Origin of the sequence: Uliginosibacterium paludis, from assembly GCF_039631355.1 — a bacterium.
In the GTDB taxonomy this organism is placed as follows: domain Bacteria; phylum Pseudomonadota; class Gammaproteobacteria; order Burkholderiales; family Rhodocyclaceae; genus Uliginosibacterium; species Uliginosibacterium paludis.
Genome location: NZ_JBDIVF010000004.1, coordinates 55,839 through 111,776, shown reverse-complemented (window position 1 = coordinate 111,776; position 55,938 = coordinate 55,839). Strand labels below are relative to the sequence as shown.

52 protein-coding genes (1 of these 52 cut by a window edge) are annotated in these 55,938 nt (G+C 65.7%); 36 read left to right on the top strand and 16 right to left on the bottom strand.

Annotated elements, in window-relative coordinates; translation table 11 throughout:
- Positions 1 to 113: 113 nt before the first annotated feature.
- Both ABDB87_RS12540 and ABDB87_RS12535 read right to left on the bottom strand, forming a co-directional pair.
- Positions 114 to 932 carry a helix-turn-helix domain-containing protein gene (locus tag ABDB87_RS12540; RefSeq protein ID WP_345927514.1) on the bottom strand — a complete coding sequence of 273 codons (819 nt, stop codon included), beginning with the start codon at positions 930 to 932 and terminating at the stop codon, positions 114 to 116.
- 114 nt (positions 933 to 1,046) lie between these two features.
- Positions 1,047 to 2,000 (bottom strand): TerC family protein, encoded by a 954-nt coding sequence (locus ABDB87_RS12535; RefSeq protein ID WP_345927513.1) that lies wholly within the window; start codon positions 1,998 to 2,000, stop codon positions 1,047 to 1,049.
- A gap of 340 nt (positions 2,001 to 2,340) precedes the next feature.
- Between ABDB87_RS12535 and ABDB87_RS12530 the strand changes: the two genes are divergently transcribed.
- A complete protein-coding gene (locus ABDB87_RS12530) occupies positions 2,341 to 2,934 on the top strand; it encodes a hypothetical protein (RefSeq protein ID WP_345927511.1) in 594 nt (197 codons plus the stop codon).
- Here the strand turns inward: ABDB87_RS12530 and ABDB87_RS12525 are convergent, their stop codons facing one another.
- Positions 2,935 to 3,702 carry a spermine/spermidine synthase domain-containing protein gene (locus ABDB87_RS12525; RefSeq protein WP_345927509.1) on the bottom strand — a complete coding sequence of 256 codons (768 nt, stop codon included), beginning with the start codon at positions 3,700 to 3,702 and terminating at the stop codon, positions 2,935 to 2,937.
- Between the two features lie 1,249 nt (positions 3,703 to 4,951).
- Between ABDB87_RS12525 and ABDB87_RS12520 the strand changes: the two genes are divergently transcribed.
- Positions 4,952 to 7,543 (top strand): pectinesterase family protein, encoded by a 2,592-nt coding sequence (locus tag ABDB87_RS12520; protein WP_345927507.1) that lies wholly within the window; start codon positions 4,952 to 4,954, stop codon positions 7,541 to 7,543.
- A 165-nt stretch (positions 7,544 to 7,708) separates the two neighbouring features.
- A complete protein-coding gene (locus ABDB87_RS12515) occupies positions 7,709 to 10,162 on the top strand; it encodes a pectinesterase family protein (protein WP_345927505.1) in 2,454 nt (817 codons plus the stop codon).
- Positions 10,163 to 10,222: 60 nt separating this feature from the next.
- Here ABDB87_RS12515 and ABDB87_RS12510 read toward each other — a convergent pair whose 3' ends face one another.
- The 5 genes from ABDB87_RS12510 to ABDB87_RS12490 form a co-directional block, all read right to left on the bottom strand.
- Positions 10,223 to 10,906 carry a nitroreductase gene (locus ABDB87_RS12510; RefSeq protein WP_345927503.1) on the bottom strand — a complete coding sequence of 228 codons (684 nt, stop codon included), beginning with the start codon at positions 10,904 to 10,906 and terminating at the stop codon, positions 10,223 to 10,225.
- A gap of 50 nt (positions 10,907 to 10,956) precedes the next feature.
- Complete coding sequence (locus ABDB87_RS12505) at positions 10,957 to 11,661, bottom strand: FadR/GntR family transcriptional regulator (protein WP_345927501.1); 705 nt, start codon at positions 11,659 to 11,661, stop codon at positions 10,957 to 10,959.
- A 93-nt stretch (positions 11,662 to 11,754) separates the two neighbouring features.
- Positions 11,755 to 12,765 carry a TRAP transporter substrate-binding protein gene (locus tag ABDB87_RS12500; protein ID WP_345927499.1) on the bottom strand — a complete coding sequence of 337 codons (1,011 nt, stop codon included), beginning with the start codon at positions 12,763 to 12,765 and terminating at the stop codon, positions 11,755 to 11,757.
- A gap of 21 nt (positions 12,766 to 12,786) precedes the next feature.
- Positions 12,787 to 14,064: a TRAP transporter large permease subunit gene (locus ABDB87_RS12495; RefSeq protein WP_345927497.1), complete on the bottom strand. Its 1,278-nt coding sequence runs from the start codon at positions 14,062 to 14,064 to the stop codon at positions 12,787 to 12,789.
- Between the two features lie 12 nt (positions 14,065 to 14,076).
- Positions 14,077 to 14,601, bottom strand: coding sequence for a TRAP transporter small permease (locus ABDB87_RS12490; RefSeq protein WP_345927495.1), 525 nt, complete (start codon positions 14,599 to 14,601; stop codon positions 14,077 to 14,079).
- Between the two features lie 195 nt (positions 14,602 to 14,796).
- Between ABDB87_RS12490 and ABDB87_RS12485 the strand changes: the two genes are divergently transcribed.
- Positions 14,797 to 16,971 carry a dihydroxy-acid dehydratase domain-containing protein gene (locus ABDB87_RS12485; protein WP_345927493.1) on the top strand — a complete coding sequence of 725 codons (2,175 nt, stop codon included), beginning with the start codon at positions 14,797 to 14,799 and terminating at the stop codon, positions 16,969 to 16,971.
- 79 nt (positions 16,972 to 17,050) lie between these two features.
- On the opposite strand, the gene ABDB87_RS12480 is transcribed toward ABDB87_RS12485, so the two are convergent.
- Entirely contained in the window at positions 17,051 to 18,373 is a 1,323-nt protein-coding gene (locus ABDB87_RS12480) for a methyl-accepting chemotaxis protein (protein WP_345927491.1), read from the bottom strand.
- Positions 18,374 to 18,544: 171 nt separating this feature from the next.
- Positions 18,545 to 19,402: an SDR family oxidoreductase gene (locus tag ABDB87_RS12475; protein ID WP_345927489.1), complete on the bottom strand. Its 858-nt coding sequence runs from the start codon at positions 19,400 to 19,402 to the stop codon at positions 18,545 to 18,547.
- A gap of 91 nt (positions 19,403 to 19,493) precedes the next feature.
- On the opposite strand from ABDB87_RS12475, the gene ABDB87_RS12470 reads away from it, so the two are divergent.
- The 7 genes from ABDB87_RS12470 (at position 19,494) to ABDB87_RS12440 (ending at position 24,104) form a co-directional block, all read left to right on the top strand.
- Positions 19,494 to 19,895, top strand: coding sequence for a winged helix-turn-helix transcriptional regulator (locus tag ABDB87_RS12470; protein WP_345927487.1), 402 nt, complete (start codon positions 19,494 to 19,496; stop codon positions 19,893 to 19,895).
- A 76-nt stretch (positions 19,896 to 19,971) separates the two neighbouring features.
- Positions 19,972 to 20,202 carry a ParD-like family protein gene (locus tag ABDB87_RS12465; RefSeq protein ID WP_345927486.1) on the top strand — a complete coding sequence of 77 codons (231 nt, stop codon included), beginning with the start codon at positions 19,972 to 19,974 and terminating at the stop codon, positions 20,200 to 20,202.
- Positions 20,199 to 21,014, top strand: a complete 816-nt coding sequence (gene map / locus ABDB87_RS12460) for a type I methionyl aminopeptidase (protein ID WP_345927485.1) — start codon at positions 20,199 to 20,201, stop codon at positions 21,012 to 21,014. Before ABDB87_RS12465 ends, map begins: the two co-directional genes overlap by 4 nt.
- 174 nt (positions 21,015 to 21,188) lie before the next feature.
- On the top strand, positions 21,189 to 21,527 hold the full coding sequence (locus ABDB87_RS12455; protein ID WP_345927483.1) for a PepSY domain-containing protein: 339 nt from the start codon (positions 21,189 to 21,191) through the stop codon (positions 21,525 to 21,527).
- A 12-nt stretch (positions 21,528 to 21,539) separates the two neighbouring features.
- Positions 21,540 to 22,205, top strand: coding sequence for a winged helix-turn-helix domain-containing protein (locus ABDB87_RS12450; RefSeq protein WP_345927481.1), 666 nt, complete (start codon positions 21,540 to 21,542; stop codon positions 22,203 to 22,205).
- Entirely contained in the window at positions 22,195 to 23,640 is a 1,446-nt protein-coding gene (locus tag ABDB87_RS12445; RefSeq protein ID WP_345927479.1) for a sensor histidine kinase, read from the top strand. Before ABDB87_RS12450 ends, ABDB87_RS12445 begins: the two co-directional genes overlap by 11 nt.
- Before the next feature lie 116 nt (positions 23,641 to 23,756).
- Positions 23,757 to 24,104, top strand: coding sequence for a NirD/YgiW/YdeI family stress tolerance protein (locus ABDB87_RS12440; RefSeq protein ID WP_345927477.1), 348 nt, complete (start codon positions 23,757 to 23,759; stop codon positions 24,102 to 24,104).
- A 118-nt stretch (positions 24,105 to 24,222) separates the two neighbouring features.
- On the opposite strand, the gene ABDB87_RS12435 is transcribed toward ABDB87_RS12440, so the two are convergent.
- Positions 24,223 to 24,618, bottom strand: a complete 396-nt coding sequence (locus ABDB87_RS12435; protein ID WP_345927475.1) for a nuclear transport factor 2 family protein — start codon at positions 24,616 to 24,618, stop codon at positions 24,223 to 24,225.
- A gap of 270 nt (positions 24,619 to 24,888) precedes the next feature.
- Here ABDB87_RS12435 and ABDB87_RS12430 point away from each other — a divergent pair, with 270 nt between their 5' ends.
- The 6 genes from ABDB87_RS12430 (at position 24,889) to ABDB87_RS12405 (ending at position 31,278) form a co-directional block, all read left to right on the top strand.
- Positions 24,889 to 25,416, top strand: coding sequence for a sigma-70 family RNA polymerase sigma factor (locus ABDB87_RS12430; protein WP_345927474.1), 528 nt, complete (start codon positions 24,889 to 24,891; stop codon positions 25,414 to 25,416).
- A 4-nt stretch (positions 25,417 to 25,420) separates the two neighbouring features.
- Positions 25,421 to 26,413: a FecR domain-containing protein gene (locus ABDB87_RS12425; protein WP_345927473.1), complete on the top strand. Its 993-nt coding sequence runs from the start codon at positions 25,421 to 25,423 to the stop codon at positions 26,411 to 26,413.
- Between the two features lie 115 nt (positions 26,414 to 26,528).
- Positions 26,529 to 29,012 (top strand): TonB-dependent siderophore receptor, encoded by a 2,484-nt coding sequence (locus tag ABDB87_RS12420; protein ID WP_345927471.1) that lies wholly within the window; start codon positions 26,529 to 26,531, stop codon positions 29,010 to 29,012.
- A 2-nt stretch (positions 29,013 to 29,014) separates the two neighbouring features.
- Complete coding sequence (locus ABDB87_RS12415; RefSeq protein WP_345927469.1) at positions 29,015 to 29,284, top strand: hypothetical protein; 270 nt, start codon at positions 29,015 to 29,017, stop codon at positions 29,282 to 29,284.
- The gene (locus tag ABDB87_RS12410; RefSeq protein WP_345927467.1) at positions 29,281 to 29,610 is read left to right on the top strand and encodes a hypothetical protein; all 330 of its coding nucleotides are present in this window, start codon (positions 29,281 to 29,283) and stop codon (positions 29,608 to 29,610) included. Before ABDB87_RS12415 ends, ABDB87_RS12410 begins: the two co-directional genes overlap by 4 nt.
- Before the next feature lie 18 nt (positions 29,611 to 29,628).
- A complete protein-coding gene (locus ABDB87_RS12405; protein WP_345927465.1) occupies positions 29,629 to 31,278 on the top strand; it encodes a PepSY-associated TM helix domain-containing protein in 1,650 nt (549 codons plus the stop codon).
- 6 nt (positions 31,279 to 31,284) lie between these two features.
- Here the strand turns inward: ABDB87_RS12405 and ABDB87_RS12400 are convergent, their stop codons facing one another.
- Positions 31,285 to 32,013, bottom strand: a complete 729-nt coding sequence (locus ABDB87_RS12400) for a 4'-phosphopantetheinyl transferase family protein (protein WP_345927463.1) — start codon at positions 32,011 to 32,013, stop codon at positions 31,285 to 31,287.
- Positions 32,014 to 32,100: 87 nt separating this feature from the next.
- A complete protein-coding gene (locus ABDB87_RS12395) occupies positions 32,101 to 32,652 on the bottom strand; it encodes a flavodoxin family protein (RefSeq protein ID WP_345927461.1) in 552 nt (183 codons plus the stop codon).
- A 130-nt stretch (positions 32,653 to 32,782) separates the two neighbouring features.
- Here ABDB87_RS12395 and ABDB87_RS12390 point away from each other — a divergent pair, with 130 nt between their 5' ends.
- Positions 32,783 to 33,190 carry a winged helix-turn-helix transcriptional regulator gene (locus tag ABDB87_RS12390; RefSeq protein ID WP_345927459.1) on the top strand — a complete coding sequence of 136 codons (408 nt, stop codon included), beginning with the start codon at positions 32,783 to 32,785 and terminating at the stop codon, positions 33,188 to 33,190.
- 97 nt (positions 33,191 to 33,287) lie between these two features.
- Positions 33,288 to 35,360: a methyl-accepting chemotaxis protein gene (locus ABDB87_RS12385; protein WP_345927457.1), complete on the top strand. Its 2,073-nt coding sequence runs from the start codon at positions 33,288 to 33,290 to the stop codon at positions 35,358 to 35,360.
- A 36-nt stretch (positions 35,361 to 35,396) separates the two neighbouring features.
- Here the strand turns inward: ABDB87_RS12385 and mutS are convergent, their stop codons facing one another.
- Entirely contained in the window at positions 35,397 to 37,931 is a 2,535-nt protein-coding gene (gene mutS, locus ABDB87_RS12380) for a DNA mismatch repair protein MutS (RefSeq protein WP_428715124.1), read from the bottom strand.
- A 254-nt stretch (positions 37,932 to 38,185) separates the two neighbouring features.
- Here mutS and ABDB87_RS12375 point away from each other — a divergent pair, with 254 nt between their 5' ends.
- From ABDB87_RS12375 to ABDB87_RS12355, 5 genes are read left to right on the top strand one after another with little or no spacing between them, the layout of a single operon-like run.
- Positions 38,186 to 38,515 (top strand): hypothetical protein, encoded by a 330-nt coding sequence (locus ABDB87_RS12375; protein WP_345927455.1) that lies wholly within the window; start codon positions 38,186 to 38,188, stop codon positions 38,513 to 38,515.
- A gap of 59 nt (positions 38,516 to 38,574) precedes the next feature.
- Positions 38,575 to 39,123 (top strand): DUF2796 domain-containing protein, encoded by a 549-nt coding sequence (locus tag ABDB87_RS12370; protein WP_345927453.1) that lies wholly within the window; start codon positions 38,575 to 38,577, stop codon positions 39,121 to 39,123.
- Entirely contained in the window at positions 39,120 to 39,821 is a 702-nt protein-coding gene (locus tag ABDB87_RS12365; RefSeq protein ID WP_345927451.1) for an ABC transporter ATP-binding protein, read from the top strand. The genes ABDB87_RS12370 and ABDB87_RS12365 overlap by 4 nt, the downstream gene beginning before the upstream one ends.
- On the top strand, positions 39,818 to 41,080 hold the full coding sequence (locus ABDB87_RS12360) for an ABC transporter permease (RefSeq protein ID WP_345927449.1): 1,263 nt from the start codon (positions 39,818 to 39,820) through the stop codon (positions 41,078 to 41,080). The genes ABDB87_RS12365 and ABDB87_RS12360 overlap by 4 nt, the downstream gene beginning before the upstream one ends.
- 3 nt (positions 41,081 to 41,083) lie before the next feature.
- Positions 41,084 to 41,692 carry a DUF3299 domain-containing protein gene (locus ABDB87_RS12355; protein WP_345927447.1) on the top strand — a complete coding sequence of 203 codons (609 nt, stop codon included), beginning with the start codon at positions 41,084 to 41,086 and terminating at the stop codon, positions 41,690 to 41,692.
- 74 nt (positions 41,693 to 41,766) lie between these two features.
- Here the strand turns inward: ABDB87_RS12355 and ABDB87_RS12350 are convergent, their stop codons facing one another.
- The gene (locus ABDB87_RS12350) at positions 41,767 to 42,498 is read right to left on the bottom strand and encodes a substrate-binding domain-containing protein (protein ID WP_345927445.1); all 732 of its coding nucleotides are present in this window, start codon (positions 42,496 to 42,498) and stop codon (positions 41,767 to 41,769) included.
- A gap of 119 nt (positions 42,499 to 42,617) precedes the next feature.
- On the bottom strand, positions 42,618 to 42,776 hold the full coding sequence (locus ABDB87_RS12345; protein ID WP_345927444.1) for a hypothetical protein: 159 nt from the start codon (positions 42,774 to 42,776) through the stop codon (positions 42,618 to 42,620).
- A 73-nt stretch (positions 42,777 to 42,849) separates the two neighbouring features.
- Between ABDB87_RS12345 and ABDB87_RS12340 the strand changes: the two genes are divergently transcribed.
- The 12 genes from ABDB87_RS12340 to ABDB87_RS12285 all read left to right on the top strand — a co-directional run.
- Entirely contained in the window at positions 42,850 to 43,824 is a 975-nt protein-coding gene (locus tag ABDB87_RS12340) for a helix-turn-helix transcriptional regulator (protein ID WP_345927443.1), read from the top strand.
- Between the two features lie 132 nt (positions 43,825 to 43,956).
- Positions 43,957 to 44,637, top strand: a complete 681-nt coding sequence (locus tag ABDB87_RS12335) for a GTP cyclohydrolase II (protein WP_345927441.1) — start codon at positions 43,957 to 43,959, stop codon at positions 44,635 to 44,637.
- A 99-nt stretch (positions 44,638 to 44,736) separates the two neighbouring features.
- Positions 44,737 to 44,985: a hypothetical protein gene (locus ABDB87_RS12330; protein ID WP_345927439.1), complete on the top strand. Its 249-nt coding sequence runs from the start codon at positions 44,737 to 44,739 to the stop codon at positions 44,983 to 44,985.
- A gap of 90 nt (positions 44,986 to 45,075) precedes the next feature.
- A complete protein-coding gene (locus ABDB87_RS12325; RefSeq protein ID WP_345927437.1) occupies positions 45,076 to 45,741 on the top strand; it encodes a LysE family translocator in 666 nt (221 codons plus the stop codon).
- Positions 45,742 to 45,838: 97 nt separating this feature from the next.
- Entirely contained in the window at positions 45,839 to 46,330 is a 492-nt protein-coding gene (locus ABDB87_RS12320; protein ID WP_345927434.1) for a hypothetical protein, read from the top strand.
- A 90-nt stretch (positions 46,331 to 46,420) separates the two neighbouring features.
- Complete coding sequence (locus ABDB87_RS12315) at positions 46,421 to 48,652, top strand: FdhF/YdeP family oxidoreductase (protein WP_345927432.1); 2,232 nt, start codon at positions 46,421 to 46,423, stop codon at positions 48,650 to 48,652.
- Positions 48,645 to 48,896 (top strand): helix-turn-helix domain-containing protein, encoded by a 252-nt coding sequence (locus ABDB87_RS12310; RefSeq protein ID WP_345927430.1) that lies wholly within the window; start codon positions 48,645 to 48,647, stop codon positions 48,894 to 48,896. Before ABDB87_RS12315 ends, ABDB87_RS12310 begins: the two co-directional genes overlap by 8 nt.
- A gap of 84 nt (positions 48,897 to 48,980) precedes the next feature.
- A complete protein-coding gene (locus ABDB87_RS12305; RefSeq protein ID WP_345927428.1) occupies positions 48,981 to 50,783 on the top strand; it encodes a thiamine pyrophosphate-binding protein in 1,803 nt (600 codons plus the stop codon).
- A 113-nt stretch (positions 50,784 to 50,896) separates the two neighbouring features.
- Positions 50,897 to 51,388: a sigma-70 family RNA polymerase sigma factor gene (locus tag ABDB87_RS12300; protein WP_345927426.1), complete on the top strand. Its 492-nt coding sequence runs from the start codon at positions 50,897 to 50,899 to the stop codon at positions 51,386 to 51,388.
- Positions 51,370 to 52,359 carry a FecR domain-containing protein gene (locus ABDB87_RS12295; protein ID WP_345927424.1) on the top strand — a complete coding sequence of 330 codons (990 nt, stop codon included), beginning with the start codon at positions 51,370 to 51,372 and terminating at the stop codon, positions 52,357 to 52,359. Before ABDB87_RS12300 ends, ABDB87_RS12295 begins: the two co-directional genes overlap by 19 nt.
- A 204-nt stretch (positions 52,360 to 52,563) precedes the next feature.
- Positions 52,564 to 55,401, top strand: coding sequence for a hypothetical protein (locus tag ABDB87_RS12290; protein WP_345927422.1), 2,838 nt, complete (start codon positions 52,564 to 52,566; stop codon positions 55,399 to 55,401).
- Positions 55,402 to 55,469: 68 nt separating this feature from the next.
- Positions 55,470 to 55,938, top strand: partial view of a M16 family metallopeptidase gene (locus tag ABDB87_RS12285; protein WP_345927420.1) — the start only. Its footprint extends 2,354 nt past the window's final position; the window shows 469 of its 2,823 coding nt (coding positions 1-469); its start codon is at positions 55,470 to 55,472; the stop codon falls past the right edge of the window.

Genomic DNA, 55,938 nt, shown 5'->3' with positions numbered 1-55,938 from the left:
TCTCCTGGATGAAGCGGGAAGCACCGGTACGCTAACCGGCGCAGCTGAAACCTTGACTGGAGCATGCCGGAGTCCGGCCGCCGCAGCTTGATACCGATTGCGCTTGTGGGCCGTCAGGCCGACAGCGGCAGGTAAAGATCGAACTGCCGCTCGAAGTCGGCCGGCAGATAGCACGCATTGTTGAAACAACGCAGGCGCGGGGCACCTGCGAGCAGTCTGCGTCCGGTGTCGTGCTCGACCCGGCAGGCGAGCTCTGCTTCGTCGGGTGCGGCGAAGCTGCCTTCGACGCGCAGTACGGCGTAGTCCCCGGCGGGCAGATAGCCTTCATGCAGTCCGGGCACCTTCTGCCCGAGGCGTTCGGAGAGCAGGGCGGCCTGAAGCTCGACCTCGCCGGCCGTTTTGCCGAGATCCCCCGAAAACTGTACACACCAGCCCTTGCGCCGCTCACGTGGAATACCGGCAATCAGTGCGTGGGCGCGCAGCTCGTCGAAAGGCGCGATGCTGCTCCCCAGCTGCCCCTTGAAGGGCACGAACTGGATGGGCACGCTGCCGATCCGTTCGATGCGGATCGGGGTGGGCTGTCGTTCCTTTGGGCGCACGCGCGAGGGGGGCAGACCATGACAGGCGCTGAACGCACGCGAAAAGGCTTCTGCAGAGCCATAGCCGCTGTCGAAAGCGAGATCGAGCATCGAGCCGGCCTGACCGGCCTCGATCCGCCTGCGTGCAACTTCCAATCTCAATCGCCGGACGCGGGCCACAGGCGTTTCGCCGGAATAGTCCGCAAAGACACGCTCGAAATGAAAGCGCGAGAGATGGGCGATGTCCGCCAGATCATCCAGCGACAGGGATTTGTCCAGATTCGCGTCGACGTGGTTTGCGACCTTGCGCAGGCGCTTGAGCCGGCGTGCGCAGGCTTCGATGTTCGTGGCCATCCTGCCGCTTCCTGATAGACATGCGGGCAGGCAGTGTGCCATTGCGGGCAACAGTTTGTGAACGGGAACAGCAAGGTGGGTTGCGTCGACGCAACCCACCCTTGCAAGCCGCCCTCAGCGGGGCTTGCGACTGAACCAGAGGCTGGCCAGCATGCCGGTCGTGATGATGGCTGCCACCACACCCAGCGAGGTCGAGATCGGGATCTTGACCCAGTCGACGATCAGCATCTTCGTACCGATGAAGACCAGTACCAGCGCCAGCGCGTACTTGAGCAGCGCGAAGCGCTCGGCAAAGCCTGCCAGCATGAAGTACATCGCGCGCAGGCCGAGGATCGCGAAGATGTTGGAGGTCAGCACGATGAAGGGATCGGTGGTCACCGCGAAGATGGCGGGGATGCTGTCGACCGCGAAGATTACGTCCGAGATCGCTACCATCATCAGGACCACGAAGAGCGGCGTGAACCAGCGCTTGCCGGCTTCCACGATCGAGAAGGCTTCACCATGCAGCCCGTCGGTGAGCGGCACATGTCTGCGGATCCAGCGAAGCAGGGGATTGTCGTCAAGCGAGCTTTCGGAGTCCGCAAAGATGAGCATCTTGATGCCGGTGACCAGCAGGAAAGCGCCGAACACATACAGGATCCAGTGGAACTTCGCGATCAGGATGGCGCCCGCAAAGATCAGGATCGTGCGCAGCACGATGGCACCCAGGATGCCGTAGATCAGCACGCGGCGCTGCATTTCCGCCGGAATGCCGAAGAAGGTGAAGATCATCAGCCAGACGAAGACGTTGTCGACGGCCAGGGCTTTCTCGATGAGGTAGCCGGTCAGGAACTCGGTCGTTTTCAGACTGGCGACCTCCGCCCCGGCGGTGCTGTTGAGATAGAGCCAGAGCACGCCGGCAAAGCACAGCGAGATGGCGACCCAGACGGCCGACCAGCCGGCAGCTTCCCTGAAGCTGACCTTGTGTGACTGCCGGCCACCACCCAGCAGGTAGAGGTCTGCCACGACCATGACGACGATGAAGACCGCGAAGCCGGTCCACATCCACCAGTTGCCGATTGTTTCCATTGAACTCTCCGGAAAAGATTAAGGCCTGAACCGCAAGCGGCCAGGCCTTGTCCCGGAGGATGGAGCTTGACCTTGCCGCTGGCGGGCAAAGGTCTTGTTCACAGGCTTGAACCTGCCGGCACACCGGATGCCGCACTCGGGCGGGCAACGTATTGACGATGTGGCGAACGGCGCGGAATGCGCCGGGAACTACTCCCCTTTGGCCCGGATTCTAGGTGAAACCGCCGTGCCGGGCAAGCTGCGCTCGTCGTGCCGGAGCGACCAGACCCGTCGGAGGGGGCTCGCGTTGGCGCGCCCCCCATGCTTGAATCGGTTTTTGTCGCGGATTCTGGAGCCCTCGATGCCAAGCCGTCTGCCCATTCCTTCCTTTCTGCTGTGCAGCTTTCTGCTCTTGGGCGCACCGTCTGCTGCCTGGAGCGATCAGTTCGCCGCGTCGCCGCAGGAAGAAGCTGTCATGCGCGAGCGTGCGCGGGTCGAAGCCGACCGCCGGCGCATCGAGCGCGAACGCGAGCAGATCCGTCTGGACGCCGAGCGTGACCAGCAGGAGCGCCGCATGCAGCAACTCGATGAGGAAGCGCGCCGGCAGCAGGCCGAGCAGGCTCGCCAGCGGCTGATTCAGCAGCGGCAGCAGGAAGAAGTCATGCGACAGCGCGCCGAGGCCGATGCGGATCGGCGGCGCATCGAGCGAGAACGCGAGCAGATCCGTCGTGATGCGGATCGCGATCAGCAGGCGCGCCGCCTGCGTCAGCTGGATGACGACGCCCGCCGCCAGCAGGCGGACCAGGAGCGTCAGCGGCTGATCCAGCAGCGACAGCAGGAGGAAGTGATGCGGCAGCGCGCCGAGGTCGAAGCCGAACGCCGGCGCATCGAGCAGGAGCGCGATCGCATCCGTCTTGAAGCGGAGCGGGATCAGGCCCGGCGGCGTCAGCCCTGATCAGAGCACCAGGGCACCGCTGTGGAGCAGACCTGAAGCGGCGATGCGGCGAACAGTGCCGCGCAGGTCGAGGCCGGTCGCGGACTTGAGCTGCGCGGCACGCTCTTCCAGTTCGCCCAGCGGAAGGGTGACGGGGCCGCCACGCGTGGCCAGTGCAATTACATTGCCACTCTCGCAAGGGGGCAGCGCCAGGCTGCGCCCCTCAAAGGCCGTGGTGAGGCGTTCGAGCGGCTCGGCATACCGCCGCGAGCGGCCGAACAGATTGGTTGCCAGCACGCCGCCTTCCTTCAGCCGGGCCCAGCACGCCTGGTAGAAGGGCAGGCTGTCGAGCAGGCCGACACGCGCGTCGGCATCGTAGCCATCGATCAGGATGAGATCGAATTTCGGCCGGCTGCGCAGCATGTAGTCCGCGCCATCTTCAATGACTACTGAAAACCGCTCATCTTCCGCCGGCAGCTTGAAGTGGAAGCTTGCCGCAGCATGCACGGCCGGGTCGATTTCAACCGTGGTGACGCGGGCCTGGGGCAGCTTCCAGTAGCAGAACTTGGTCAGTGAACCTGCGCCGAGCCCGACCAGCAGGATGCGGCCGGGCCATCGTGCGCCGGTCGTGAAGCCGTTGCGCAAGAGCAGGCCGCTCATCATTTCGCGTGTGTATTCAAGCTCCAGATCTACCGGGCGACGGATGCGCATCGCGCCCTGAACCCATTCCGAGCCGAAATGGAGGTAGCGAACGCCTCCTTCTTCGCTGACGTCGATTTCGCTGTGCATGGAGGGCTGGTCATGAGAACGGGGGAGTGATTTTACCGTTGGCACGGCTTGCCCGTATCGCGTCTTCCACACGAATCGTGGAGAAGCCTGTGGATGAGTGGCGGAGAGAGTCGGCAAGTGTCTGAGCCGACGGGGAAAAGACGGATTGCTCAAAAAAGGCGCAAAACCTCGAAATGCCTCAGGAAGCGCCGGATACGCATGTTGCCGCGCCTGCGTCAAGCCCTGAAACCCTGTTTTAGTGCGGTTTTCGGCGGTTTCCGATCTTGAGAATCCACATCAATCGTGGAGAAGCCTGTGGATGAGTGGCGGAGAGTGCTTGCAAGTGTCTGAGCCGACGGGGAAAAGACGGATTGCTCAAAAATGGCGCAAAACCTTGGAATGCGTCCGGAGGCGCCGGGAACGCATGTTGCCGCGCCTGCGTCAAGCCCTGAAACCCTGTTCCAGTGCGGTTTTCGGCGGTTTCCGATCTTGAGAATCCACATCAATCGTGGAGAAGCCTGTGGATGAGTGGCGGAGAGTGCTTGCAAGTGTCTGAGCCGACGGGGAAAAGACGGATTGCTCAAAAATGGCGCAAAACCTTGGAATGCGTCCGGAGGCGCCGGGAACGCATGTTGCCGCGCCTGCGTCAAGCCCTGAAACCCTGTTCCAGTGCGGTTTTCGGCGGTTTCCGATCTTGAGAATCCACATCAATCGTGGAGAAGCCTGTGGATGAGTGGCGGAGAGTGCTGGCAAGTGTCTGAGCGGACGGGGAAAAGACGGATTGCTCAAAAATGGCGCAAAACCTTGGAATGCGTCCGGAAGTGCCGGGTACGCATGTTGCCGCGTCTGGGTCAAGCCCTGAAACCCTGTTCCCGTGCGGTTCCCGGCGATTTTTTGCCTCGAGAATCCACATCAATCGTGGAGAAGCCTGTGGATGAGTGGCGGACCGCGCTGGCAAGTGTCTGAGCCGACGGAGAAAAGATGGATCGCTCAAAAATGAGGCAGTGCCCCGGTTTCTGGACGGCAAAAAAACCGCAGACGGGAGCGCTTGGGTAAGCGCTGTTGCGCGCCGGCGACGGAAACGTTGTGTTTATGTGGCGTTCCCTTAGCCGTTTTTGCTCAGGATACAGCTGCCACTTGAAACCGGCGGCTTGTCTCCTTAGCGTGATACCGGTCACAAATGCCTTGGGCGCATGTGATCAGCTTCATCAGATAAAAAGCACAGGAGACAATAATGCATTCAACGTACAGACATACCCTGGTGGGGAGCATGCTCCTCGCCGCAGGCGTGCTGGCTGCCTGCGGTGGCGGCGGAACCGGGAGTGGCGGCGATGGCGCGCCATCCGTCTCATCGAGTTCCCAGGGCAGCAGCACCTCATCGACCACTTCGAGCTCAGGCGCGGCCTCTTCGTCCAGTTCCAGCACGCCGGTCGTGCCCGAAGTCTGCACGCCGCCGGCGAGCAGTTCGTCTTCGTCCTCATCGTCGTCCTCGACTGTTGCGGCGAAACCCCTGGCTTGTCCGGCAGATGCCTGGTTCTGTGACGACTTCCAGTCCGGTACCGCTGACAAATGGGATCTGACGCCCGGAACCGGCGCCAGCTTTGCGGTGGTGGACGAGCCGGGCTCTGATGGCAACAAGGTGCTGCAGTACACCGCGGGCACGACAAGCAACAACCTGATTGCCTTGCTCAAGGACAGCCAGTGGGCTGGAGTGAGCAACAAGGCCGATTATTACGTTGAGGCGCGTATCAAGCCGCAGATCAATGGCACGACCGGTAACAAGCAGATCTATCTGCTCGGGCGCTATCAGGATGCCAACAACTGGTACTTCGGTGGTCTGAACGTGCAGAACGCCTCGGCAAGCACCCAGGTGGAGGCCGGCTACCGCAAGGCAGGGACGATCACCCGCACGGTGCAGGGGAAGAAGCCGATCATCATGGGCACACAGGGGCAGAATGATGGCCAGTGGTACACCGTGCGCTACGAGATGATTGGCGGCAGCCAGGTGGTCTATCTGGATGGCGAGAAAATCGGTACCGTGAGCGACACGGCCTTCGCCAGCGGCAAGATCGGTCTGTGGACGGCCAACAAGTCCTTCCTGATCGACGACATCCGCGTCGGCGACCCCGCCGTCAAGCCGGTGGCACTGGTGCTCAGCCCCTCCACGCTGACCTATACCCCGGAAGCCGGTGACCCGGCCTATGTGGTGAGCGTGACGGCGCTGAAGAATGATGGCGTGACGGCGGACACTTTCACCGTTGCTTCCAGCGATTCGAGTGTGGTCAGTGTGTCGGTGAGCGCCGGCACGGTGACGCTCACGCCGCTCAAGGCCGGTTCTGCCCGGATCACTTTCACCAGCGGTTCGGACAGCAGCGTGACGCGCGTGATCACTGCCACCGTCGCGGAAGGCTTCACGCATTCGAGCACGGTCTACAACCTTGCGGGCAAGGTTTCGCCGGCAGTGGGCGAAGCGGCCGCCTACGTGGACGGCAAGCTGACGCTGACTTTTGACGCCGCGCCGGTACTGGGCACGAACGGCTCGATCCGCATCTTCAAGACGAGCGACGACAGCCTGGTCGACACGATCAAGATTGCCGGGGACGTGGAAGCGATTGGCGCCGGCTTTTCGACCTACTCGCGTGGCGTGAGCCGCAAGGGTGCCTGGGTGGAAGGCAACAAGCTGGTGATCGCGCCGCATCAGGCCAATCTCGCCTACGGGACTTCGTATTACGTGGGCGTGGCCAAGGATGCTGTCAGCGGCACGCTGGCCGGCACCACGTTCGACGGCATCGGCAAGGCTGCGGGCTGGAGCTTCACCACCAAGGCCGCCCCCGCTACCACGCTGACGACGCTCACCGTTGATGACGATGGCGTGGCGGATTTCCGCTCGGTGCAGGGCGCGCTCAACTACCTGATGAAGAACACGGCTGCTGATACGGCCAAGACGATCAACGTCAAGGACGGCACCTATCAGGAAATGCTCTTCATTCGTGGCCAGAACAACCTGACCATCAAGGGCGAGAGCCGCACCGGCACGATCATCCAGTACGCCAACGCCGAAGCGCTGAACGGAGGCTCGGGCGCCAGCGCGTCGGGCATTTCGACCAGCAATGGTGGCCGTGCGGTGATCCTGGTCGAGGATTCAGACCTGCTCACCTTCGACACCCTGACGCTGAAGAACACCTGGCTGCGCGCACCGGCGTCCAGCCAGGCCGAGGTGATCTATTTCAATACCACAACCGGCAACCATCGCCTGATCGCGAAGAATGCCGAGTTCCACAGCGAGCAGGACACGATCCAGGTGAAGGGCTACAGCTGGTTCTACAACACCCTGATCTCCGGCAACGTCGACTTCATCTGGGGCAACAACCGCGTCGCCCTGTTCGAGAACAGCGAGATCCGCTCGGTGGGCGACACCATGTGCTCCAGCGTCGGCTATGTGCTGCAGGCGCGCACGCTGAATGCGACCGACAAGGGCTTCGTGTTCCTCAACAGCAGGCTGACCAGCGGCCGCGGCCCCGGTGGCGCGCCGGCGCCCACCGGCGTGTATCTGGCCCGCAGTGGCGGCAGCTCAAGCTACTTCGACAACATCGCCTTCATCAACACCACGATGGGAGACCACGTACTGCCGGAAGGCTGGGCCTACAACCTTGCCGGCCAGCCGGTGTCGAACCCCGGCACGTCGACGGCGGCCAGCGGCTGGCGCGAGTACAACAGCCGTACGGTTGCGGGTGCTGCGGTCGATGTGACGAAGCGCGTCGGCGGCTATCAGCTCAGTACGACGGAAGCGCAGGATTTCCTCTCGCGCGACAAGATCTTCGCCGCCTTCAACAGTGGTGCGGGCTGGAATCCTCAGCCTTGAGTGCCGAGTGCAGTTGATGGGAAAAGGGGAAGCTTCGGCTTCCCCTTTTTGCTGACCTGCGTCGCCCTGTCGCAACAGCTTCGTTTCGGGTATGCGGGGAAGTGCTAAGCTCCCGCGCCAGATACCGGTCACATATTTCCGGCAGATCACACACGGGAGAAGAGCATGATTATCCGCAGGAGTACGTGGCGACTGGCCGCGTTGCTCGGTATGGGAGCACTGGGGGCCTGTTCGGTGTTCAGTTCCTCCAGGCAGCCTGGTCCGGCAGGCGCTGCCGTATCGGTGACACCGGTTGCCGCCGGAGCGTGCGCGCCAGGCATCTGGTTCTGTGAAGACTTCGAGAACGGACTCGGCCGCTGGAATCTTCTTCCCGGCGGTGCCGGCGCCACCATCGGCAATGCCGATGGCAAGGCCGAGATCATCCAGGACGGCAGCAGCAAGGTGCTGCGTTATGACGCCGGCAAGAGCCGTGGCGTGGTCGCCATCCTGCGCGACGAAGCCTTCTCCGCTGTGGCGGCGAGGAAGACTGCAGACTATTACGTGGAAGCCCGCATCAAGCCGATCAACAACCAGACTTCCAACAAGTTCGTCTGCCTGCTGGGGCGTGTGCAGGATGTGAACAACTGGTACGGCGGCTGTCTCAACGTGCAGAACGGCGCAAGTTCCAAGCTGGAGTTTCACAAGGCCAATGGCGGCAAATGGCTGCGCGCCCGTCAGTTTTCCGCGCGAACCATCGTGAACGATCAGTGGTACAAGCTGCGCATGGAGATGAAGGGCAGTGAGCTCAACTTCTACATCGATGATGACTTTGCCGGCAGCTTCAGCGATCCGTCGATCACCTCGGCCGGCAGGATCGGTATGTGGCTCGACAACCGCTCCTTCGCGATTGACGACATCCAGGTCGGCAGTGCCGATGTGAAGCCGGTCCTCCTGTCCCTCGATCAGGATGAGGAATGGACTTCCGAGGCAGGTGGCAAGCCGCTCGAAGTGAATGTCTCGGCCACGAAGTCCGATGGCTCGCCGGATGTCTATTCGGTGGTGTCGAGCAATCCTGCCGTGGTGAGCGTGAAGCAGGACGGCAAGCGCAGCGTGCTTGAGGCGCTGGGCGCGGGGTCAGCCACCATCACCTTCACCAGTGGCGCCAATCCTGCCAAGACCAAACAGATCAAGGCCAGTATCGAGCCCGCATTTGTCATGGCCAGCAATACCTACGGTTCTCTGGCAGCCCTCACCCAGCCGGCGGCTGGCAGCAAGGCGGCCTATGCTGATGGCGAACTGTCCCTCAGATTCGATACCGCTCCCGTCTTCAGCGGCATCGGTTCGGTCCGCATCTTTCGCGCGAGCGACGACACGCTGGTCGACGTGATCCGCCCGAAGAATGAAACCAACATCTACGGCCCCTCGGCCGACGGTTTCTATCGTGGTGTGAACATGCCGCTGATGCGCTTCGAGGGCACGACGCTTGTCGTGAGGCCGCACCAGGGCAAGCTCGCCTGGGGCGAACACTACTATGTTGCGGTTTCGGCCCCGCTGTTGAAGGATGCCAGGCTTGCCGGCAAGCCTTTCGAAGGACTCGGCAAGGCTGCTGGCTGGACCTTCAGCACCCGGCCTGCTCCGGCGAAGACGCTGACCACGCTCACCGTAGACGATGACGGTGTCAAGGCAGATTTCCGCAGTGTGCAGGGTGCGCTTGAACACGTGATGAAGTCCCTGTCGAAGGAGACGCCCGTCACGATCAAGGTGAAGAACGGCACCTACGAGGAACTGCTCTTCCTGCGCGGCAAGAACAATGTCACCTTGCAGGGGGAAAGCCGTGACGGCACCCTGATCCAGTTTGCCAACTACGAAGCCCTGAATTCCGGCCTTGCCGCCGGCATCAAGGAGCAGGCCGTCACGAATCGTGGCGGTCGGGCGGTGTTCGCGGTGGCGGATTCGGATCTCCTGACCATCGAAAACCTGACGCTGAAGAATTCGCACCTGAAGAAGGTGGGCGTGAACGGTCAGGCCGAGACGATCTATTTCGCTGCCGACAAGGAACGCCTGATCGCGAAGAATGCCAACTTCATCAGCCGTCAGGATACCCTGCAGCTCAATGGCTACAGCTGGTTCTACAACACGCTGGTGGCCGGCGATGTGGATTTCATCTGGGGCTCTTCCAAGGCCGCGCTGTTCGAGAACAGCGAAATCCGCACCGTGGTGGATTCGACCGATGCGAGCAAGGGCGGTTATCTGGTGCAGGCGCGGGTCGAGTCGGCGGATGACAAGGGCTATGTCTTCCTCAACAGCCGCCTGACGCGTGAAGACGGCGTGCCGGATGGCGCCACGGTGCTGGCCCGCAGTGCCGGCAGCCCGCGCTATTTTGACAACGTCATCTACGTGAACAGCCGCATGGACAAGCACATCTCGCCCGAAGGCTGGTGGATGAGCCCGATCCCGAATCCGGCCAAGGCCGATGGCAAGGCGGGCTGGCGCGAATTCGGCAGCCGCACGCTGAGCGGCGAGCCGCTGGCCCTGAGCGAGCGGGTGAAGGCTGCCCACAGCCTGAGCGAAGCGGAAGCCGCGCCCTATGCCACACGTGAGGCGGTGTTCTCGGCTATCGGCTGGAAGCCGGCGCCCTGAGGCATTCAGGCGAAAGCAAAGGGGCTGCTGCGGCAGCCCCTTTTTTTTTGGCGATCGGTTTCAGTCGTGGAAGCGGGTGAAATCGGTCGCCGGAATCCGCGGCAGATCCAGGGTGTTCTCGGGGGCTGCCGGATCAGCGTATCCCAATGACATGCCACAGACGATTTTCTGCGAGTCCGGAATCTCCAGCTGTGCTCTCACGATCGGGTGATATTCGCAGAAGGCGGCCTGCACGCAGGTGTGCAGGCCTTCGGCGCGAGCCGCCAGCATCAGCGTCTGCAGGAAGCCGCCATAGTCGATCAGGCTGCCCTGGCCCAGGCCCTTGTCGATCGTAAAGATCAGGCCGACCGGCGCGTCGAAGAAGAGGTAGTTGCGCGCCCATTGCTCGCGCATCCGGAGGGTGTCCTTTTTCTCGATGCCGAGCAGGGAGTAGAGCCCGAAACCGGTGTGCCGCCGCCGGCTCAGATAGGGCTCGACCCAGCTCGCCGGGTAGTAGTCGTATTCGCCCTTGTGCTCGAAAGTAGGCTGCGCGTATTCGGCGAGGATAGCCCTGCTCAGGGCCGTTTTTGATTCGCCGGTCAGCACGTGGACCTGCCAGGGCTGGGTGTTCACGCCGCTGGGGGCGCGGGCGGCGAGATCCAGCATTGTGAGCAGGGTGCCGCGGTCGACCGGGTCGGGCAGGAAGCGCCGGATCGACCGCCGGCTGCGGACGATCTCGTCGAAATTTCCGGGAATCGGATTCATGGGCAGAGGCGCTCGTGCAGGAGAAAACACGAGAGCCTAGCAGCTCTGCCTCAGCTGGTGCCATCCATCCGGGTATGGGCGCGGCTGGCCGTGCGCGTGATCATGCCGTGGGCAAGTTCTTCGGCGACGGCGGGATTCTTGCAGCGGATCATTTCGTAGAGATCGCTGTGTTCCTTGACCGTGAGCGCCATGTGGCCCGGTTCGGCAAGGTAGGTGTGGTCGAAGATCGCGCGCTGCAGGGCGCTGATCGCGTCAGCGAGTTGCAGGATCACGAAGTTGTGGGTGGCGCGCACGATGGCGCGGTGGAAAGCGATATCCGCTTCCATGAACGCATCGCGGTCATCGGTATGGCTGCGCATGCCGTTGAGCGCGGATTCGATGGCGACCAGATCGATCGAGGTGGCGCGCTCGGCGGCCCAGCGCGAGATGGCCGGCTCGATGAGGCTGCGCACTTCGATCAGCGAGGCGATCAGTGCCGGGTCCTTGTCATTTTCTAGTGCCCAGGCCAGTACATCGGCATCGAGGTAATTCCATTCGGCCCGCGGCATCACATACAGGCCGCGATAGCGCTGTGCATCGATGATGCGCTTGGTGGCGAGCACCTTGATGACTTCACGCATCACGTTGCGCGAGGTGTCATAGCGCTCGCACAGATCGGCTTCCGAGGGCAGGGCTCCCGGCGGAAAAACGCCCTGCACGATATCGCGCCCGAAGGCGTGAATCAGTCGGTCGGTTTTCGTCATGGTCGGGGTCACGTCGGATCCTGTCTGCGGCGGTGATGTCCGGAATGCTATCAGGCTGGAGGCGGGCAGGGCGCGGCACGTGCCGCATCCCGCCCGCGGGCGGGCTTACTTGCGCAGCTTGGCGAGTTCGGCGTCCAGTTCCTTCACGACTTCGGCATGGCCGGGCATGGCGGCGAACTTGTCGACAGCAGGCTTGGTCGTGGCACGCATGCGATTGAGCTCGGCGTCACTCATGCTGTTGATCTGCATGCCCTTCTGCTTGAGCACCTCCATCGACTTCTCTGAGGCAGCGCGGCTGTCACGGCGCTCGAAGTCGCGCGAGGCAATCGCGGCCTTCTGCAGCGCGGCCTTCTCGTCGGCGGTCAGGCCGTCATACCAGCGCTTGGAGGCGGTCACGATCCAGGGGCTGTAGACGTGACGTGTCATGGTCAGATACTTCTGCACTTCGTAGAACTTGGACGAGTCGATCGTCGTCACCGGGTTCTCCTGGCCATCCACCGCACCGGTTTCCAGCGCCGCGAAGAGTTCGGAGAAAGCCAGCGGCACGGCGTTGGCACCGAAGCCCTTGAACATGTCGATATAGACCGGGTTCTGCATCACGCGCAGCTTGATGCCGGCCATGTCTTCCATCTTGTTGACCGGGCGCTTGGAGTTCGTGAGGTTGCGGAAACCGTTTTCCCAATAGGTCAGGCCGACCATGCCCTTGCCCTGGAGCTTGTCCATCATCTTCTGGCCGAAGGGGCCGTCGAGCACGGTGTCGGCTTCCTTCTCGCTGTTGAACACGAAGGGCAGGTCATACACGCCGAAGTCACTCACGATGCCGACCAGGGTGGCGGTCGAGCCCACCATGATTTCCTGCGCGCCACCGATCAGCGCGTTCTGCATCTGCGGGTCGCTGCCCAGGCTGGCGGCACCGAAGGTCTTGACCTTCCACTTGCCGCCGGAAGCCTTGTTGAGCTCCTCGGCAAAGAAGCGCACCGCGCGGCCCTGGTTGCTGTCTTCCGCCAGACCGTAGCCGAAGCGGACCATGCGCGGCTTGAAGTCCGCAGCCTGAGCCGCGCTGAGCGTGCCGGCAATGGCGAGGCCGAGGGCCAGTGATTTGATGATGAGTTTCATGTCTCCTCCGTTGTGGATGGTTCAGCGATACCAGGTCATCGGAACGGTGATGATCCCGGGGAATGCAACAAACAGCGCAAGCAGCACGATGTAGAGCAACAGGAACGGCCAGATGCCCTTGGTCGCGCTTTCGAGCGAGATCTTCGCCACACCGCAGACCACGTTGAGCACCGTACAGACCGGCGGATGGATCAGGCCCAGCGTGCCGACGAGCACGAACATGATCCCGAAGTAGGTCTGGTCGATGCCGGCCTTCATCGCGATCGGCATCAGTACCGGGCCCATCACAAGGATGGTCGGCGTGAGATCCATCACCGTGCCGACAGCCAGCAGGAGCAGCATGATCGCGGCCATCAGCAGGCGCGGATCGTTCATCATCGGGCCGAGGAACTCGGTGACCTGTTGTGGCAGATCGGCCAGCGTGACCATGTAGGAGGACACCAGCGCGCCGGCACAGAGGAACATCACCGTACTGGTGGTGCGGGCGGCATCGACGAGCAGGCGCACCAGCTGACGGGCATTCACCTCGCGATAGATCACCATCGCGACGAACATCGAATAGGCCGCAGCCACGACCGCCGCTTCGGTCGGGGTGAAGAAGCCGCCGCGCAGCCCCCCCAGGATGATCACCGGCAGCATCAGCGCCCACACGCCCTTGACCACCGCCTGGCCGCGCTCGCCCCAGCTGCGGCGCGGTTGCGGCGTGACTTCCATGTCGTGGGCGAGATACCACCAGACGAACACGAGCCCCAGCCCCATCAGCAGGCCCGGCACGATGCCGGCGAGGAAGAGGCTGGTGATCGAGGTATTGGTGGTAACGCCGAAGATGATGAAGGGCATCGAGGGCGGAATGATCGGGCCGATGATGCCGCCCGAGGCGATCAGACCGGCCGAGCGCGGCACCGGATAGCCGTGGTCGCGCATCATCGGCACGAGCAGGGTGGCGAGTGCCGCCGTATCGGCAATCGCCGAGCCGGAGAGGCTGGCGAGCAGCACGGCGGCGCCGATGGTCACGTAACCCAGGCCGCCACGAATGTGGCCCACCAGGCTGACGGCCAGATCGATGATCCGCCGTGAAATGCCACCGGCATTCATCAGCTCGCCGGCGAGAATGAAGAAGGGTACGGCCATCAGCGGGAAGCTGTCGGCACCCGAGAGCAGGTTCTGCGCGACGAGCTGGGCATCGAAGAAATCCAGGTGGAACATCAGCGCGACACCGGTGAGCATCAGCGCAAATGCGATTGGCATGCCCAGCAGCATCAGGATGAGCAGGGAGCCGAGAAATACGGCAAGCGTCATGATCAGGCGTCCTCAGTTCTTGTGTGCAGACCCGGCTTGGGCGGGCTTCGGTTCGCCGGGGATCCGGGCTTCGGGGTGATTGCGCAGGATGCGCCAGAGGTTCATCGCGACGATCGGAATCATCGAGGCCGCGCAGAGCAGGCCGCTGCTCGCCATCAGGGCGGTCGGGAATCTCATGACGGTCGAATAGGTCTCGAGGCCGATGAGCGTCTGGCTCCAGCTGCCTTCGAGAAAGAGCCACAGTACATACAGCATCAGCACATGGCTCAGCACGGCACAGGCGCGCCGCAGATTGCGCGGCAGGAGCGCCTGGAACATTTCCATGCCCAGGTGTGCGCCGCTTTTGAGCGACAGGATGGCGCCCAAGAAGATGAGCCAGACGAACATCAGGCGCGAGATTTCTTCCGCGGCCGGCAGGCCGGTGCTGAACACATAGCGCAGGACGACGTTGGCGCCGATAGCGACCACCATCACGGCGAGCGCCAGGGCCATCAGCCATTCGATGGCTGTTTCGAGGCGCGGGGTCGGGATTTTCAAGACAGTTCTCCTTCTGATCACCGGGCGGCGGATCGGGCGGTCCGCTCGGTACGGGCTGAACTGTAGAACAAAGAATTGTTATGACCCTATAAGTGATTTCCACCATACGTCGAATGTGTTGCTGTTGTACTACAATCGACTCGAACAGCAGTACCGGAGCACCTCTGCTCTGGCTGTCTTGCAAGCGGATGTGCCATGACGACGCCTGAAGTGATGAATCCAGAATTTGCCGGCCTGCGGATCGAAGAGCGCTACAACCCCTTTCGCGAATGCATCCAGGGGCTGGCCAACGAGCCGATCACGGTGCGCGCGCTGCTGCGCCGGGCCGACGACCTGCTCGCGGACGAAGCGGATTTCGCCGGGCTGGGCGACTACGGGCTGGATGTGATCGTCGAGCGCCTGGCCAGCAACCGGCCGCGGGTGGTGATCATCCAGGGCTCGCCGGATCACCCGGCCCACCTCTTCGATCACGAGCACAGCCTGCGCGCGGCCGCCCGCATCTGGCAGAACGGCGGCGTGCCCTTCACCTTCGGCATCCCGGTGATCTGTGATGGCACCGCGCAGAGCAACATCGGCCAGAGCTATTCGCTGGCTTCACGCAATCACACCGCGACCGCGGTGAACATCAATTTCGAAGGCCACAGCTATCACGCGGCCTATGTGATTTCGGGCTGCGACAAGACGCCGACCGGCATTCTTTCCGGCCTCGCCGCGGCTGACCGCGCACGTCGCCAGCCCGAACGCGGCAGCGCGCCGGTGTGGTCCATCTTCGTGCCGGCGCATGTGCTCAAGGGCGGCAGCATTCCGAAGCGCACCCGCCAGAAACTGCAGGCCATCCAGGACGCCGCGATTGCCGCCGGCGACCGCCAACTCGCCGAAGACATCGAGGAGAACTGCCATTACATCCTGCAGTGCTCGTCGGACGAAGCCTTTCTCGGCCAGCTCATGCGCGCCGAGGAAAAGGGCCTGATCGGCCTGGCCGAGCGCGAGCAGATCCTCAATGAACTCGCGGCCGCGACCTGTGACGACAAGGGCGGCATCTGTGCCTTCAACGGCACCGGCAACTCTTCGCGCACCCTGGTTGCCGCGCTCGGCTTCGTGCCGGCCGAGGCCGAACTGCTGACCGATGAGGCCACCACCGACGTGGTCCGGCACAATGTGGACCTGCTCTTCCGCATGTTCAACAAACCCGAGTATTCGGTGTGCAACCTGCTCGAGAAGAACTATGCCAATGCCATCCGCATTCACGGCGCGACCGGCAGCTCCTCCAACCTGATGCTGCACATGCCCTGCGTGATGCGCCATGCGGGCTACGACGTGTCGCTGCATGACTACGCCCGTGTGCGCGACGCGCATGCGGTGCCCGACATTTTCGCGCACAGCCTCACTGAAGGCCGCGACACCTTCGTGCTGGCGCAGCAGGCCGCAGCCGGCTTGCATCACGGCATGACCAGCCTCTTCAAGGCGCTGGCAGACCTGGGTGTGCCGATGGATCTGGATGCGCCGACGGTCGCTGGCCTGACCTGGCGCGAGCGCGTGGCCGCGATTCCGGTCGCGGTGTCACCCGAGCTGCCGCAGGAGCGCTCGGTGATCCGCATCCAGCCGATCCGCGCGATTTCCGGTACCGACGTGATGCAGGGTAATTTCTTCTCGTCCTGCACGCTGAAGGTGGCGGGCATGAGTACCGAGTCCTACAAGCGCTTCAATGGTCGCGTCTTCCTGGTGCGCTATTACGAAAACGAGATCGACTGCAACGACGAACTCCGCTCCAGCGACCTGATCGATCGCCTCGCCGCATTGCCGGCCCTCACGCCGGAGTTGCTCGCCGCGATCCGCCGCTTCAACGGCGCGCCGGAGGACGAGAGCGTGCGAACCATGATCGAGCGCGGCACCCTGGCGTTTGCGCTGGTTATCGCCGGACAGGGACCGACGGCCTTTGGCATGCCGGAAATGTTCACCCCCAGCCAGAACCTGCGCCACCACGGCGTGATCGAGAAGACCTCGATGATGATCACCGATGGTCGCTATTCGGGTGTGACCAAGGGCGCCTGTGTCGGTCACATGGTGCCTGAAGCCTATGAAGGCGGTGGCATCGGCGCGCTGGTCGATGGCGATCTGCTCTGGGTGCAGCTCACCGAGCGCCGCATCGATCTGCTCGACACAGGGGCCTTCCTCGCAGGCCGCCTGCTGCCGCTGCCGAACGCGCCCTTCGATGCGCGCGCCGCACTGATTGCGGAGCGGCGTGCGCGCATCGAGCATCGCCAGCTTCAGGTGGCCGCCAGCAGCATGATGGACAACGTGACGAACGCCGAATACGGCGTGGTGCCGATGGCGGTGCACAAGCGCGCCAGGCTGCCCTGGCCCGCCTGAAACACCAGAACACTCCCCCGGCCCGCCTCAGGCGGGCTGACTCGGCCGGCGCCCAGCGCCGGTTTTTTTTTGCCCGCCGCTACTGCAGCGCGGCGCTTTTCAGCTGCCTGACCACTTCGACCACCTTGCAGGCGTCGTCATGGATCTGGCGGATGGTGGCACCGGCTTCGGAGACCATCCGCACGCCGGACTCCACGCCTTGCCGGCTGGTGTCCATGCTGCCGATCACCGCAAGGGTCTCGCCCTGGATCTCGGTGATCATCCGCGAGATGTCTGCGGTCGAGAAGGCGGTGCGCTCAGCCAGCTTGCGGACTTCATCCGCCACCACCGCAAAGCCCCGTCCCGATTCACCGGCCCGCGCGGCTTCGATGGCGGCGTTGAGAGCGAGCAGATTGGTCTGGTCGGCGATTTCCTTGATCGTGTTGACGATGGAGGTGATCTGGCTGGTCTTCTGACCGAGTCCGGCCACCTGGGTTGAAGCCGCATTCATGCGGGTGGAGAGTTCTTCCATCTGGCGGACTGCATCGCGGATCACGATTTCGCCGCGGGCCGAGAGCGTTTCGGCCGACTGCGAGACTTCGCTGGCCCGCTCGGCACTTTCGCGCTCGGCCTGCGCCTGAAGCACCCGTGCGGTCACGTCGCGGGCAATCTTCACGACACGGTAGGCGCGGCAGTTTTCGTCGACCACCGGGTTGTAGCTCGCTTCGAGCCAGACCGGCTCCCCCTGGCGGGAGACACGCTCGATCAGCCCGGTGAAGCATTCGCCGCTGCGGAGCTTTCGCCAGAGCTCGGCGTACTCATTGCTGGCGGCAAAGGCTGGCGTGCAAAACATGCGGTGGTGCTTGCCCACGATTTCGTCGGCGCCATAGCCCATCGTTGTTAGGAAGGCCGCGTTGGCTTCGAGGACCTTGCCGTCCATGTCGAACTCGATCACCGCACTGGAGCGGTTGATCGCTGCGATCAGGCCGCGCGTACGGTTGGCTTCCTCCACGCTGGCGGTGATGTCGTTGGCGATCTTGATGACATGGCTGATCTGTCCCGCGCCGTTTCTGACCGGGAAATACGTGGCTTCGAGCCAGGCGGTTTCGCCGTTTTTGCGCAGGCGACGGAACTTTCCGCTGAAGGATTCGCCCATGCCGAGGCGGCGCCAGAAGGCGTCGTATTCCGCGCTGTGCACATAGTCGGGGTCGCAGAACATCCGGTGGTGCTGGCCGACCGCTTCCGGCTCGGCGTAGCCCATGGTCTGGCAGAAGAGGGGATTGACGCGCAGGATCCGGCCGTCGAGGCTGAACTCGATCTCGGCGACCGCCTGATCCAGCGCGCGGCTGACATCCTGCAGGCGCTGAAGCTCCGCGCGCATTTCCTGCAATGCGACCTCGGACTTGTTCCGGCTGAAAAACATGTCTGATCCTCCCTTGAGCGCTGATGGCTGCACCGGACGCGGACGATCGCGTTTTGGCAATAGCTCTGATTACGGCAGCCATCCGGACTCACTGAGGCCAGGACACACAATTTGATACGTCCATTGGTCGAGCACGGGCGGCGTTTGTGCAGGCGCCGCCCGTGCACGGCATCAGGCCTGCTTCAGGCTCTGTTCGACCAGCACGGCAAGCGGCGTGGTGGTACGCCCGATGAGGCGGCTGAGGGTGTGGCTGGCGTCAAACAGTGCGCCCCGGGCTGCGCCGGCGTCGGAATCGGCGATCAGCTCCGCAAACGGTGCGGGCAGGCCGGCCGCGAGCAGGGCACCGGCATACTCGGCCTGGGGCAGATCGCGGTACGCCACGGCCTTGCCGCTGGCGCGGGCGAGGGTGGCCGCAAACTCGCTCAGGGTGTAGCTCTCGTCTCCGGCCAGTTCGTAGATCTTGCCGGCGTGGCCGTCGCTGCTGAGCACGGCGGCGGCCGCATCGGCGTAATCGCGGCGACTTGCCGATGCGATCCGGCCCTCACCCGCGCTGCCGAGCACCGCCCCATGGGCCAGCGCTACCGGCAGGCTGGCCAGATAGTTTTCGGTGTACCAGCCATTGCGCAGCAGCACGAAGGGCAGGCCCGACGCGCGGATCAGCGCTTCGGTCGCCTTGTGCTCGGCAGCCAGCCCGAGCGGGGAGTGGTCCGCATGCAGCAGGCTGGTGTAGGCCAGCAGCTTGACGCCGGCCGCGCGCGCCGCATCGATCACGGCCGCGTGCTGGGGCAGGCGGCGGCCCACTTCGTTGGCCGAGATCAGCAGCAGCTTGTCCGCACCGGCAAACGCGCTGGTGAGGGTATCGGGGCGGTCGTAGTCGGCCAGGCGCACAGTGACGCCTCGCGCGGCCAGGTCGGCGACTGATTCGGGTTTGCGGACAGCCGCAACGATCTCGCTGGCGGGCAGTTTCTTCAGCAGGGCTTCGATGACGAGGCGGCCGAGCTGGCCGGAGGCGCCGGTGATGACGATCATGAGGAGTGCTCCATCTGTTGTTCGTGATGAGGAAGTGGCACACTATCGCCAACGCTTACGAAAAGTAAGTACATACAAAAAGGTTAGTGCGATGACTGAATCCGGTCCGGCACCGCTGACGCTTGGCGAGTTCCTGCGCAGCGATGCCAACAAGGGCAATGTGTTTGCCGAGAAGTGCCCCTCCCGCGAGGTGCTCAATCATGTTACGAGCCGGTGGGGAGTCTTGCTGCTGCTCGGCTTGCGGGGCGGAACCTTCCGCTTCAGCGAACTGCGGCGCAAGGTGGGCGGCATCAGCGAGAAGATGCTCGCGCAGACCCTGCAGACGCTGGAGTCCGACGGTTTTGTGGAACGCATCGCCTACCCGGTGGTGCCGCCGCATGTGGAATACCGGCTCACACAGACCGGCGAGGAAGTCGCCCTGCGTGTGGAAGCCCTGACCGACTGGATCGAGCAGAACCTGCCCCGCGTGTTCTCGGCGCGCGTGGCGGCCTGATGCCGGATGGCTCGCTTCCCGGGCGCTGACTTGGTAATATACGCTCCATATACAAACCATATACCGGAGCATTGCCATGGGCATTGTCAGGATTTCGGAGCAGATGCATGAGAATCTGCGCCTCAGCAGCGGTGCGTTGAGCCGCTCGATCAACGCCCAGGCCGAGCACTGGCTGCGTGTCGGCATGATGGCCGAACTCAATCCGCAGATGAACTACGCCGAGATCTGCCAGCTGCTTATCCAGGCCGAGCAACAGGCCGCGCATGACGCCATGCTCGATCCCGCACTGAACCGGGGGGCCGCATGAACGCACGCAAGCAGGTCACGATCCGCATGCCCGCCGAAATCGAGATGGCGCGCAAGGCCGGCAGGCTCGCAGCCCGCATCCTCGAAATGATCACGCCGCATGTGAAGGCGGGAGTGACGACCGATGAGCTTGATCGTCTCTGCCACGATTACATCGTGAACGAACTCCAGGCGATCCCGGCCAACATCGGTTATCACGGCTATCCCAAGACCATCTGCGCGTCGGTCAATCATGTGATCTGTCACGGCATTCCGTCCGACAAGAAGCTGCGTGACGGCGACATCGTGAATATCGATGTGGCCCTCATCAAGGATGGCTGGTTTGGCGACACGAGCCGCATGTACTGCGTGGGCCAGCCGAGCATTCTTGCGAAGCGCCTGGTGAAGACCACCTATGAGGCGATGCGGGCCGGCATCCGCGCGGTGCGCCCCGGTGCGACCCTGGGTGACGTGGGTCACGCGATCCAGACGGTGGCGCATCGCGAGGGTTTCAGCGTGGTGCGCGAGTATTGCGGCCACGGTATCGGCACGGTCTATCACGACGAGCCGCAGGTGCTGCACTATGGCCGCCCGGGCGAGGGGCTGGTGCTGCAGCCCGGCATGATCTTCACCATCGAGCCGATGATCAACGCCGGCAAGGCCGCCTCCACGCAACTGCCGGATGGCTGGACGGTCGTCACGCGTGACCGCTCGCTGTCCGCCCAGTGGGAGCACATGGTGCTGGTGACCGACGACGGTTTCGAGGTGCTCACGCCCTGGCCGGAAGGCTATGGCGAGTATCCCGCCATCGAGCTCGATCGCGCCGCCGCCTGATCCCGGCGGGCCGGACCTCGCAGCACCCCGCCGGTCGCAGGACCGTCGGGGTTTTTCCTTTCTGTACTTCTGTTCATTCAGCGTTCAGCTTGAGGCTGGCAGCATCGCGGTCCCTGCCGCCGGTTCAGGAGCGGCCTGCCGGTGCGGGCCGGGCAAAAACGGATTGGATCCCTCATGTGTCTTCGCAGTTTCTGCCGCCTGCTCTCTTGCGGCCTGCTTCTTCTGTCGGCCGCGGCTGCGCTGGCAGGCGAGCCGGATCGGGATCAGGACAGCGCCCGCGCCGCCCTGCAGTCCGGTCAGGCGATGTCCTATGCGCGCCTGCAGGCGCATCTCTCGGCGCACATGGATTGCCGGATCCTAGAGGCCCGGCTGCATCCGGAGAAGGACACGGGGCAGATGCGGATGATCTACGAGATCAAGGCGATCCGTTCCGACGGGCAGATTCTCAAGCTGGAGCTTGACGCGGCCAGTGGCGAGATCCTGAAACTCAAGAACAAGGGTTACAAGGACTGAAGGAGATACGCCATGCGCATACTGGTAGCGGAGGATGACGTCCTGCTGGGGCAGCAGCTGGCCGCGCAGCTGAGTGATGCCGGCTATGTCGCCGAGATTTCGCGTGACGGCATCGATGCGCACCATCGCGGCAGCACCGAAGCCTTCGACGCGGTGGTGCTCGACCTGGGCCTGCCGAAGCTCGATGGCTTGAGCGTGCTCAAGCGCTGGCGTGACGCCGGGGTGGTGGTTCCGGTGCTGGTGCTGACCGCGCGTGGCAGCTGGCACGAGAAGGTCATCGGTATCGATGCGGGCGCGGACGACTACCTCGCCAAACCCTTCCAGCCGCCGGAATTGCTCGCCCGCCTGCGGGCGCTGATCCGGCGCAGTGCCGGCATGGCCTCTTCGCTGATCCGCTGTGGCGAGCTGAGCCTGGATACACGCAGCGGCGAGGTGAGCTTCCGTGGCCAAGCCGTCAGCCTGACCAGCCATGAATACAAGCTGCTGGCCTACCTGATGCATCGGCCCGGCGTGCTCGTCAGACGCGCCGAACTCATCGAGCACATCTACGCACAGGATTTCGACCGGGATTCCAACACGATCGAAGTCTTCGTCGGCCGCCTGCGGCGCAAGACCGATTCCAGCGTCATCCAGACCGTACGCGGTCTGGGCTACCGGATGGCTGCCGATGAAACCTGAGAAAGGGGCCGCGCTCACCGGCGCCAATGCCTTGCCGCGCTCATTGCGGGTGCGCCTGCTGTGGGGCAGCGTAGCCGGCATTGCGCTGGCCCTGCTGGTGAGTGGCGTGATGCTGACGAAACTCTTCAAGGAGCATGTCGTCGGGCAGTTCCAGGCAGCGCTTGAACGCCAGCTCGACCAGCTGGTCACCGAGCTGGATTTCGATGCCGGCGGGCGGCTGCGTGTCGATGCCAATGCCATGCTGGACCCGCGCCTGCTCAAGCCGTATTCCGGCCTGTACTGGCAGGTCGATGCGCTGCCGGAGCACGGGGAGGCGCAGATTGCGGTGCTGCGATCGCGCTCGCTGTGGGACAGCGAACTCGCGCCCGAGCCGGACACGCTTGCGGAAGCATCCGATGCCGGGCGCCTGCGCGTGGCCGGCGCCAGAGGGCCGGCGGGCGAATCGCTGCTGCTGCTGCAGCGCGTGGTGAGCTGGGCGGACGCGCCCGGCATGCATTACCGCCTGATGCTGGCGGGCGACCTGCGCTTCAATCTGGACGCGACGCATCGCTTTGGTATGGCCTTGGCTTGGGTGCTGGGCTTGCTCTTCGTGGTGCTGGCACTTGCCGGCCTGGCTCAGGTGGGCGTCGGCCTGCGACCCCTGCAGGAGTTGCAACGTGGCCTGAGGCGATTGCGCGAAGGCAGCGCCGAGCGGCTGGAGGGGCTGTTTCCGCAGGAGGTGCAGCCGCTGGTGGATGACTTCAACGATGTGCTGCAGACCAATGCCGGCGTGGTGGAGCGGGCGCGCACCCAGGCCGGCAATCTCGCGCATGCGCTGAAGACGCCGCTCGCGGTGCTGGAGAACGAGGCCGCGCGTGCGCAGAGTGGGGCGGACCCGATGGATATCGAACTCGTGCGCGAGCAGCTGGGCCAGGTCCGCCGCCATGTGGACTGGCACATGCAGCGCTCGCGGGCGGCGGCCGCACGCCGCCTGCCGGGCCGGCATACCGGGGTGGAGCCCTGCATTGCCGGCCTGTTGCGGGTGTTCGAGCGGGTGTTTGCGGAGCGCCAGATACAGGTGACGCTGACCAGTGCCGAGCCCGGGCTCCGCTTTGCCGGCGAGCAGCAGGACCTGCAGGAAATCCTCGGCAATCTGCTGGAGAACGCCTGGAAGTGGGCTGGATCGGAAATCCGGATCGGGCTCGCCCGCGGCAGGCCGGGCTGGCTCACGCTGCAGATCGAGGATGACGGCCCCGGCATCGCCGAAGCGCAGCTCGACGCGGTACGCGAGCGGGGCGTGCGTCTGGATGAACACACGCCGGGCAGCGGGCTGGGCCTGGCCATCGTGCAGGATCTCGTCCAGCTGCATGAAGGCGAGCTGCATCTGGCCAACCGGCCACAGGGCGGCCTGTGCGCCACCGTGATCCTGCCCGAGGCTCGCCCGGCCGGAAACTGAGGCCGCCTCTGCGCAACGAGGTGCCGGCGCGTTCAGGCTTCATTCAGATGACGCCGCGCAGAATGATCTCCATGCCGGTCCTGCCTGGTCCGGCGATTCGAAACAAGGAGATCACCATGACACAGACATTCACCCTGGCCGCTTTGCTGCTGGCTGCCTCACTCTCGGCCAGCGCGCAGTTCGTCGGGCCGGCAGGCGAAGCCAGCAGCGTGAGCGAGATCCGCTCGAGCCTGCCCTTCGACCGCATCGTCACGCTTCGAGGCCAGATCCTGCGCCAGGTCGGCAAGGAGCTCTACGAGTTCAGGGATGCGACCGGCTCGGTCTGGCTCGATATCGATCACAAGCACTGGCAAGGCTTGCCGCCGGTTGGCGCAGACAGCAAGGTGGAGGTGTATGGCAAATACGTTCCCAAAACCCTGGGCCTGAGCAAGCTGAAGGTCATCAGCCTGCGCGTGCTGCCCTGAGCCGGCCGGAGCACCCTGTCATGCTGTTCGATCTGCTGGCGTGCGCGCGCTGCCTGATGGCTCTGTTGCCGCTTCTCTTTCAGCTGCGGCAGGCTGCCCGGGCGGCAGCGCCCGGCTATCAGTTGCCGGAGGCGGCGCGACTGGCAGCGAAGTCGGCGCGCAGCGGTGCGGTGTCGTAAATGATCGTGAGCTTGCTGAAATGCGTGCGAGCGGTGTCGAGCTCGAACACATCCACGCACTCGAAGCTCACCGGCTGGCCATTGGCGAGTGTCCAGTCATACCGGAAGTGCAGGGCGACCGAGGGGGCGTTGTCCTGCGGCAGGAAGACGTTGAGCAGCCGGGTTTGCGAGCGTGAGGTGTCCGCGAAGAGCTCACGGTAGAACTGCGTGGCCGGTTTCACGCCATAGAGCGGCGAGACTACGCCCGCATCCGGCGTGAAAAGCGCGAGGACGGCATCGAGATCGCCGTCGTTGAGGGCGGCGAGGTAGCGTTTGCATAGGTCGGCGAGCGGCATGGATGTTCCTGCGGGAAAACGAGCGGACAATTCTGCGGTCGGGGGTCGGGAGTGTCCAGCGCGGCGACGTCGGCCGCCGGAATGCTGCGCGCCGCATCCGCCCGCTGAGCGCCGGGGCCGTGACGGATGCCGCACGCCTGCGCTGTTGAGCACCCGTGATGTTGATCACGGCGCGCTGAGCCGACTCGGGTCTCGCGCTGGCGTTTTCCCGTGCTTCGGCTCTAAAATGATAATAATTCTCATTCGTGTATTTTTAGCAGAAAGCCCGTCGTGTCCGCCATCGAGCATGCCCTGCAAGACCAGATTGCCCTTCTCTATGCCGAGCACCACGGCTGGCTGCGCGGCTGGCTGCGCAAGAAACTCGGCGATGCGGGCGATGCGGCCGATCTGGCGCATGACACCTATCTGCGCATTCTCTCTACCGGACGCGTGCCGCAGGCCGATGAATCCCGCCGGCATCTGACCCAGGTGGCCAAGGGCCTGGTGATCGATCTCTGGCGGCGGCGCGAGATCGAAAACAGCTATCTGGAGGCCATTGCCCGGCTGCCGGAGGCGCAGGCGCCCTCGGAGGAAATGCGGGCGATCGTGATCGAGACCCTGATCGAGATTGACGCGATCCTGCATCGTCTGGCGCCCAGGGCGAGGGCCGCGCTGCTGATGTGCCGGCTGGATGGCATGAGCTATCGCGAAATCGCGGCGCAGTTGCAGGTTTCGGTCTCGTCGGTCGAGAAATACATTGCGGCGGGCCTGCTGGCCTGCTGGCAGGCCTCGCAGGATTTTTCCGCCAGCGGAGTCTGAAGTCATGACAACACCCGCGGGTCAGGCCCGTTCCGATGCGCCCCTGGCGGCGCCCATCCTGCAGCGGGCATCCCTCTGGATGGCCAGGCTGTGGGCCGATGATGCGAGTGAGCGGGACCGCGCGGCCTGTGCGGCCTGGCGCGCCGAGCATCCGGATCACGAGCGGGCCTGGCAGTGTCTGCAGGGCATCGATGGCAAGCTGGGCAGCGTGCCCGGCGAGCTCGCCCGCCAGGTGCTGACGCGGCCGCAGGAGCCCGCTTCGCCAAGGCGCCGCACCCTGATGCGCATGCTGGGCTTCGGCGTGGTGGCGGCTGGCGCGATGCGTCTCGCGAGCGAAACGCCGCTCTGGCAGCAGACGCTTGCGGACGCCTCCACCGGTCGTGGCGAAGTCCGCGAGATGCAGCTTGCCGACGGTACGCGCGTCGTGCTCGGGCCGGAGACCGCGCTTGACCTGCGTTTCGGCGCAGACGAGCGCCGTCTGCTTTTGCTGCGCGGCGAGATCATGGTGACCACCGGGCATGAGCGGGGATCGGCATACCGGCCTTTCCGCGTAGCCGTGGCCCAGGGCTGCGTGGAGGCGCTGGGGACGCGCTTTTCGGTGCGCGCCGGCGACGATGAAGCGCGCGTCGCCGTGCATGAAGGCATGGTCCAGGTCAGCCCCGACCGCTGCGAAGGTGATCCCGTACTGCTGGGGGCGGGGCAGGGCATGCGTTTCACCGCCCGCACCACCGGACCGGTCTTGCCGGTCGCCGCAACGGATGACGCCTGGACGCGCGGCATCCTGCTTGCCGAGAACATGTCCCTGCAGGTGCTGCTCGCCGAGCTGGGGCGTTATCGCCAAGGCCTGCTGCGCTGCGATCCGGCAATCGCCGGCCTGCATGTCAGTGGCGTGTTTTCGCTGCGTGACACGGACCGCGCACTGGCCAATCTCGCCGCGGCGATGCCGATCGAGGTGATCTACCGCACGCCTTACTGGGTCACCGTTCGCGCGCGCTGAGCGGGTGCATCGGGCCGGCAGAAAAATATTTTGCGAAATCATTGAGGGTTTTCGCATCTCGTCCGGGAAGCAGGGTGAAGGCTTTGAAATCCCCCTGAATCGAAAGGACCATACGATGCCCAAGGGCTCTCCCGAATTCTCCCGCGCCGCTTGCCCGGCGCAAGGCTCGCCTCGCTTCATGCCCCGTGCCACGGCGCGGGCAGTGCAGGCTGCGCTGCTGGGTGGCTTTGCATGCTGTGCCTCGCTGGCGCTGAGCGCTCCGGCCCACGCGCAGGCCGCTGCGCAGGCGCCGGCCGCGCGCAGCTACAGCATTCCGGCCGGGCCGCTCGATCGTGCGCTGAACAGCTTCGCCGCGATCTCCGGCGTTGAATTCACAGCCGACGCCGCCCTGCTTCAGGGGCGCAGCAGCCGCGGGCTTTCCGGCATCTTCACTGTCGATCAGGGCTTTGCCGAGCTGCTGCGCGGGCAGGAACTCTCTGCGGTGCGCCAGGGCAACGGCAGCTATGTTCTGAGCAAGGAAGTGGCAGCGCGCGCCGCCACACCGGCCGAGACCACGCTGGCCACGGTGAAGGTCACCGGCACCACGGTGTCGGCCACCGATCTGCCGGCTTCCTACGCCGGTGGCCAGGTCGCCCGCGGCGCCAAGCTCGGCATGCTGGGTAATGTCGATGTCATGGATGCGCCTTTCAATGTGACGGCCTACACCGCGCAGGCGATTGCCGACCAGCAGGCTGCCACGGTGGGCGACGTGCTCCGGAATGATCCCTCGGTGCGCTTCACGACCAGCGATGGCCACAATGCCGAGAACATCACCATCCGCGGCTTCGAGGTGAATTCCTCCGAGCTTGCCTTCAACGGCATGTACGGCATGCTGCCCGGCGCGCATGTGCCGACCGAGTTCGTCGAGCGGGTGGAAGTGTTCAAGGGCCCGGCCGCGATGCTCTCGGGCATTGCGCCCAGCGGCGCGGTGGGCGGTGTGGTGAATGTGGTGACCAAGCGCGCCACCGAGCAGGACCTGACCCGCCTGACGACCAGCTATGCGTCGATGTCCCACCTTTCGCAAGCCGTGGATGTGGGGCGCCGCTTCGGCGAGGAAAAACGCCTGGGCGTGCGTTTCAACAGCTCGCTCGGCTATGGTGAAACAGCGGTCGAGGATCAGAAGAAGCGCGACAACTTCTTCGCGCTCGGCATGGACTACCGGGGAGACCGCTGGAAGCTGGAATTCGATGCCTACTCCACCCATCAGCACCAGTCCAATGGCAGCCCGCTGATGGTGGGTTTCAGCACCCTGGGCCGCGTGATCGATGCGCCGGATCCTTCGAAGAACGCGCTGCGCGGCACCTACGCCCACCAGCGCACCGATGGCGCCATGCTGCGTGGCGAAGCGGAAATCACCCGCAACCTCACCGCCTATGCGGCTCTGGGTACGGCCAACTACAACTACGAAGGCTTTCTGAACGGCACCCGTGTGGTGCTGCGGGCCGTGGGTGACGGCAGCGCCACCGGCCAGACCTACAACCAGGCCGGCTACACTCGCACCACTTCGGGCGAGGCCGGGCTGCGCGCGAACTTCGGCACCGGCAGCGTGGCGCACCAGATGGTGCTGAGCCTGGCCGAGCAGCGCACGACGACGGGTCTGGCGAGCGTCAATACCAGCGCCAGCTACATCACCAACATCTACGACCCCAAGGTGGATCCGACCATCGCCGGCGCACACGGCGCGGTCGCGCGCTCGGCCGACAACGTGTATTCGAGCGTCGGTCTGGCCGACACGCTGAATCTGCTGGATGACCGCGTGCTGCTCACCGGCGGCCTGCGTTCGCAGCGCGTGCGTCAGCGCATGGCCAGCCCGAAGGCCTACGACGAGAGCGCGATCACGCCGATGGCAGGCGTGGTGGTGAAGCCCTTCGGGCCCGAGGTGTCGCTGTATGCCAACTACATCGAGGGTCTGAGCCCCGGCGTGACGGTCGGCAGCACCTACGCCAACGCCGGCCAGACGCTGGAACCCTACAAGACGCGCCAGAAGGAAGTCGGCGTGAAGTGGGAGCACGGCAGCTTCATCAACACGCTTAGCGTGTTCAGCATCCTCAAGCCCTCGACCATCGAGACCGGCAGCGGCACGCTCAAGACCCTGGCGCTGGATGGCAAGCAGAAGAACGAAGGCGTCGAGTGGAATGTGGCCGGCCAGATCACGCGCCAGGTGCGCATGCTGGGCGGCCTCGCCTACACCCGCGGCAAGGTGGTGCGTGCGTCCAGCGCGGCCAACGACGGCAAGAAGGCCCCCGGCGTGCCGGCCTGGACGGCCAACCTCGGCAGCGAATGGGATCTGCCCTGGGTCAGCGGCCTGACGCTCAATGCTCGCGCGGTCTACACCAGCGCCCAGTATCTGGATGCGGCCAACGCGCTGCAGATTCCTTCCTGGACGCGCTGGGATGCCGGTGCCGCTTACGCACTGACCGCCTTCGGCCGGCCGGTGGCGTTGCGCTTTGCGGTGGAAAACCTGACCGACGAGCACTACTGGTCGGGTCGCTTCGGTGAAGGCTTCGCCACGCTGGGCTCGCCGCGTACCTTCAAGCTCTCCGCCTCGGTGGACTTCTGAGCATGGCCGCCTGGATCGTACCGGGCTTGCTGCTCACGCTGGCGGGCAGCCTTGCCGTGTACCTGGCTTCGCCGCATCAGCGCCTGATCGCCCGGCCCCTCGGGGCCGTGGCGGCACGCGCCTCCGGCGGGCTGCTGTGCGCGGCCGGGCTGCTGTGCCTGCTGGGCGCTTTGCAGGCGGTGGCGGCGGTGCTGGTCTTCGCGACCTGGCTGATGCTGCTCTTCGTGATCTGGCCCTATGCGGGCGTGCTGGCTGCAACGAGGCAGAAATGACGACGACATCCACTGCCGATGCACAGGCTACGGCGAAACCCGGTCCGCGGCCGATCCAGCGTGACTGGGTCTCGCGGACGCTGGGCGGCACGCTGCTCGGCTTCACGATGGCCATCGGCTGCAGCGGCCTGCTGACCGTGGTGCTGGCCGCTGCCGACGTGGCCCTCGGAACCCGCGCCCAGCTCGCGATGTGGCTGGTGCCACCAGTGTGGCTCAGCGTGCTGGGCGCCTGCTTCATGTTTGCAAGCGGCCTGCGGACCTGGCTCTGGCTGGGGCTCGCCAATCTCGTCGTGTTCGGCGCGTATTTCATCGCGCGGTTCTTCTGATGCCGGGAAGGAATTTTCATGCGCAGTGATCTCATCCGGATCTACAAGAGCGTGCACACCTGGACCGGCATCCTCGCCGGCATGGCCTTGTTCATCGCCTTTTATGCCGGCGCGCTGACGGTCTTCAAGGACCCGATTGCGCGCTGGGTCGCGCCACCGGCGGCCGTGCGGCAGGTCACGCTGGAGGACTCGGCGCTGCTCGTGAGCCGGCTGCTGGCGAGCCGCCCCGAGGCGCTCAGGGGCTTCCAGCTCAATCTGGAAATCACAGAGCGTCGGCCGGGCAGGGTGGAGTGGCAGGTGAAGCCGAAAGACGCCGACGAGCATGACAATCTCTCGGGGCATTTCTATCTGGCCTCGCTGGATGCGGGCGGATCGGTGCGGGTGGACGAGACGCAACCTTCCCAGCTCGTCGACCTGATCGACATCCTGCACCGTGTCGTCGGCCTGCCCTTCGATGATGATCCCGCGCGCTGGTTCATGGGCGTGATCGCCGCGCTCTACGCCGTGGCGCTGTTCTCCGGAGTGGTCGTGCTGCTGCCGACCCTGGTGAAGGATTTCTTCGCGCTGCGCGTGGGCAGGAACCTCAAGCGCATGTGGCTCGATGCGCACAATGTCGTCGGCATCATCAGCCTGCCCTTCCACATCGTGATGGCGGTGACGGCAGTGGTCTTCGCCTATCACGATGGCATCTATGCGCTGCAGGACCGCGTGCTTCACGGCGGGAAACTGTCCAGCGCCTGGAGCGGGCCGAAGCCGCAGGGAACGAAGCCTGAAGCTCGTGACCCGGCCGCGATGCTGCCCCCGCTCGAACTCGTTGCGCGTGCGAAGGCGCTCTCGCCGGGCTTCGAGCCGGAAAGCCTGCAATACCTCCAGCTTGCTTCGCCCCGCGCGATGGTGCGGGTGTGGGGCAATGACGCGGCGGGCCTCTCGCCGCGCGCTATGGGGGGCTTCGTGGCGCTGGATCCGTGGACAGGCAAGGTGCTGAGCAGGGACTTCCTGCCCGGCGCGCAGGAAGCGGCGAGCCTCACGCTGAGCAGCTTCTTCGCACTGCATTTCGCCACCTTCGGCGGTACACCGGTGCGCTGGATGTATTTCGTGCTGGCGCTCGCCGGAGCCTGGCTCTTCTACAGCGGCAACCTGCTCTGGGTCGAGTCCCGCCGCAAGGCACAACGCAGGGGGGAAGCCGTGCCGGCGCAAAGGCTGGATACGCGCCTGCTCGCGGCGGCCACGGTCGGCGTGTGCATGGGTTGCGTGGCGGGCATCTCGTTCAGCATGGTTGCCGGCAAATGGCTCTACGGCCATGTTGCCGATCTCAATTCCTGGCACTGGCGTGTGTATTACCTGGTGTTCTTCATGAGTCTGGCATGGGCCTTCCTGCGCGGACCGGCGCGTGCCGCGATGGAACTGCCCGCGCTGGCCGCGGCCGCCACGCTGGCGATTCCACTCACCTCGCTGCTCGGTGCGCTGGTGCCCGCACTGGGCTGGTGGGCTCACACCAGCGGGCCGGCGCTCGGCGTGGATCTCACCGCGCTCGCACTGGGCCTGAGCCTGGTCTGGATGCAGCGCGCCACCGCGCGGCGTGTGCGTCAGGGCTCGGCGGACAGTGTGTGGTCACTCGGCGAAGCGCAGGCGCGCGGGGTGCAGCCGCTTCAGCCCGGCGAAGTCTGACGCGCGTCAGCCAGGCAGTGTCAGCAGGGCCAGCGCGGCCGCATGACCCGCTGGCACCGATAGTTCCCACAGCCGTGTCGGCCCCGGCATCGGGCCCGGGCCGCTTACGCCCAGTTCCGCGTCGCCCTGCAGCGGCAGCATGGTCCAGCTCGCCAGATCATCGCGCAGCCCGCTGCCCCAGGCCTTGAACACCGCCTCCCGCGCCGTCCAGATCCGGTAGAAAGCCTCCGGGCTGCAGGGCGTGCCGCAGCAGGCGCGCTCTTCGGATGACATGAGCATGCTGGCCAGCGACCCGATGGGTCGGTTCGGGTCGATGACTTCAAGGTCGATCCCGATGGCATGGTTTGAAGAGAGGCCGATCAGCGCATGACCGCCGGCGTGGGAGAGGTTGAAATGCGCCGCAGCGGCCTCGGCCAGAAACGGCTTGCCGCCGGCGCCGATGCTCAGTCTGAGCCCACCGGCGGGCGTTTCGAGCCAGGCTCCGAGCAGGCAGCGCAGGGCGGCGTGGCTCAGGGCATGCCGGTCGGCATCCGCCTGATGGATGAAACGTGCATTGCGTTGGCGCTCGCCGGCGTCCAGCAGCGCCAGGGCCTGTTCGCGCCAGCCGGAGGCCCGCGCCAGGTCCAGTCGCCAGACCCGGGTGCCGGGTGGTACGCCGTCCGGCAGGGACACTTCGTACAGACCCGGGCAGAGGCCGGCAGCGTCGAAGCTCGGAGCGTGGTGGGCGGAGGTCATGATGCCGTTGATTCTAGCGCCGCCGGGCCTTGCTGCCGGACGCAAAAAAGGCCGCTTGCGCGGCCTTGTGTGACCAGACGCCCGGGCTTACTTCAGGCGTGCGGTGATCGCGGCGACGCGTGCGCCGTACTGGCGTGCGGTTTCCAGATCACCGGTGGGGATCGCGTCGGCACCGGCGTCAGACGGCGATTGCACCAGCAAGCCCACCGAGCCGCCGAGGTTGTTCACTTCCTCGCGGGTCGAGGCCAGCTTGTTGGCCGGCGGCAGACCCAGGCTGACCCAGATGCCGCCGTGCTGCGAGGCCAGCGTCTGCAGGCTGATCAGGGTGACGGCCTTGTCGCCGTTGAGGCTGGCGCTGTTGGTGAAGCCTCCGAAAACCTTGTCCTGCCAGGCGCGGGTGAACCAGGCCTTGGAAGTGGCATCGGCAAACTTCTTGAACTGCCAGGGAGCGGAGCCCATGTAGGTCGGGGCGCCGAAGATGATCCCGTCGGCGGCCGCCAGCTGTTCCCAGCCGGCATCGGGGATATTGCCTTCACTGTCGATGGCGAGCAGCTCGGCCTTCGCGCCCTCCGCGACGACTTCTGCAATGCGCTTGGTGTGGCCGTAGCCAGAGAAGTAAACGACGACGATCTTGCTCACGGACTTTCCTTTCTGGACGTTTGTTGGGAGTGGGCGAGGGGATGTTGGTCGCCACGGGAAAGATGGTATCTTCCGGAAACCGGGGTCACAAGAAGGCACTCCGGCAACACCTGATTACCTTGAGGAAACCATGGCCTGCCCTCATGACAATCTGATTGCGACGATGCCTTACAACGTTTACTCCCGCAATTGTCCTGCCCGCCTGGTGCTCGACCGACTGGCCGACAAGTGGGCCTTGCTGGTGATCGGCAGCCTGCGGGAAGGCACCCTGCGCTTCAACCAGTTGCGCCGCGAGGTGGATGGCGTGTCGCAGAAGGTGCTGTCGCAGACGCTCAAGAAACTCGAGCGGGACGGCATCGTGGCGCGCACCGCCTTGCCGACCGTGCCGGTGACGGTGGAGTACGCGCTGACCACGCTCGGGACCACCCTGGCCGAAACGATCGAGCATCTGTCGAGCTGGGCGGAATCGAACATGGAAGAGATTCAGGCCGCCCAGGCTCGTTACGACCGCCGCGAAACCGCCACGGTGGCGGGCTGATCAGCAGACGCGGCAGCTGCCCTTCAAGCCACTCCGATCCGCCACCCCTCTGCCGTTAGGCGACAGGAACGGGCAAATGCCCGCAGGGGAGGCGCACATGCGCAACAATCAGCCGGTGACCGGTCAGGAATACATCCTGCATGACGGGGCCGCCATCATTTCGCGGACGAATGCCAAGGGCCGCATCGTGGCCTGCAACGAGGAATTCGTCGAGGCTTCGGGTTTCTCCGAGGAAGAGCTGCTCGGCCAGCCTCACAACATCGTCCGCCATCCCGACATGCCGCCCGAGGCCTTCCGTGACCTGTGGCAGACGCTCGCCAGTGGCCACGCCTGGACCGGGTTCGTCAAGAACCGGCGCAAGAACGGCGACCACTACTGGGTCAGGGCCACCGCCGCACCACTGTCCGACGGCTCCGGTCATTCCTCGGTGCGGATCAAGCCCTCGCGTGCCGAGGTGGCCGAGGCCGAGGCGCTTTATGCGCGCATGCGCAGCGATCCGGCGCTGCGGCTTGAAGGCGGCCGCGTGGTGCGCCAGCGGCGATTCCGCCTGCCGGCAATGAAGCTCTCGATGCGCCTGGCGATGATGGCCATTGTGCCGCTGATCGCGATCCTGATCCTTGCCTCGCTCAATCTGAAAGGGCTCTACAAGACCGGCAAGGACGTGACCGAGCTGCATGACGTCAGCCTCGAGCCGATGGAGCAGATGGCCGAAATCAACGACCTCGGGCATCTCGGCGTGACCTCGCTGCTGGCGGCGCTGGTCGCACCGGATGACAAGGCGCGTATCGCGAGCCTGCGGCAGGAATCCGAGGCCTATCGCAACGAGATGGAAAAACGCTGGCAGGCGTTTGCCGCGAGCCCGGCTGCCGGCGTGCTGCCGAAGATGGCCGAGCACGGCAAGCAGCGCGAAGCGACCAGTGCGCTGGTGGCAGAAGGCTTTTCATTGCTGGATGCCGGCAAGCCCGCCGAGGCAGGGGCCCTCGTCAACACCCGCCTGATGCCGGCATTGAAGGCGCAGGAAGATGTGGCGGACGGGCTCAAGGAGGATCTGGGCAAGGCTGCCGATGAGGCCTATGGAGACGCGCGCGATGTGTTCAGGACGGCGCTGATCGAAGCCGTGCTGCTGGTCGTGCTCGCTTCGGTCTGCACGCTGGTGTTCCTGGTGATCAACCGCAATCATGTGTTGCGCAATCTCGAGGCGACACGGGCTGCCACGCGTGCGATCGCGAGCGGCGATCTGATCCGCCCGCTGCCGCCCGGTGGCAACGACGAGTTCGGCGAACTCATCAGCGACGTTGCCATCATGCGTAATGCCCTGCATGAGCTGATCGCGGGCATGCGCCAGAATGCGGAGGCGCTGAGCAAGGCTTCCTGTGACCTCTCGCGCGCGGCGGAGCAGAGCGCCGAGGCGTCCACTCTGCAGGCCAGCACGGCCTCCGGCATGGCGGCGGCGGTCGAGCAGCTGTCGGTGTCGATCAGCATGGTCGACGCCGGCGCGCAGGAAGCCTCGAGTGCAACCCGGCGCGCCTACGAGAGCTCGGGCGAAGGCGGCGAAGTGATTCGCCAGGCGTCCAGCGAGATGCGTGTGATTGCCAGTGCCATCGAGGCTGCCTCGGGCAGCATGGCCGAGCTGCAAGCACTCTCGACCAGCATTTCCGGCATCGTCGAAGTGATCCGCGAGGTGGCGGACCAGACCAATCTGCTGGCGCTCAACGCCGCCATCGAAGCGGCGCGGGCCGGCGAGCAGGGCAGGGGCTTTGCGGTGGTCGCCGACGAGGTGCGCAAGCTTGCGGAGCGGACCGGCAGAGCCACTGGCGAGATCGGCGGCATGATCGCGCAGATCCAGTCCTCGGCCAGCCGCGCCGTGCTGGAAATGGAAGACAGCGTGCGCAAGGCCTCGAGTGGGCTCACCCTGTCGGAAAAAGCGGCGTCCTCGATCAAGGAGATCGTGGAGGGCTCGCAGAGCGTGCTCAAGGCCGTGTCCGAAATCAGCAATGCGCTCAAGGAGCAATCCGCTGCCACGCACGATATTACCCAGCGCGTCGAAGAGGTTGCCCGCAACTCGGATGAAGGCTCGCACTCCGCAGAGCAGGTGGCGGACTCGGCCAGGCATCTTGAAGCCCTCGCGGCGCATTCACGCCAGCTCGCCGAGTTGTTCCGGATCGCCTGAAGCCTGCTGCGGCCCCTGCCGCGGCAGGGGCGGGTTTCAGGAGAGCTGCTTTTTCAGCGCATAGAGCGCTTCCATCGCTTCGCGCGGGGTCATCGCGTCCGGGTCCAGCTCCGCCAGTGCGGAGAGGGCCGGATGGCTGATCTGTGCCGGCTCCGGGTCCGGCAGCGAGGCAAACAGATCATCCTGCGGGCCGGCGGCGACTTCACGGTTTTCCAGCGCGCGCAGCCGGCGCTTGGCGTCACGCACCACCGCGGGCGGAATGCCGGCGAGTGCTGCCACCTCGATACCGTAACTCTGGGAGGCCGGGCCGTCCTGCACCGCATGCAGGAAGACGATGCTGTGCCCGTGTTCCACCGCGCCCAGATGCACGTTGGCGCATTCCGGATAATCCTGGCCGAGGCGGGTCAGCTCGAAGTAGTGCGTGGAGAAAAGCGCGTAGCTCTGGTTCCTGTCCAGCAGGTGCTTCGCGATCGAATAGGCCAGTGCCATGCCGTCGAAGGTGGAGGTGCCGCGGCCGATTTCGTCCATCAGCACCAGGCTGCGATCGGTCGCGCCGTTGAGGATCGCGGCTGCTTCGGTCATCTCGACCATGAAGGTCGAGCGGCCGGAGGCGAGGTCATCCGACGCGCCGATGCGGGTGAAGATCGCGTCGACCGGACCGATGCGGCAGTGACTGGCCGGCACGAAGGCGCCACAGTGGGCGAGCAGCACGATCAGCGCCACCTGGCGCATGTAGGTCGATTTACCGCCCATGTTCGGGCCGGTCACCAGCAGCATGCGGCGGGTGGGCGCGAAGCGGGTGTCATTGCTGATGAAGGCATCCACCTGCCGTTCCACCACCGGATGACGGCCGCCGGTGATCTCGATCACCGGCTCGTCGACCAGCTCCGGCGCGCGGTAGTCAAAGCGCGCTGCGGCCTGGGCGAACGCGGTCAGCCCGTCGAGCAGGGCCACCGCATGGGCGATGCGCTGCAGCCCCGGCACCTGCGGCGCGAGCTTCAGCACGAGCTCCTCGTAGAGCATCTTCTCGCGGGCGAGCGAGCGGTCCTGCGCGGAGAGCGCCTTGTCCTCGAAGGCCTTGAGCTCGGGCGTGATGTAGCGCTCGGCGTTCTTCATCGTCTGCCGGCGGCGATAGTCTTCCGGCACCTTGTCGGTGTTGGCGTGCGTGACTTCGATGTAGAAACCATGCACCCGGTTGAATTCGACCTTCAGCGTCGGGATGCCGGTGCGCTCGCGCTCGCGGGCTTCCAGCGCAATGAGGAATTCGCCGCAGTTGTTCTGGATGTCGCGCAGCTCGTCGAGCTCCGCGTCATAACCGCGGGCAATGACACCGCCATCCCGGACCATGGTGGCGGGCTCCTCGGCGATCGCGGCAGTGAGCTGCTGCAAGACCTCGAGCGGTGGTGCAAGATCGGCGTGGATCTGCGCGAGCAGGCTGGCCTCGGTGGCCTGCAGCGGCGCGCGTACCTCGTCCAGCGCTGCAAGGCTCACTCGCAGGGCTGCCAGCTCGCGCGGGCGCACGCTGGTCAGCGCGATGCGGGTGGCGATGCGTTCGATATCGGCGATCGGCCGCAGCGCTGCACCCACGGCATTGAGCGGGCCGTCTCCCGCATCGCCCAGCAATGCGCCGACCGCCGCATGGCGCTCGCGGCATGCCTGGCGCGAGGCGAGCGGATGGTGCAGGGCATGGCGCAGCCAGCGCGAGCCCATGCTGGTCTCCGACAGGTCCAGCAGCGAGAGCAGGGTGGGCGACGGATCGCCTCGCAGGGTTTCGGAAATTTCCAGATTGCGCCGGGTCTGCGCATCCATGCGCAGGTAGTCGCCTTCGGATTCGACGCGCAGCGTGGTGATATGGGCGAGCGTCTGGCGTTGGGTGCTGCGCGCATATTCAAACAGCGCGGCTGCGGCAGACAATGCCACTGGCATGTCTTCGGCGCCGAAGCCGGCGAGGTCCCGCGTGCCGAAATGCGTGGTCAGCAACTCCTTGGCGGTCTTGGCGTCGAACTGCCAGTCTGCCAGGCGGCGCAGGGCCGGTACCCGCGCTTCGAGTGCGGGCAGCTTGAGCGACTCGGGAATCAGCGCTTCGGCAGGCCGCAGACGTTCGAGATGGCTGATCAGCGCTTCCGGTTCGGTTTCGACCAGGCGGAAGTCGCCATTGGCGAGGTTGAGCCAGACCAGCCCCAGCACGCCGCGATTGAGCTGCACGGCAAGCAGCGGCGCGTCGGCACGATCATCGAGCAGCGCTGCGTCGGTCAGCGTGCCGGGTGTGACGATGCGGCTCACCGCGCGCTCCATCGGCCCCTTGGTGGCCCCCGGCTCGCCTACCTGCTCGGCGATCACCGCCGATTCGCCCATCTTCACCATCTTCGCTAGATAGGGTTCCAGCGCGTGGTGCGGCACACCCGCCATGCGGATCGGCTGGCCGCCGGAGCTGCCGCGGGTGGTCAGCGTGATATCGAGGATGCGCGCCGCCTTCTCGGCATCATCGAAAAAGAGCTCGTAAAAATCTCCCATGCGGTAGAAGAGCAGCGTATCCGGATGCTGGACCTTGATCCGGAGGTACTGCTGCATCATGGGCGTGTGGGCGCTGATTTCCTGTTCGGAGAGGGTCCTGAAGTCGTACAAGGCGGGCTCTTTCGCTGAAGACAGTTGCGGCGGCCGTTGCGGCGCGCGAAGGGCCGTAGTTTAGCGGTAGCCGGGCCGTATCGCGCGTGTTGCCGCACGGCACTTTTCCGCTTGGCCTGCATCCCGCGCCGGACGGGTCTGTGCCCGCTCGCCGGGATGCGGTATTGTGCAACCCTGTTGCATCTGAACCTTGACGCGCCATGCGCCCTGCAAGACCTCTCGCGCTGATCTGGCTGCTGAGCCTGTGCCTGCTGTGCATGCAGGGCGGGCTCAGGCTGCATGCGCTCGGCCACGCGGTCGAGACGCTGGCGCACGCCGCGCAGCTTGCGCAGGGCGGGGATGCCGTGCAGGCCGAAGAGCACTGCGTGCTGTGTGACGCGGCAGCCGTGCTGTCTGCCGGGGCGGTGGCCTCGGCCCCGGGTCTGGCGCCGGTGCAGGCCGCGCACGTCCTGATCTGCCCGGAGCGGCCGGGGGTCCGGCGCTGCCCGAACGCCGGACCGCAGGCCCGCGCGCCTCCAGTAGTGGTCTGAGCCCCGTTTGCGCGCCTGCCGGGCGCGTTTTCCTCTGACCCTTCTGCTGGAGTGTATTCATGCGTTCATCCCTTGTCCGCGCCGCTTTGCGCGTGGCCCTGCTGTTACCTCTTTGCCTGGGCCTGGCCCACGCTGCCCCGGCTCATGTCCATGGCCAGGGCAATCTTGAAATTGCGCTCGACGGCGCACAGCTCTCTCTTCATCTCGAGTCGCCCCTGCATGACCTGATCGGTTTCGAGCGCGCGCCGCGCAACGCGGCCGAGCAGCAGAAGGTGCGCGACATGGCCGCTCGCCTGCGCGCGGCAGATCGTCTCTTCCTGCCCACTGCTGCCGCCGGCTGCACGCTGCAATCGGTGAGCCTCGTTTCTGCCGTGCTGGATCCGGCACTGCTGGGGGAGGCCGGCAAAGCCGGGGGGGATTCGGATGGACATGCCGATCTGGATGCGGATTTCAGCTTCCGCTGCGACAAGCCCGAGGTGCTGCAGGGCCTGAAGGTGGCGCTGTTTGGCCAGTTCCCCGGACTGCATCGCCTGCAGGCGAGTTTCGCCGGGCCGCGTGGCCAGAAGGCGGCACGCCTGGACGCCGCCAATCCGGAGCTGCGCTGGTGAGTACGCCGGCCGTGGTGGCGCTCGAAGGCCTGCGCTATCGCTGGCCGGGGCAGGGCGGGCCGGGGCTGGTGATCGATCGGCTGCAGCTCGCCCCCGGCGAGCATCTGTTCGTGCAGGGCGAGAGCGGCAGCGGCAAGAGCACGCTGCTCGCGCTGATCGCCGGCGTGCTCTTGCCGCAGGCGGGCTCGGTGCGTCTGCTGGGGCAGGATCTGGCGGCGCTCTCCAGCGCCAGACGGGATCAGGCGCGGGTCGATCATGTCGGCTTCATCTTTCAGCAGTTCAACCTGCTGCCTTACCTGGCGGTGATCGACAATGTGCTGCTGCCTTGCCGGTTTTCCGGCAGGCGCGGCGCCCGGGCGGTGGCGCGCAGCGGCAGCCTGCAGGCCGAGGCCGCACGCCTCCTGGCGCGGCTGGATCTGGACGAGCGCCTCTGGCAACGCCCGGCGGCCGGGCTTTCGGTCGGGCAGCAGCAGCGGGTGGCGGCGGCGCGTGCGCTGATCGGTGCGCCGGAGCTGCTGGTGGCCGACGAGCCGACCTCCGCGCTGGATGCCTCGCGTCAGCAGGGCTTTCTGGCCTTGCTGCGCGAGGAGGCGGCGGCCAGCGGTGCCGCGCTGCTCTTCGTGAGTCATGACACACGACTGGAAGCCGGCTTCTCCGCGTCGTACAGACTGGCACCGATGATGGAGGGGGCGGCATGAACGCGCTGTTCCGCATTGCACTGGCCAGCGCCTGGAACCGGCGCAGCGCGCTCCTGCTGATGGCGCTGTCGATCGCGCTCTCGGCCTTTCTGCTGCTGGGCGTGTCCCGCGTGCGCGAAGCGGCCCACGAGAGCTTTTCGGCCTCGGTTTCAGGAACGGATCTCATCGTCGGTGCGCGCGGCAGCGGTCTCTCGCTGATGCTCTACACCGTTTTCCACATTGGTGACGCGACGCAGAACATCGACTGGAAATCCGCGCGCTGGCTCGCCGCGCATCCGGCGGTGGCCTGGGCGCTGCCGGTTTCACTGGGCGACTCGCATCGCGGCTTTCCGGTGCTCGCGACCGAGGCGGACTATTTCAAGCGCTTCCGTTATGGCGCTGACATGTCGCTGCGCATCGTCGAGGGCCGGGCTTTCGATGAGGTCTTCGATGTCACGCTCGGCGCCGAGGTCGCGAAGAAGCTGGGCTATCGCCTGGGCGACAGGGTCGTCCTCACGCACGGCTCGGGCCTCGATGGCGGCATCGAGCATGCCGACAAGCCTTTTGCCGTGAGCGGCATCCTCGCGGCGACCGGCACGCCGGTGGATCGCACGCTCTTCATCAGCCTCGCCGGCATGGAGGCGATCCATCTCGACTGGCAGGCCGGAGCGCCGGTGGCCGGCATGTCGATCGGCGCGCAGTTCGTGAAGAAATTCGATCTCACGCCGCGCAACGTGACCGGCGTGCTGGTGGGGCTGCGCAGCCGCGCGCATGTGTTCGCGATGCAGCGCGAGATCGCTGCCTATCGTGAGGAGCCGCTGATGGGCGTGATGCCCGGCGTGGCGCTGGACCAGCTCTGGCAGGTGGCGCAGGGCGGCGAGCGCGCCTTGCTGCTGGTGTCGCTGGCCGTGGCCGCAGTCGGTCTGGCCGGGCTGGTGGCCACACTGCTGGCCGGGCTGGACGCACGCCGGCGCGAGCTCGCCATCCTGCGCTCGGTGGGTGCCGGGCCGCGCCGCATGGTGCTGCTGCTGCTCATCGAAGGTCTGGGCGTCACCGCCTTCGGCATCCTGCTCGGCTGGGTCTCGCTGTGCGGCGTGCTGGCGCTTGCCGGGGATGCGCTGCAGGCGGGCTGGGGCATCGCCTTGCAACCCTTCGTGCCCGGTCTGGCGCAGTGGTGGCTCATCGCCGGCCTGCTCGCCGCCGGCTTGCTCGCGAGCCTCTTGCCGGCCTGGCGTGCGTATCGTCTTTCACTGGCCGATGGCCTGCTTCCCAGGATCTGATTCATGCGACCTTACCTGCCTGTCATGCTCTCCGTGCTCTGCGGCGCCGCTGCCGTCTTCTGGTTCCTGCGGCCGGCGCCGGAGGCCGCCGCGAGCTACCGCAATGGCGACCGGCTCGCCGCCGGCGCGCAGACGGCTGGCCAGACTGCAAAGGAAATCAACTGGGATCAGCTGATGCCGGCCGACTGGGATCCCTATCTCACGCTCAAGGGGCTTGACCTCGCGAAGCTGCAGGATGGCGACCCGAAGGCGCGCGCCGCGATGGACGAAGCCCGCGAGCGCTGGAACAAGGCGCCGGTGGTGCATGCCTTCGACAATCAGCTGGTGCGCATTCCCGGCTTCCTGATCCCGCTCGATGCGGAAGGTGAGGCCGTGCACAGCTTCCTGCTGGTGCCGTACTTCGGTGCCTGCATCCACACGCCCCCGCCGCCGGCGAACCAGATCATCGAGGTGAAGAGCAGCCAGGCGGTGGCCAACGCGCGGATGATGGATGCGGTATGGGTCACCGGGCGCCTGAAGGTGGAAGCCGGCGACAGCATGTTCGGTCCGGTCGGCTACCGGATCGATGCCAGCGCCGTTGCGCCTTATGTGAAGCCGGCTGGCGGGCGCTGAATCAGGGCTGATGCGCCCGCCATCGGGCTGCCTGAACTGCCGGAACGGGAGAATGGCCCGAAGACTTTTTCCCGTCAGGCTGCCGGCAAGCTCGCTGCGGCGTCCTGCGGATGACGCACCGCAGGCGTCATGCCGTGGCGGCCGATGAGGGCAGCGGCCTCGGCCGAGCGCATGAAGCGGATGAATTCGGCGGCTGCTTCGGGCTGAGCGGAATCCTTGCCGACGGCGGCAGCGAATACGGTCAGGATCTCGCAGCCCGGCGGCATGCCGCCGAGTATCCGGATGCCGGGCGCATTCATGAGTTCGCTCAGCTGCTGGAAGCCCAGCGACACCTGGCCTTCGGCCAGCATGCGTGCTACCGGGACGCCGGCCGGCGATTGCACCAGGCGATCCTTCAGGCTGGCGCTCAAGCCCATCCGCTCGATCAGCGCGAGCAGGGCCGCGCCGCTGGGCCCGGTGGAGTAGCCGATGGCGCGGGCTGCCAGGAGTGTTTCGCGCAGGGCGGCTTCGCTGCCCACGTCCGGCAGGTTCGCGTCTGCCGGAATCGCGATCGCAACGGCCGAGCAGGTAATGCCGCAGGGCTCACCGACCAGACCCGCCGCGGCGAGCTGGCCCAGCGCGTCATCAGCCAGCATCACGATGTCGAAGCGCTCACCGGCCTGCACCCGCCTTGCCGCATCCACGCCACCGACCGAGATGAAGGCCGGCAGGAGCCGGCCATGGGCCGCCTGGGCGGCACACAGATCGGCCAGCAGCAGGCGGGTGGCCATGGAGGAAATGCCATTGAGGGGGATCGGGGCGGTCATCTGAATCCTTTCTGCTTGCGCGGGCAGCGCGTGAAGCCGCTGCGCGGGCGGGGGCGTGTCCCTGATTGTGACCCGCACGGCGGGCGTCGGGATGCGGAATTACCCTCATTCTGCACGACTCAAGCCCGGCGGCGATGAGCGCTGCGACAGGACGGGCGACAGAAGCCGCGATGGAGGATGCGGGTGTCGATCCAGAACACGATGGCGTCCAGCGTCGCGGCGACGCCGATGCACAGAGCGGCCGCGGCCAGAGACTGGAAGAGTTCGGTCTCATTCATGATGCGCTCCCGATGGGTGGTGTGAGGCATACTGTGCGCTTCGTCAAGCTCACTGAATGAGCCAGGGGGAGTCATGAGCCGCACCGTTCGCATCTACCGTATCGACCAGATGCTTCACGATCGTCGTGTGGTGACTTTCGATCAGCTGCTCAAGGCGCTCGAAGTGTCTCCGGCCACGCTCAAGCGCGATCTGCAATGCATGCGCAACGAGATGAATTCCCCGATCGTGTGGGACGCCGAACTCCAGGGCTACCGCTTCGACAAGCCGAATGCCGGCCCGAAGTACGAGCTGCCCGGTCTCTGGTTTCATCCTGACGAGATCCACGCCTTGCTGACCATGCAGCATCTGCTGGCGAATCTGGACGAAGGCGGCATTCTCACGCCGCATGTCCAGCCACTCATTGCGCGGCTCAATGCCATGCTGGGCTCGGCCGACAACCCCGCCGACGAGGTGCGGCGCCGGGTGCTGATCGTGGGCATGGGCAAGCGGGCGATCCGCCTGGCGCAGTTCGAGAAGGTCGGTTCGGCGCTGCTGCGGCGCAAGCGGCTGAAAATCCGCTATGCCGGGCGCGGCCGGGGCGAGACCAGCGAGCGCGAGGTGTCGCCACAGCGCCTGGTCTATTACCGTGACAACTGGTATCTGGATGCGTGGTGCCATCTGCGCGAGGGCCTGCGCAATTTTTCGGTGGATGCCATCCTGCATGCCGAGCTGCTCGAAGCGAAAGCCCGGGAAGTCGGCGAACGCAGCGTGAATGAGACGCTGGGCCCGGGCTACGGCATCTTCAAGGGGCGGGCTCTGGCCTGGGCACGGCTGCGCTTCACGCCGGAGCGCGCGCGCTGGGTGGCCAGCGAACACTGGCACCCGAAGCAGAAAGGCGGTTTCGGTGAGGATGGCAGCTATCTGCTGGAGATTCCCTATGCCGACGACCGCGAACTCCTGATGGACATCCTGCGCTACGGCGCCGATGTGGAAGTGCTCGAGCCGGCCGCGCTGCGCAGCCGGGTCCGTGAGGAGGTAAGCCGCATGACGAAACTCTATCGCGGCTGAAAGGCCGGCCCGGCCAGCCTTTGCGCCCGGGCAGGGCTGATTCGGATGCGGCGCGGATTCCCCAATGCCGGCTTCCGTCTTATCATGGCAGGCATAACGCATTCCCCCGAAGGCGCTCGGATAGCGCCCGCCATGCTCCCAGAAACGATTAGCCCCCAGAACGAGTTGCCCGGTCTCCAGGGCACTCAGATCCGCACCGTCGTCAAGGTTCCCGTCACGCTCGAAGACGGCCGCACCGTTGAGGCCTGCTTCATCACATTCGATGGTCTGCACGACGCACGCGAGCACTTCGCGCTGCGTTTCGGCAAGCCTTCCGCCGTCGCGCCGCTGGTGCGGGTGCATTCGGAGTGCATCACCGGCGACGTCTTCGGTTCGGCCCGCTGCGACTGCGGCCCGCAATTGCGCGAAGCCATGCGCCGCCTGGCCGACGAGAGCGGCTATCTGCTCTATCTGCGCCAGGAAGGGCGGGGCATCGGGCTCTTTGCCAAGCTCGACGCCTATCGCCTGCAGGATCAGGGCCTCGACACCTATGCCGCCAACCGGCATCTGGGCTTCGATGACGATCAGCGCGACTATCGCGTGGCGGCCGACATGTTGCGTGCCCTCGGCGCTGCGCGCATTACGCTGCTCTCCAACAATCCGGACAAGAAAGCCCAGCTTGAGGCGGCCGGCATCACGGTCGACCAGCAGCTGCCCACCGGTGTGTTCGAGAGTGCCAACAATCGCGGCTATCTCGAAGCCAAGGTGCGCTACACCAAGCACACCATCGCGCTCGATCCCGCCCAGCCGCTGAGCCTGAAGAAACCCCGCTGAGCGCTGCCACTTTCCGCCATCTCGCGGAAAGCTCCGGGCCTGGCTCATCCGGTGAGCCCGTGTGCCGTCAGACTGCCTCCGTTTCAGGGAGGAGCGTTCATGACGGATGACACACACGACGAAGCCCGCAACCCGCGTCGCCCCGGCGGCCGGCATGCCGGCTTGCCACGGCCTCGCGCCAGCGCGCCCTGGCGCGAGGCGTCGCCGCCCCGGCCGCAACAGTCGCGGCGACTGGTCGAGCCGGGCGTTTTCGATCTTTCCGCCGAGGTCGAGCTGGGCGAAGACGGCTACTTTCATCTGCGCACGCCGGGCAAACCTCCGGAGTCCGGCAATCCGGGCGGCGAATGATGCGCGCCGTCCGCTGGCGCTTGCGCAGGCCCGCTGCGGTGTCCATGCTGTCAGGCAGGCCCGGCGGCATCCGGCACGCCGCGTCAGCCGATGCCGACTGAACCGACCATCGAGGTGAACGAGATGCTGACACCGCTGATCACGATTGCACTGCTGCACTGGGCCGTGCTGCTCATTCCCGGTTTCAATTTCCTGCTGGTGGGGCAGCTTGCCGCGGGCGGATCCCGTCGGGCGGCGCTGGCGGCGGTCGTCGGCATGACGAGCGCCACGCTGATCTGGGCGACGCTTGCTGTGGCCGGAGTCGGCGCGGTGTTCAGCGCCCAGCCGGTGCTGCGGCAGGTCGTTCAGCTGGCGGGCGGCCTCTATCTGCTGAGGCTCGCCTGGGGGCTGTTCCGTGCGGCCGGGCAGCCGGTCCTGGCCGAAGGGCGTGCGCTGGGGAGTCTGGCGGCGTTCCGGGCCGGTTTCGTGACCAGTGCCCTGAATCCGAAGATCGCGCTCTTCTACGGCAGCGTCTTTGCTACCGCGCTGCCACATGAGCCCGCGGCCGGGCAGGTCGTGGCCGCGGTGTTGCTGGTGTATGCGAACTCCTGGCTCTGGCACGGATCGCTGGCTTTCCTGCTGTCACGTCCGGCCGTGCGGCAGGCCTATGTCGCCCATTTTCGCGGGCTCACCCGGATTTCCGCCGCGCTGGTGGGCGCGTTCGGTCTGCGCCTGATCCTGGTGGCCTGCCAGGAGGCGCGTGCGCGTCTGGGCTGAGCCGCGAGGCGCTGGCAGGCGCGTCATTCTGTGTCGCCCCGTTTTCCGGAGCGTGGAGCCGATACACTGGGGCCCGAACCTTTTTCCGGAGCCCCCAATGATGCAGACGACTGATCGCAGAACCCGGCTTTTCTGGATCGGGTTGCCGCTGATGGTCGGCCTGCTGCTGCCCTCGCTGGTGCTGTTCGCGGTGCAGGTGGTCGTGGGCGGCGTGGCCTGGTCGGCCGCGCTGGCCGACGTGCTCGCGCGGCAGTTTGCAACGGGCCACAACCTCTTCCTGATCGCGGTGCTGGGCCTGCTGCCTTTTGTCATGCTGGCGGTCGTCTCGGTCATTGCGGCCCGCCGCTTGCCGGCCAGGCGTTTGTCCTGCTTCGCGGCGGGCGGGCTGGCGGCCATCCTTGCCATGACCGTGCCGGGGCAGGTAGGCGTATGGGCGCCGTTCTACGGTGGTGGGCAGGTGTCGTCCACCGCGCCGATTGCATTTGTCATCCTGCCGGTTTTCGGTGTGGTCGCGCTCGCGGTGGGTCTGCTGGGCGGCTGGCTGATTTCCTGCCTGCCGGTGTTCAGGGCCGGCAACACGGGCGACTGAGCCGTTCGCCAGGCGGGCGCTGGCTTTTCTTGTTCTTGTCACCGTGGAGGCAGACAATGCTTTCACCCCGACGTACCCCGACAAGAAAACATGCCCGAGAAAAAGATCGCACCCTATGGCGCTGCGGCTGGAGGGCTTGACGCCCTGAAGGCTTCGCTCGCCGCTCTGCAGAGCCAGCAGGCGCTAGGCAAGGGTTTCATCACGCTGCGCCAGGCCAATCAACCCGATGGTTTCGACTGCCCCGGCTGCGCCTGGCCGGACCGCAACCCTCACTCCAGTTTCGAGTTCTGCGAAAACGGCGTGAAGGCCGTTGCGGCGGAGGCCACGGCCTTCCGCGTCACGCGCGAATTCTTCGCGCGGCATTCCGTCAGCGAGCTCATGCAGTTCGACGATTACACGCTCGAAAAGCAGGGCCGGCTGACCGAGCCGATGCGCTATGACGCGGCCAGCGACCACTATGTTCCGATCGGCTGGCCCGAGGCTTTCGACGCGATTGCCCGTCAGTTGCAGGCGCTCGCGAGCCCTGACGAGGCCGTGTTCTACACCTCCGGCCGCACCTCGAACGAAGCGGCCTTCCTCTATCAGCTTTTCATCCGCGAGTTCGGCACCAACAATCTGCCCGACTGCTCGAACATGTGCCACGAGCCTTCGGGGGCCGGCATGACGCCGCAGATCGGCGTGGGCAAGGGAACGGTGACGCTGGACGACTTCACCCGGGCGGAAGCCATCTTCATCTTCGGCCAGAATCCCGGCACCAACCATCCGCGCATGCTGGCGGAATTGCGCGACGCGGCTCGTCGCGGTTGCCGCATCGTGGTCTTCAACCCGCTGCGCGAGCGGGGGCTGGAACGTTTTGCCGATCCGAAGCATCCCCTGCAGCTGCTGGGCGGCGAGACAGCGCTCGCCACGCATTACTACCAGCCGCGCATCGGCGGCGATCTGGCCGTGGTGCGCGGGCTCATCCGCATGGTGCTGGAAGCCGGGGGCGAAGACGCCCGCTTCATCGCGGAGCATTGCTCGGGCTTTGAGGCCTTTCGTGCCGATGTCATGTCCGGCAGCTGGGACGAGATCGAAGCGCAGGGCGGACTCTCGCGTGCGCAGCTTGCCGAGGCGGCGCGGATCTATCTCGATAGCGAGGCGACCATCGTGACCTGGGGCATGGGCATCACCCAGCATCGTCATTCGGTGGCCACGATCCAGATGCTGGTGAATCTGCTGCTGCTGCGCGGAAACATCGGCAAGCCCGGCGCCGGGGCCTGTCCGGTGCGCGGGCATTCGAACGTGCAGGGCGATCGCACGATGGGCATCAACGAGCGGCCTTCCGAGGCATTTCTCGATCGTCTGGGCCAGGCTTTCGGCTTCACGCCGCCGCGCGCGCCCGGCCATGACGTGGTGGCGGCCATCGAGGCGATGCGCGCCGGCCGGGCGAAAGTCTTCTTCGCGCTGGGTGGCAACTTTGCGGCGGCGGCGCCGGATACGGAACAGACCCGGGCCGCATTGCGACGCTGCGAACTCACCGTGCAGGTCACGACCAAGCTCAACCGCTCGCATCTGGTTCATGGCCGCCAGGCGCTGATCCTGCCCTGTCTGGGGCGGACCGAAGTCGACCTGCAGGCCAGCGGGCCGCAGGGCGTGACGGTCGAGGATTCCATGAGCATGGTCCATCTCTCGCGCGGCATGAACCCGCCGGCTTCGCCGCACCTGCTCTCCGAACCGGCCATCGTCGCCCGGCTGGCGCAGGCGGTGCTGCCGGCGAGCCGCACGCCCTGGCTGTGGCTGGTGGAAGACTACGCCCGCATCCGCGACCGCATCGCGGAGGTCGTCGACGGTTTTCAGGACTTCAACCGCCGGCTCGCGGCGCCCGGCGGCTTCTATCTCGGCAACAGCGCGCGCGAGCGGCGCTGGCAGACCGAGGGCGGCCGTGCGCGCTTCATGCCCCATCCGCTGCCCACGTTGCCGGCAGCCGATTTCCGCCTGATGACGGTGCGCAGCCACGATCAGTACAACACCACGGTGTATGGCCTCGATGACCGCTATCGCGGTGTGTACGGGCATCGCCGGGTCTGCTTCATCAATCGGGACGACCTGGCCCGCCTCGGCATGCAGGACGGCGAGTGGGTGGACATCACCAGCATCTGGGACGATGGCGAGCGCACGGTGAAGCGCTTCCTGCTGGTGGTCCATGACATTCCGCAGGGCTGTCTGGCGAGCTATTTCCCCGAGACGAATCCGCTTGTTCCGCTCGGCGCGTTGGCCGACATTGCGCGCACCCCGGCGTCGAAATCGATCCCCGTCCGCCTCTCTCGTAGCACCGATGAATGATCTGCCTGCGGCGATCCTGCTGGCGCTCGCCGGCCCCGAGCCGCAGCCGGTCGCACGCCTGCGCAAGCAGCTGGGCTGGCCGATGAGCGTACTGCTGCGCGAACTGCATCCGCTTGCGGCGCTGGGGCTGATCGAATGGCAGCGGGAGCCGCGACGCGAATGCGTGGGCCTCACCGCGGCCGGTCGGGCATTGCTGGTGCAGACGGGCGTGGCCGCGCTGTCGCCGGGGGACGACAGGTCCTGAGGGGCAGCGCGCCGGGCAGCCGCCGCAGGCAACGCTCAGGATGAAAAGACGCCCGCAGCAGGGCGCATTCATCAGGAGCCGGACATGAAAATCCCTGACGCAACGGAGGGCGGCGGGAGGCCATCGCCCATGGCCTGGAATGTGGCCGATCTCCTCGTTCATTACATCGAGCAGATCGGTGTGAATACCGTCTTCGGGGTGCCGGGAAGCGCCATCGAGCCGGTGCTGGACGCGATCGCGCGCAGCCGCCGGCGCGGCGGGCTGGAGCTGGTCGTGGCCCGGCACGAGTCGGGGGCGGCTTTCATGGCGGATGCCTGGTCGCGCGAAACGGGGCTGCCGGGCGTGTGTCTCTCCGGCTCGGGCCCGGCTGCCACGAACATGATGACCGGCGTGGCCAATGCGGCCGACAACCGCATTCCGCTGCTGGCGATCACCGGGCAAGCGGCGCTGCCGATGTTCGGCCGCCATCCCCTGCAGGCTTCGGAAGCCAGCGCGATCGACATTCCCGGAATCTACGGCAGTTTCTGCTGCTATAGCAGCCTGCTGTCCCACCCCGATCAGGCCGAGGTGAAGATCTCGGCCGCGCTGCTCCATGCCTGTCGCACGTCCTGCCCGGCGCATATCGCGATTCCGGTGGATATCCAGCGCAGTCTGGTGACCCGCATGCCGGGCGCGCATCTTGAAGTGCTGTCCAGACCGCCCCGTCTGGTGGATGAGGAAGCGCTGCGGGAGCTGCTCGCCATTCTGGGCGATACCGCAGTGGCCGCGGTGGTGCTCGGGCCGCTGCCCTCGGTCGTCATGCCGCGGATGATGCAGTTCGTCGAGAAACTGGGCGTGCCCTTCATCACCACGCCTGATGCCAAGGGCCTGATCAATCCCGGTCATCCGCTCTATCGCGGCGTGATCGGCTATGCCGGCCACCCCGAGGCGATGGCCCTGCTCAGGCCGGCGCAGGGCGTGACGCTCGCCTTCGGCCTGCGGGTCAGCGAATGGCGCAGCGGCGGCTGGTCTTCGCTGCTGCTCAATGACCGCCTGATCCACATCGATGAGCGCGAGGCGAACCTGCTCGGCACGCCGATGGCCCGGCTGCATGTGCAAGGCAATGTGAGCCGCATCCTGGCCAGCCTGCTCGAGAACGTGCTGCCCGGGCCGGGCGGTTTGCCCGCCGCAGCGAAGGATTCGCTGGCCGCGCGCCGCATGATGGACTGGCCCCCGGCCAACCGGAACGGGCAGGCCAGCGTACCGCCTTCGAGCCTGATGGATTACCTCTCGGCCCGTCTGCCCTCGCAGGTCCGGGTGGTGGCCGACGCCGGCAACAGCACGGCCTGGGCTGTCAATCGCCTGCATGTAGCCGAGCGGCGGGATTCGGGCCGGCATCTGCGGGCGCCCGGCGTGTTGCGTGACAGCCGCTATGGCGATCGCAGCTGGTTGCGCGTGCTGACCGATTTCGCGCCGATGGGCTGGGCGATTGCCGCATCGGTCGGCTACGCCATCGCCGATCCGCTGCGCCCGACGCTGTGCCTGACCGGGGACGGCAGTCTGCTCATGAACGGGCAGGAGATGACGGTCGCCCTCGCGCTCAATCTGCCGGTGATCTGGCTGGTGCTCAACGATTCCTCGCTCGGCATGGTGCGGCACGGCCAGCAGCTGGCGCGGGCGGAATCCATCGGGCATGCGCTGCCTCCGGTCGACTTCGCCGCCATGGCGCGTGCGATGGGGCTCAAAGCCTTCAGCATTCCCGACATTGACGCGTTGCAGGCCTTTGACCCCTCCGTGTTCGCTGAGCTGGAAGGGCCATGCCTGATCGATGTGCATATCGATCCGGACGAGGTCCCGCCGATCGGGGCCCGCCTTCCTGCACAGGGCGGCGTCCACGAGACGGCCTGAGGGCAGGGCGCCGGAGAACGCGGACGGGCGTGACGGGATCGAGCCCCGCCTCTTGTGAAAATGGATGTAGCAAATGATAATCGTTCTCAACTTATCACTGCTGTCCGACTGCAATGCTTGCCCAGACACACGAAGGCCTCTACCGCGAACACCATTCCTGGCTCACCGGATGGTTGCGGGGGCGCCTCGGGCAGTGTTCGGATCGGGCCGCCGATTTCGCGCACGACACCTTCCTGCGCATCCTGCAGGCCGGTGAGCGGCCGCCCGAGCTCGCCCAGCCCCGCCACTACCTGGCCACCATCGCGCGCGGTCTGCTGGTCGATCATTTCCGTCGTCAGGATCTCGAGCGGGCCTGGCTGGCCGAGCTGGCCATGCTGCCCGAAGCCAGCCAGCCCTCGCTCGAGGAGCGCGCGATCCTGCTCGAAACCCTCTGCGAGATCGACCGCATGCTCGATGGCCTGGGCGCCAGGGCGCGCCAGGCTTTCCTGCTCTCGCAGCTCGACGGCCTGAGTTATGCCGAGATCGCGCTCGAGCTGGGTGTCTCGGTCAGCAGCGTCAAGAAATACATGCACAAGGCCGTGCTGCAATGCCTGCGCTGCCTGTGAGCAGCGCCCGGGGCAGTCAGCCGGATGCTGACGCGCATCTGGAGGCCGCTGCAGCCTGGTATGTGCGCCTGTGCGCCGAGGATGCGCATGCGGGCGACCGTGCCGAATGGCAGCGCTGGCACGACAGCTCGCCCGAGCACCGCAGCGCCTGGTCGCGGGTCGAGCGCATGCAGGGCCTGCTCCGGCAGGCGCCTGCCCAGTCCCGGCATGCGCTGGGCGCGGTCGCGTCCCGCAAGAGCCGGCGCGTGGCGCTCTGGGCGGGGCTGGCATTCCTCTGCGGGCTGAGCTTTCTGTGGATGCAGGCCGCCACCGAAGCGAAGGTCGAGTGGCTGGCCACCGCGCCGGGTGAGCGGCGCGAGCTGCAGCTGGCGGACGGTACCCGGCTCTTGCTGGGCTCGGCGAGCCGGGTAGGCGTGAGTTTCGATGCGGCGCAGCGGCGCCTGATCCTTCAGACGGGATCGCTGCAGGTGGTGAGCGGGCATGATCCGGCCCATGCGGCCGCCCCGCGGCCGCTGCAGGTGCTGGCGCGGGATGGTGTGGTGCGGCCGCTGGGCACCCGTTTCACGCTGCAGCAGGATGCCACCGGCACGACGCTCGCCGTTCAGGAACACGCGGTGGAGCTCTCGCAGCCGCAGGGCGCCTTGCCGCCCTTGCGCTTGGTGGCAGGCCAGCGGGTGCGCTTCTCGGCGGAGGCGCGCGGCACACCCGCCGCTGCGCAGGCGGGTGACGAGGCCTGGACGCGCGGCCAGCTGGTGGTGCTGGACATGCCGCTGGCCCGCTTCGCGAGCGAACTCGCCGCGCAGTCGGGCAGGCCGATCCGCTGTGATGAACGCATCGCCAGCCTGCGCATCTCGGGCAGCTATCTGGTGGATCAGCCGGAGCGCTCGCTCCAGAGCATCGCGGCCCTGCACGGCTTGCGGGTCGAGACCGGCGCGGATCAGGCGCTGCGCCTCGTGCCGCGCCGCCCCTGAGCGGGCGCCAGCTTCTCCTGCGCCTCGCACGCAGCCCTCAGCGGCAAGCCGCAGGGCTTGCCGGGGCGGCCTCTGGCGTGCCCGTCACCGGAGCGGGCAGGGCCCGGATTCAGATCGACGGCAAAAATTTTTCAGCACGCAGTGTCCTTTTTGCGGACTCGTTCGGCCTACCGAATGAAACGACACTCATTCGCAGGTAACGACATGAATTCGCCCAATCCCCGACGCCTTTCCGCCCCTGCCGGCTGCCCGCAGCGCCGGCGTCCCGTGTTTCTTGCCCTCTGGCTTGCCGGCATGGGCCTCGCCTGGCAGGCGCCAGCGCTGGCTCAGGGCAGTGCTGCCGCCTCGGCGACACGGCTTTACGCGATTCCGGCCGGCCCGCTGGCCGAGGCGCTGAACCGCTTTGCCGCGGAGGCGGGCGTGGTGCTTTCCTTTGACGCCGGGCAGCTTCGCGGCCTGCAGTCGAAAGGCGTCCAGGGGCGTTTCGGCACGGCCGAAGGCTTTGCCGCCGTGCTGGCAGGCAGCGGATTCGAAGCGGCACCGGCCGCGGCTGGCAGTTTCGTGTTGCGTCGCAGTCCGCCGCCGCGCAAGCCGGCGCGCGCACAGGACGCGGTTTCGGCCGAGCTGCCCGAGGTGCGCGTCAGCGCGCGCCATCTGCCGGGTGTGGAGGCGCTCGACCGGCAGATGATCCGCAACCTGCCGGCCATCAATGGTGACCTCACCAGCCAGCTCAAGCTCAATCCGAACATCCAGTACAGCGAGACCCAGCTCTCCTCGCAGACCGCGGGCGAGATCGCGCCGGCCGAGATCAGCATCCACGGCGCCAAGCCCTATCAGAACGAGATCCTGGTCGATGGCGTGTCCATCGCCAACGATCTCGATCCGGGCAACAAGACCGTGACCGAGAGCGTCGACCTGATCCCCGGCAATGCCCAGGCGATGGCCATCGACAGCAGCATCCTGTGCGAAGTCACGGTCAAGGATTCGAACGTGTCGGCCGAGTACGGCCGCTTCACCGGCGGGGTGGTGGACGCGAAGATCTGCGCGGCACGCAAGCGCTTTGGCGGCACACTGGGTATCGGCTACACCTCGTCTGACTGGACGCACCTCTTCATCGATCCGGCCAAGCAGCAAGAGTTCGAGCAATCCTCCAGCGCCGACAACCAGCCCGAATTCAGGAAGTGGACCTACAAGGCCGCGCTCGAGACCCGCCCTGATCCGACCTGGGGCGTGCTGATGAGCGTGGTTCGCAAGCAGTCGGACATTCCCCTCAAGCGCTTCAGCACCAGCAACACCGGTACGACCGAGAGCCGCGAGGTGACCCAGCATCGCGTGCAGGACACCCTGGTCATCAAGACCGACTTCGCACCCGCCGGCAGCGCCCACAAGGGGGACGTGTCGCTGGTCTATGCCCCCACGGCCAACAGCTATTTCATCGAGAACTATCGCAACAGCGATTACACCATCCGCTCGGGCGGCCTGAATCTCGCGGGCCATCTGGAATCGAAACTGGACGGCGCCACGCTGAGCCAGCAGCTCTCCTTTTCGCAGATGGATCAGTCACGCCGCAGCGATGCCGATTACTACCGCAACTGGCGCTGGTCGGCCGACAAGAACTGGGGGGATCCGACGCAGAGCAACGCCTCCAGCGGCGAGGGCGCCCGGGGTGACCTCGACCAGACGATGCAGAACCTCGCCTACAAGTTCAAATCTGCCTTCGGCGAGCTGCGTCTGGGCGACACCCGGCACCGCCTCAGCACCGGCTTCGAGTACCAGAAGAAGCATGCCGAATACGAACGCCTCGAAGACAACCGCTACTACCTCACCGTGGCCGACCTGCCGACCACCGGCGCGATCTCGCGCTGCCAGACCAGCAGCGGCGCGCTCGATACCGAAGCCTGCTCGACCACGCCGACAGTGGGCAAGACCGTGGGGCAGTATTTCCGCCGCCTGATGACCTACAAGGCCGGCAGCTTCGATGTGGATGCGCAGACCTTCGGCGCCTATCTCGAAGACGAAGCGGTGTGGCACAACTTCAAGCTGCGTCTGGGTGGCCGCATGGATCGCGATTCGCTCACCACCGAGACGAACTTCGCGCCGCGCTCCAGCCTGACCTGGCAGGCCAGCGAGCCGCTCGCCTTCAATATCGGCGCCAATCGCTACTACGGCCGCAACCTTTTTGCGTATGCCATGCAGGAGAAGATCAATTCGCTGCTCTACACCCAGACCCGCAGCGGCACCCTCACCTGGGGCACTGCAACGCAGAGCAGGCCTGCCAACCGGCTTGAAGACCTGCGCAGTCCGTTCGACGATGAGCTGACGGCAGGGCTGGACTACGACAGCGATCTGCTCGCCGGCCCGCTGAGCCTGCGCTTTACCCGCCGCGACGGGCGGGACCAGATCGTCAAGCGCCTGCTCACCAAACAGACCGATTGCGACGGCAACCAGTGCTACGTCTATACCAACGATGGCAGCAGCCTGACCAAGGACTGGACCCTGAGCTGGAACAGCGGCAAGGCCTTCAAGACCGGCCCGGCTGCCACCCGCTTCTGGCTGGCCCTCAACAAGAGCGACGTGAAGTCGAGCTACTCGACCTATGCCGACGTGTATGGCAGCGCACTCGCAAATGACGAGATCATCCAGTACGACGGCAAGTTCATCCGCTACTCCGAAATGCCGGCCGACAACTACAACCGGCCCTGGACCCTGCGCATCGGCGCGATGAGCAGTCTGCCGGCCTATCACCTGAACGTGTCCAACGTCCTGCGCATCCGAGATGGCTACCGGCAGATGCTGCAGAACGGCGAGACGAGCTACGAGGGCACGACCGTCGATGTGTGGGAGAAAACCACGCTGCCGCGCGCCATCACGCTCGACACGGTGATCAGCTGGACGCCGCGCATCCAGGCCGACCAGAGTCTGGAAGTGAAGCTCACGATCGAGAACATCACCGACCAGAAGAACAAGACCTCGGTCAGCAACACCTACGCCACCTACGAGCGGGGTCGCGCCTTCGCACTCGAACTCGGCTACAGCTTCTGAGCCGGCCTTCCGGATTCCCGCCGCTGCCCCTGTCTGGCCACGCCTTCGCCGGCGTGGCAGGAGTTTTCATGACATCTGTCTATCGCTTCCTTGCCGCCGCCTTGCTGCGCGTCGCCCTGTTCATCATCGCCTGCCTGTCACTGCAAGCCCCGGCTGCAGCCGGGAGCAACGGCGCTTTCCGCTGGGATCCCGCCGTCATGCGCGGCACGCTCGAAAACGGCTTCTCGTACTACATCGTGCCGGTCAAAGACGGCGCCCGTCAGCTCTCCATGCAGCTCGTGGTGCGGGTCGGCTCGCTGGACGAGCGTGCGGACCAGTCCGGTGTGGCGCACATGGTCGAGCACATGGTCTTCCACAGTTCGCAGCGCCATCCCGAAGGCCTGCGTGAATACATGAACAGCCTCGGCTGGAATGTGGGCACGCATTACAACGCACAGACCAACTTCGAGCGCACGCTCTACATGCTGGCGCCGGAAAACCGCCCGGAGCGGATCAGCGCCGGGCTCGACGTGCTGGCGGAGATTGCCGGCGGAGCGC

Coding starts and splice junctions, on each gene's coding strand:
- ABDB87_RS12540 (WP_345927514.1), bottom strand. CDS start 932: ATGGCCACGAACATCGAAGCCTGCGCACGCCGGCTCAAGCGCCTGCGC.
- ABDB87_RS12535 (WP_345927513.1), bottom strand. CDS start 2,000: ATGGAAACAATCGGCAACTGGTGGATGTGGACCGGCTTCGCGGTCTTC.
- ABDB87_RS12530 (WP_345927511.1), top strand. CDS start 2,341: ATGCCAAGCCGTCTGCCCATTCCTTCCTTTCTGCTGTGCAGCTTTCTG.
- ABDB87_RS12525 (WP_345927509.1), bottom strand. CDS start 3,702: ATGCACAGCGAAATCGACGTCAGCGAAGAAGGAGGCGTTCGCTACCTC.
- ABDB87_RS12520 (WP_345927507.1), top strand. CDS start 4,952: ATGCTCCTCGCCGCAGGCGTGCTGGCTGCCTGCGGTGGCGGCGGAACC.
- ABDB87_RS12515 (WP_345927505.1), top strand. CDS start 7,709: ATGATTATCCGCAGGAGTACGTGGCGACTGGCCGCGTTGCTCGGTATG.
- ABDB87_RS12510 (WP_345927503.1), bottom strand. CDS start 10,906: ATGAATCCGATTCCCGGAAATTTCGACGAGATCGTCCGCAGCCGGCGG.
- ABDB87_RS12500 (WP_345927499.1), bottom strand. CDS start 12,765: ATGAAACTCATCATCAAATCACTGGCCCTCGGCCTCGCCATTGCCGGC.
- ABDB87_RS12495 (WP_345927497.1), bottom strand. CDS start 14,064: ATGACGCTTGCCGTATTTCTCGGCTCCCTGCTCATCCTGATGCTGCTG.
- ABDB87_RS12485 (WP_345927493.1), top strand. CDS start 14,797: ATGACGACGCCTGAAGTGATGAATCCAGAATTTGCCGGCCTGCGGATC.
- ABDB87_RS12480 (WP_345927491.1), bottom strand. CDS start 18,373: ATGTTTTTCAGCCGGAACAAGTCCGAGGTCGCATTGCAGGAAATGCGC.
- ABDB87_RS12475 (WP_345927489.1), bottom strand. CDS start 19,402: ATGATCGTCATCACCGGCGCCTCCGGCCAGCTCGGCCGCCTCGTCATC.
- ABDB87_RS12470 (WP_345927487.1), top strand. CDS start 19,494: ATGACTGAATCCGGTCCGGCACCGCTGACGCTTGGCGAGTTCCTGCGC.
- ABDB87_RS12465 (WP_345927486.1), top strand. CDS start 19,972: ATGGGCATTGTCAGGATTTCGGAGCAGATGCATGAGAATCTGCGCCTC.
- map (WP_345927485.1), top strand. CDS start 20,199: ATGAACGCACGCAAGCAGGTCACGATCCGCATGCCCGCCGAAATCGAG.
- ABDB87_RS12455 (WP_345927483.1), top strand. CDS start 21,189: ATGTGTCTTCGCAGTTTCTGCCGCCTGCTCTCTTGCGGCCTGCTTCTT.
- ABDB87_RS12450 (WP_345927481.1), top strand. CDS start 21,540: ATGCGCATACTGGTAGCGGAGGATGACGTCCTGCTGGGGCAGCAGCTG.
- ABDB87_RS12445 (WP_345927479.1), top strand. CDS start 22,195: ATGAAACCTGAGAAAGGGGCCGCGCTCACCGGCGCCAATGCCTTGCCG.
- ABDB87_RS12440 (WP_345927477.1), top strand. CDS start 23,757: ATGACACAGACATTCACCCTGGCCGCTTTGCTGCTGGCTGCCTCACTC.
- ABDB87_RS12435 (WP_345927475.1), bottom strand. CDS start 24,618: ATGCCGCTCGCCGACCTATGCAAACGCTACCTCGCCGCCCTCAACGAC.
- ABDB87_RS12425 (WP_345927473.1), top strand. CDS start 25,421: ATGACAACACCCGCGGGTCAGGCCCGTTCCGATGCGCCCCTGGCGGCG.
- ABDB87_RS12420 (WP_345927471.1), top strand. CDS start 26,529: ATGCCCAAGGGCTCTCCCGAATTCTCCCGCGCCGCTTGCCCGGCGCAA.
- ABDB87_RS12415 (WP_345927469.1), top strand. CDS start 29,015: ATGGCCGCCTGGATCGTACCGGGCTTGCTGCTCACGCTGGCGGGCAGC.
- ABDB87_RS12410 (WP_345927467.1), top strand. CDS start 29,281: ATGACGACGACATCCACTGCCGATGCACAGGCTACGGCGAAACCCGGT.
- ABDB87_RS12405 (WP_345927465.1), top strand. CDS start 29,629: ATGCGCAGTGATCTCATCCGGATCTACAAGAGCGTGCACACCTGGACC.
- ABDB87_RS12400 (WP_345927463.1), bottom strand. CDS start 32,013: ATGACCTCCGCCCACCACGCTCCGAGCTTCGACGCTGCCGGCCTCTGC.
- ABDB87_RS12390 (WP_345927459.1), top strand. CDS start 32,783: ATGGCCTGCCCTCATGACAATCTGATTGCGACGATGCCTTACAACGTT.
- ABDB87_RS12385 (WP_345927457.1), top strand. CDS start 33,288: ATGCGCAACAATCAGCCGGTGACCGGTCAGGAATACATCCTGCATGAC.
- mutS (WP_428715124.1), bottom strand. CDS start 37,931: ATGCAGCAGTACCTCCGGATCAAGGTCCAGCATCCGGATACGCTGCTC.
- ABDB87_RS12375 (WP_345927455.1), top strand. CDS start 38,186: ATGCGCCCTGCAAGACCTCTCGCGCTGATCTGGCTGCTGAGCCTGTGC.
- ABDB87_RS12370 (WP_345927453.1), top strand. CDS start 38,575: ATGCGTTCATCCCTTGTCCGCGCCGCTTTGCGCGTGGCCCTGCTGTTA.
- ABDB87_RS12360 (WP_345927449.1), top strand. CDS start 39,818: ATGAACGCGCTGTTCCGCATTGCACTGGCCAGCGCCTGGAACCGGCGC.
- ABDB87_RS12355 (WP_345927447.1), top strand. CDS start 41,084: ATGCGACCTTACCTGCCTGTCATGCTCTCCGTGCTCTGCGGCGCCGCT.
- ABDB87_RS12350 (WP_345927445.1), bottom strand. CDS start 42,498: ATGACCGCCCCGATCCCCCTCAATGGCATTTCCTCCATGGCCACCCGC.
- ABDB87_RS12345 (WP_345927444.1), bottom strand. CDS start 42,776: ATGAATGAGACCGAACTCTTCCAGTCTCTGGCCGCGGCCGCTCTGTGC.
- ABDB87_RS12340 (WP_345927443.1), top strand. CDS start 42,850: ATGAGCCGCACCGTTCGCATCTACCGTATCGACCAGATGCTTCACGAT.
- ABDB87_RS12335 (WP_345927441.1), top strand. CDS start 43,957: ATGCTCCCAGAAACGATTAGCCCCCAGAACGAGTTGCCCGGTCTCCAG.
- ABDB87_RS12330 (WP_345927439.1), top strand. CDS start 44,737: ATGACGGATGACACACACGACGAAGCCCGCAACCCGCGTCGCCCCGGC.
- ABDB87_RS12325 (WP_345927437.1), top strand. CDS start 45,076: ATGCCGACTGAACCGACCATCGAGGTGAACGAGATGCTGACACCGCTG.
- ABDB87_RS12320 (WP_345927434.1), top strand. CDS start 45,839: ATGATGCAGACGACTGATCGCAGAACCCGGCTTTTCTGGATCGGGTTG.
- ABDB87_RS12315 (WP_345927432.1), top strand. CDS start 46,421: ATGCCCGAGAAAAAGATCGCACCCTATGGCGCTGCGGCTGGAGGGCTT.
- ABDB87_RS12310 (WP_345927430.1), top strand. CDS start 48,645: ATGAATGATCTGCCTGCGGCGATCCTGCTGGCGCTCGCCGGCCCCGAG.
- ABDB87_RS12305 (WP_345927428.1), top strand. CDS start 48,981: ATGAAAATCCCTGACGCAACGGAGGGCGGCGGGAGGCCATCGCCCATG.
- ABDB87_RS12300 (WP_345927426.1), top strand. CDS start 50,897: ATGCTTGCCCAGACACACGAAGGCCTCTACCGCGAACACCATTCCTGG.
- ABDB87_RS12295 (WP_345927424.1), top strand. CDS start 51,370: ATGCCTGCGCTGCCTGTGAGCAGCGCCCGGGGCAGTCAGCCGGATGCT.
- ABDB87_RS12290 (WP_345927422.1), top strand. CDS start 52,564: ATGAATTCGCCCAATCCCCGACGCCTTTCCGCCCCTGCCGGCTGCCCG.